We start from the raw sequence: 57,270 nt of genomic DNA, 5'->3' as shown, positions 1-57,270 counted from the left end.
GTCTTAGCAAACCGCCTGCGCACGCTTTACGCCCAGTAATTCCGATTAACGCTTGCACCCTACGTATTACCGCGGCTGCTGGCACGTAGTTAGCCGGTGCTTATTCTTCCGGTACCGTCATCCCCCGACCATATTAGGGTCAAGGATTTCTTTCCGGACAAAAGTGCTTTACAACCCGAAGGCCTTCTTCACACACGCGGCATTGCTGGATCAGGCTTTCGCCCATTGTCCAAAATTCCCCACTGCTGCCTCCCGTAGGAGTCTGGGCCGTGTCTCAGTCCCAGTGTGGCTGGTCGTCCTCTCAGACCAGCTACTGATCGTCGCCTTGGTAGGCCTTTACCCCACCAACTAGCTAATCAGCCATCGGCCAACCCTATAGCGCGAGGCCCGAAGGTCCCCCGCTTTCATCCGTAGATCGTATGCGGTATTAATCCGGCTTTCGCCGGGCTATCCCCCACTACAGGACATGTTCCGATGTATTACTCACCCGTTCGCCACTCGCCACCAGGTGCAAGCACCCGTGCTGCCGTTCGACTTGCATGTGTAAGGCATGCCGCCAGCGTTCAATCTGAGCCAGGATCAAACTCTTCAGTTCAAACCTGTTACTGTTTTCGGTTCTTTCGAACCGGTCGCTCACTCAAAGCTGACAGGTCATATGAATTGCTTCATAAACCTGACTTACTTTAGTGTGAGACTCTTGATACTTTTGCTATCCCGATCCGAGGACCGGGCTCGCTGTCATCAAGCGCCCACACTTATCGGCTGTTAATTTTTAAAGAGCGTTACTGCGAGAAGCTTGGCTTTCTCAGCAGCGCTGCGTTTTCAGCAGCAGAGAAATGAGATTATGAACACTGTTTCGCAGTTCGTCAACAACTTTTTACTACCTCGTTGCGACTGCGGGGTTCATCTTCCTTCCCCTTCTCCCGCGCCGCGTTGCCGTTAGCGCGAAAGAGGCGTGATTGTAGGCATCGGCCCCGGCATGCGCAAGGGGTTTGTGAAATAAATGTTAAAAGGCGTCGCACGCTACCGCGTGCGACGCCTTTTATATAAACCGACGAACCGTCAGTCCGCGTGAACCAGCCGCGCGACGATCTCCATATAGTGATCGAGGTCGGGCGTCGGCTTCCCCTCGACCTTTGCCGTATCGTCCCAGCGCCGCAGGCGCAGCGCATCCTCCGCGTACGGGCGCTGCAGGAACGCGTCGGCTTCCGCGTCGCTGAAGATCCCGCCCTGCAGCGCGAGACTGCGCACCGAGTCCGGCGACAGGCTGTCGTAGTAGCCGGCGTCGATCCGGCACAGGCAGCGCTTCGCGTCGACGTGCAGCCGGATCGGCTCCAGCACCGCATCGGGCAGGATCGGCCGCAGGAACGGCAGCACATAGTATTGATGCAGATCGTCGATGCCGCGCGCGCTCGGCGTCTCGCCCTGGCGATTCAGCAAATGGCCGAGATCGTGCAGGAACGCGGCCGCGACCAGCGCATCGTCCGCGCCTGCCTCTTCCGCGAGCAGCCCGCTTTGCAGCGCATGCTCGAGCTGCGTGACCGGCTCCCCGCTGTAGGCCGTGTGACCAAGCTCCTGATACAGACCGCGAATCTCTTCAAGCGTCAAAGCCATCCCATCATCCCCATGGCAGCGAGAAGGTCTTGAGGTTCGTGAAGCTCTTCATCGCTTCCTGAACGCCTTCCTTGTAGCCCAAACCCGAATCCTTGATCCCGCCGAACGGCGTCAGCTCGATCCGGTAGCCCGGCACTTCCCATACGTTCACGGTGCCGACGCTCAATTCGTTGACGAAACGCACGATCGCTTCCGCGCTGTCGGTGCAAACGCCCGACGACAGCCCGAATGCGGTGCCGTTGCTGATCCGGATCGCGTCGTCGATGGTATCGAACGCGATCACGGGCGACACGGGGCCGAAGGTCTCCTCGCGCACCAGTGTCATCGCAGGATCGACGCAGTCGAGCACGGTCGGTGAATACAGCGCGCCGCGCCGCACGTTGCCCGTCAGCAGGCGGGCGCCCTGCGCAACCGCCTCGTCGACGCGCGCCTCGAACAGTCGCGCGGCGGCCTCGTCGATCACCGTGCCCATCTCGTTTGCCGGGTCGAACGGATCGCCGTACGTCCATGCGCGCGTCTTGTCGACCAGCAGATCGGTGAACGCCGGCGCGATCGAGCGCTGCACGAGAATCCGCTTGACGGCCGTACAGCGCTGGCCTGAGTTGCGGTATGAACCCTGCGCCGCGAGTGTTGCCGCACGGTCGAGATCGGCGTCCGCGAGGACGATCAGCGGATCGTTGCCGCCCAGTTCCAGCACGACGCGCCGGTAGCCCGCCTTCGCGGCAATGTATTTGCCGATCGCAACACCGCCGGTGAACGTGATCAGCGACGCGTGCGGATGCGTCAGCAATTCGTCGCAGATTTCGCGCGGGTCGCCGGTCAGCACCTGCAGCATCGGCTCGGGCAGGCCGGCTTCATAAAGCAGGTCGGCCAGATAGAACGCCGACAGCGGCACCTTCTCCGACGGCTTCACGATCACCCGGTTGTTCGTCGCGATCGCCGGCGCGACCTTGTGCGCGACCTGGTTCATCGGATGATTGAACGGCGTGATCGCGACGATCACCCCGTCGAGCGGCTGGCGCTGCGAGAACACGCGCCGCGCCTTGCCATGCGGAGTCAGGTCGCACGAGAAGCTCTGCGCATCGTCACGCAGCGCCTCGACCGACGCGAATTTCAGCACGTCCGCGACGCGGCCGATCTCGTAGCGCGAATCCTGCTTCGACAGCCCGGATTCCAGCGTGATCAGGTCCGACGCCTGCTCGACGCGCTCGCGCAGCAGCGCCGCCGCGCGCTCGAGTATCTGCGAACGCTCGTAGCGCGTGAGGCTCGGCCGATACCCGACCGCGTAATCGAACGCCGCGCGGACATCATCGACGCTCGCGAGCGGTGCCGTGCCGACGCGCTGCGCCGAATACGGATCGACGACGTCGAAGCTCCGCTCGCGCATCGCGCGTTCGCCGCACCAACGCAGCGCCTCGGCGCGAAACGCCGGGTGGTCTTGCCGGTTGCGCGACGTCATGATGCGATCCGGTTCAGCGCGAAATCGAAGACGTCGAAATTGCGCGGACGTCGCTCGGGATCGTCCCGCTCGACACGACGGTTGAACAACAGCGGCACCTCCTGCTCCGACACGCCGCCGTGCGAACGCAGCGGCACGGTCAGGCCCGACAGGTCGTGCTCGCGCTCGCGCGTGCCGAGTGTCGTGTCGCGGCGGGCGATCACGACCAGATCGCCGATCCGGTCGGTCGGCAGCTCGAAGCGCGCCGCGCTTTCCGCGTTGTCGAGCACGAGTTCGACGCCGTCGAGTCCGCCGATCCGCCACATCGCGTCCGCCCGGTCGACACCCGCCGCCAGGTAGACGGTCGCGAACGAGCCGAGCGCGCCGTGATGCACGACGTACGGATCGGTGATCGGCAGGATCACGCGCGCGGCCTGGGCACCGAACCAGCCGTCGAACGCATCCTGCAGATAAATGACGTTCGGCCGCCCCGTCACCGGGTCGTGCTTCGCGTTCATCCCGTGATCGGCGGTCAGGCCGATCACCCAGCCGAGCGCATCGAGCTGCGCGAGATAGCGGTCCATCATCGCGTAGAACGCATTCGCGCCATCGCTGCCGGGCGCACACTTGTGCTGCACGTAGTCGGTCGTCGACAGGTACATCAGGTCGACCTGCCGGGTCTGCGCGAGCCGCACGCCCGCGGCGAACACGAATTCGGACAGCGCCGCGCTATAGACATCCGGCGACGGCAGGCCGACCCAGTCGAGCACGTCGTCGATGCCGTTCTCCGCGAGATTCGCCTGCGCGGCCTTCTCCGCGGAAAAGCAGATGCCGCGCATCTGCCAGCCGAGCAGCCGGCGCAGCTTGTCCTTCGCGGTCACGACCGCCACGCGCGCGCCGGCGTCGGACGCCGCCGCGAGCAGCGTGCCGGCCCGCAGGTACGCGGGATCGTTCATCATCACCTCGGCGCCGCGTCCGCCGTCGGCGTCCGGGTCCCAGAAGTAGTTGCCGCAGATCCCGTGCACCGATGGCGGCACGCCGCAGACGATCGACAGGTTGTTCGGGTTGGTGAACGTCGGCACGACACAATCCGCGCGCCATGCGGTGCCTTCCGCGATCATCCGGCCGATGAACGGCGCGACGCCCGCCGCCACCGCCTGCTCCAGATAGTCGTACTCGCAGCCGTCGACGCACACGACGACGGTCGGCTCCGACGGCAGCCGGTAGCGCCGGCCGTTGACGTCGACATGCGCGGGCTGCGTGCCCGACGCCGCACCGGCTGCCTCAGGCGTGCCGGGTACCCGCAACGAAAACGCCGCGTTCATGATGCAGCCCTCCGGCCGCGCGGCACACGCGCAGCGATCAGCAACAGCGCCGCGAGCGACGCGCCGAGCATCAGCAGCGACAGCGCCGACGCAGGCAGGTAATAGCCACGCTCCACCTGGCCGATCACGACGATCGGCACGGTCGCGAAGCCGGGCGGGTAGACGGTCAGCGTCGCCCCGAGCTCGCCGAGCGACAGCGCGAAGCCGAGCGCGAGGCTCGCGCGCAGCGCCGGCACGATCTGCGGCACCAGCACGCGCCGCAGCACCATCGCGGGCGGCGCACCAAGGCTGGCCGCCGCTTCGCGCAACACCGTCAGTTCCGGGCGCAGTGCGGCCGCCGCGCAGCGATAGCAGAACGGCAGAATCAGCGCGAGCTGCACGAGCACGACGATCGCGGCCGAACTCGACAGGTCGACGGGCTTCTGGTGATACGCGATCAGCACCGCGAGCCCGAGCACGACGCTCGGCACGCCGTTGGGCACCATCACCAGCGCGTCGACGACCGCGCCGATGCCGCGCCGGTCGCGCCCTTCGAGCGCCAGTGCGAGCCACAGGCCGAGGATCGTGCCGATCACGGCGACGCCGAAGCCGATCTCGAGGCTCGTCGCGAGCGCGCCGTATTCCTGCGAACCGAGCTGCGCGAACCAGCGCAGGCTGTAGCCGGCCGGCAGGATGGTGCCGGACCAGCGGGTCGACACGCTCGACAGCGCGACGACGACCACCGGCAGCACAAACAGCCAGAAGCACGCGAACGCGGCGAGCGCGAGCGCAATGCGCGACGCATGCTTGAGCAGCGTGTCGGTCCAGCCGATCTGGTGGCGGGGCACGCGGTGCCCGATCCGGTATTCAGCGGACATCGTTCGTCCCTCCCGTCGCACGCCGGTTCACCCGGCGATAGACCGCATACAGCGCCAGCGACAGCGCGAGCATCATGACCGCGCCAGCCGACGCGGTCGGCAGGTCGAGATCGACGGTCGCGCTGCTGTAGATCGCGACCGGCAGCGTGACGAGCTTCGCACTGCCCAGCACGAGCAGGATCCCGAATTCGTTCAGCGTCAGCAGGAAGCACAGCACCGTACCGGCGGCGATCCCGGGCCACGCGATCGGCAGCACGACGCGCCGCGCGAGCATCCAGCCCGACGCCCCGAGGCTGCGCGCCGCTTCGATCAGCCGCAGGTCGAGCGTCGCGAACGACGCGAGCGTCGGCCGCACGACGAACGGCGTATAGAACATGGTCTGCGCGAGAATCACGCCGCCGAAGCCGAACAGGAAGTCGAGCGGCGGCTGGTCGAGATGGAACACCTGCTGCAGCGCGATGCTGACCGAGCCTTGCGAGCCGTACAGGAAGATCAGCGTGAACGCGACCAGGAACGACGGGAACGCGACGTACAGCTCCAGGAAGCGCGTGACGAGCGACGCGCCCGGGAACGGCCTGAAGAACAGCAGCGCCGCGAGCAGCACGCCGAGCAGCGACGCGGTGCCGGCGCTCGCGAACAGCACGCCGAGCGTCGTCAGCAGCACGTTGCGCGTGTCGGGATTGCCGAAGAAGCTTCGGTACGCGGCGAAGCTCAGGCCGTGATCGCCGCTCAGGCTCAGCAGCACGAGCTGCACGAGCGGATAGACGACGAGCGGGCCGAGCACGGCAACCGCCAGCAGGATCAGGTGCAAGTCGCCGGCGCGCTTGCGGCGACGCGCGGCCGCGGCATGCGCGGCGGCCGACGCGAGCGCCTGCGGCGACAGCGGGGCATCAGGGCTCGCATCAGGGCTCGATAAGGACGACATCGTCTGCCTCGCAATGCAGGGAAACTCGCGCGCCGCGCTCGGGCGCCGCACCGCGGCCGCGTTGCATCGTCACGCGCACCGGCTCGTCCGGCGCCGCGTCGATCACGACCGCGATCGACAGCTCCGCGCCTTGCCATTCGACCGACGCAACCGTGCCGTGCAGCCCGCCCGCCGCGAGCGGCCTGACGGTCAACTGCTCCGGCCGCACGCATGCGACCTTGTCGCGCACTTCGTAACGCGGATCGCCGAGCGGGAAGATCACGCGCGGCGGCAGCAGGTTCGCCGGGCCGAGATAGCGCGCGACATAGCCGTTCTGCGGCGTGTCGTAAAGCTGCTGCGGCGTGCCGAGCTGGGCGACGTGGCCGTCGCGCAACAACAGCGCGCGATCGGACAGCACCAGCGCATCGTCGCGGTCGTGCGTCACGCACACGACCGTCAGGTTCGGCAGGCGCTCGTGCAGCGCCTTCAGTTCGCTGCGCACCGACGCGCGCAGGTTGGCGTCGAGCGCCGACAGCGGCTCGTCGAGCAGCAGCACGTCGGGCTCGATCACGAGCGCGCGGGCGAGCGCGACGCGCTGCTGCATCCCGCCCGACAGCTGCGCCGGCATGTGATGGCCGGCGTCGCCGAGCTGGACGAGCTTCAGCGCGTCGGCGACGCGACGCGTCACTTCGGCGGACGCCATCCGCCGCGCGCGCAGCCCGAATGCGACGTTCTCGAACACCGACAGGTGCGGGAACAGCGCGTAGTTCTGGAACAGCAGACCAAGATTGCGCTTGTGCGGCGGCGCATAGGTCAGGTCACGCCCGGCAACGGTCAGCGTGCCGGTCAGGCCGTCGGCCTTCACGAACCCGGCGATGAAGCGCAGCAGCGTGGTCTTGCCGCAGCCGCTCTTGCCGAGCACGGTCAAAAATTCGCCGGCGCCAATCGACAGCGTCAGATCGTCCAGCACCGTACGTGCGCCGTAGCGCACGCTCAGGTGCTCGATCTGCACGCCGCCCGGCGCGCCGGACCGCTGCGTGGCATGCGGTCCGGCGGCGCCGAATGCGCCGGGATGGGTCATGGCGGTTTCCACCGTTTTCATCCTTTCAATTGCAGGCGGCGTGCGCCGATCACTTCGGCTTGACGACGTCGAGCTGCTTGCCCGAGCTGCCGATCACGTCCTTCTTCCAGCGCTCCAGCCACACCGGCTTCTTCGCCATCACCTGGGTCCAGTCGACCGGAATCAGCTTCACGCCCGCGATCGCGCGCTTCACCGCCTCGCCGTTCTTGCCTGCGAGCGGCACGTCGGTGCGGCCCGGGATGCCGTACATGTCCGGCACCTTCGACTGCACGTCCGTCGACATCAGGTAGTCGATCAGCTTCTTGCCGACGTCCTGGTTCGGGCCGCCCTTGATCAGGCCGATGCCGTACGGGAGCTGGAACGTCGTCGGCTGGTCGCCGTCCTTCGCCGCGAGGAAGATCGGCTTGACCGACAGGCCGCCGTGCTCGGCGTCGTCGAGATCCATCTGCAGGTCGCCGTTCGCAACGCTGATCTCGTTACGCGACAGCAGCACGTTCAGGTAGCCCGTGCCCTTCGTGTGGAACTTCACGCTCTGCGACAGCTTCGCGAGGTAGTCGAACGCCTTGTCCTCGCCCATCAGCGTGGTCGTCAGGATCAGTACGGCCATCCCGTCGCCGGCCGTTGCCGGGTTCGAGTACGCAACCTTGCCCGCGTAGTTCGGCGACAGCAGGTCGGCGAACGTCTTCGGCTGCTGCTTCACGATTTCCGGGTTGATCGCGAACGAGAAATAGTTGTTCACGAACGTCGCCCAGGTGCCGTCTTCCGCCTTCGCGATCGCCGGCACGTTCTTGTAGTTGACGCTCTGGTACGGCTGCAGCAGGCCCATCTGGCCGGCTTGCTGGATGAACGGCGGCAGCGTGACGATCACGTCGGCCTTCGGCGAATTCTTCTCGACGTTCGCGCGGTTCACGACTTCGCCACTACCCGCCGTGACGATGTTGACCTTGACGCCTTCCTTCTTCTCGAACGCCGGCAGCACGTCGCGGTAGAGGTTCTCGAGGCCGTCCGCCGTATACAGCACGACAGCGTTCGCCGCGTGCGCCGGCAGTGCGGCGCCTTGCAGCAGACCGGCGGCACAGGCGGCCAGCGCAAGCTTGCGGAACGCGCCGGCAGCGGCGCGCGAGGAATTCTGCAGTGTCATCTGACTTCTCCGTAGACGGAACAGCAAACGGCCGGCACAACCGGCTCCTGTTATCCGGGCGAACCGCCAGCCGGCCCGCCTCGTCGCCGCCCCGACCGATGCGGTCTCGTGCGGCAACCGAAGGATCACAGCGTTCGATGACAAACCCGTGACGACCACTCAAATTTCCAAAAAATGACACAATTTGCCAATATCATACACATCATCCGGAGCCGAAAACCGGCGCTCCGTCCGACTCTTTGCTGGAGAAAACCCGATGTCCACCCCCGATCCGATCCTGCTTACCCCCGGCCCGCTGACCACCTCCGCGGCAACGCGCGACGCGATGCAACACGACTGGGGATCGTGGGATGCCGCGTTCAATCGTCTGACCGAAAGCGTCTGCACCGACCTTGTCGGCATCGCGCACGGCGCCAATGAATATGTCTGCGTGCCGATGCAGGGCAGCGGCACGTTCTCGGTCGAAGCCGCGCTCGGCACGCTGGTGCCGCACGACGGCGTCGTGCTCGTGCCGGACAATGGCGCGTACTGCGCGCGCGTGCTGAAGATTCTCGACCGGCTCGGCATCGACGCGGTCGCGTTGCCGTTCGGCGAGGATGCGGCCGTCGATCCGGCCGCGATCGAAGCGGCCTTCGCGCGCGAACCGCGGATCACGCACGTCGCGCTCGTGCATCTCGAGACGAGCGCCGGGATCCTGAACCCGCTCGACGAGATCGCCGCCCTGTGCCGCCGGCACGGCAAGCGGCTGATCGTCGACGCGATGAGCTCGTTCGGCGCGTTGCCGATCACGCTCGACGGCAGCGGCATCGACGCGCTGATCTCCGCGAGCGGCAAGTGTCTCGAAGGCGTGCCGGGCATGGGCTTCGTGATCGCGCGGCGCGACGCGCTGGAGGCGAGCGAAGGCAACTCGCGGTCGCTCGCGCTCGATCTGTACGATCAATACGCGTACCTGCGCAAGACCGGCCAGTGGCGCTTCACGCCGCCGACGCACGTGGTCGCCGCGCTGCGCGCCGCGCTCGACCAGTTCCTCGCCGAAGGCGGTCAGCCTGCGCGCGGCGCGCGCTACACGGCGAATTGCCGGACGCTGATCGAATCGATGCGCGCGCTCGGCTTCGCGCCGTTCCTCGACGCAAGCGTGCAGGCGCCCGTGATCGTGACCTTCCACGCGCCGGCCGATCCGGCCTACGACTTCCGGCGCTTCTACGACGCGGTGCGCGATGCGGGCTTCATCCTGTACCCCGGCAAGCTCACGCAGCTCGAGACGTTCCGGGTCGGCTGCATCGGCGCGATCGATGCCGACGACGTGCGCCGTGCGGTCGCCGCGATCGCGCAAGCGGTCGAATCGCTCGGGATCTCGCAGCACCGCGCTTAAGCGAAAAGGGCCCGGCGGTTCGCACCGCCGGGCCCGACTCACTTCGACTTGAAACGCGTTACAGCTCGATCCGCTTGATGTCGCCGACGACGAAGATGTACGACGCGGCGCCGATCAGCGCGATCACGCCGATGAACACCAGCGCGCCGACGAACGAGCCGGTCGACGCGACGATGAAGCCGACGACGAGCGGCGTGATGATGCCGGCGAGGTTCGCCGCGAAGTTGAAGATGCCGCCCGTCACGCCGAGCAGGCCGTCCGGCGCGATGTCGGACACGAGCGTCCAGCCGAGCGCGGCCATCCCCTGCGCGAAGAACGCAACCGACATGATCGCGATCACCGCTTCGTTGCTCTGCACGTAGTTCGCGAGAATAATCGTCGATGCGAGCAGCAGGCCCGCGATGATCGGCAGCTTGCGCGCGAGGTTCGCGGACTTGCCGCGGCGCAGCAGCCAGTCGGAGAAGATCCCGCCGAACATCACGCCGACCGACGCGGCGATGAACGGCATCACCGCGAAGAAGCCGATCTTCAGCCAGCCCATGTGGCGCTCGGTCGCGAGATAGGTCGGGAACCAGGTCAGGAAAAACACGAGCGTCGAGTTGCCGGCGAACTGGCCGAGGCAGATGCCCGCGAGCTGGCGCTTCTTCAGCAGCTGGCCGGCCATGCGCCAGCTGAATTTCGCCTGCTCGGGCCGGTCGTCCTTCTTCGCGCCGTGCGCGAGGCCGCCGCCCGCTTCGATGTACTCGAGTTCCGCGCTGTTCGCGCCCGGATGGTTGCGCGGCTCGTGGTAGAGCTTCCACCAGACGAGACCGAACGCGATGCCGATCGCGCCGACGATCCAGAACAGCGAACGCCAGCCGAACGCGCCCATCACCGCGAACAGCACGGGGCTGAAGAACGCGAGGCCGATGTACTCGCCGACCGTGTAGGTGCCGGTCGCCATCGCGCGCTCGTTCTGCGGGAACCACGTCGCGACCACGCGGCTGTTGGTCGGGAAGCACGGCGCTTCCGCGATGCCGAGGCCGAGGCGGCACGCGAGCAGCGTCGCGACGCCGGGCACGAAGCCTTGCAGCAGCGTGCACAGCGACCACAGCGTCATCGACCAGTAATAGGTGATCTTGCTGCCGAAGCGGTCGAGGAAGAGGCCGCCCGGCACCTGCATCGCGACGTACGTCCATGAGAACGCGGAGAACATGATGCCCATCACCGCTGCGTTGATGCCGAGCTCCTTGGTGAGCTGCGGCGCAGCCACCCCCAGCACCGTGCGGTCGAGATAGTTGATCATCGTGCCGATCGCGAGCAGCGCGAGAATCCTGTAGCGCGCCGACGTGCGCCGGACCGTGCCGGCCGCCTGCGCCGGCTGGACCGGCGCGGTGTTCGTGTGGGTGGTGTGCTGCATGGTCGTCTCCTGGTCTCGTCTTTCTCTGAATCTAAAAAGGATCAGCGCGCAACGAGCGATTGAAAGTGATCGAACATCCGTTCGGCGTCGGGCGTGCGTCCGGTGAAGATCTCGAACGCGTCGACGGCCTGGTAGACCGCCATTCCGCCGCCCGGCAGCGTCGCGCAACCTGCTGCGCGCGCCGTCCGGATCAGCTCCGTTTCGAGCGGGAAGTACACGATGTCGGCTACCCACATCCCCGCATGCAGCAGCTCGGCCGGCAGCGGCAGGCCCGGGTGCTTCGTCATGCCGGTCGGGGTCGCGTGGATCAGGCCCGTGGCCGCCCGCGCGGTCGTCGCGAGGTCGTTCCCCTGCGTGACCCTGGCGGCCGGGAAACGCTGCTGCAGTTCTTCGGCGAGCGCGCGGGCGCGCGTCGCGTCGACATCGAAGATCGCCAGTTCGGCCGCACCCATCTGCAACGCTGCGTGCGCGACCGCCGCCCCCGCGCCGCCCGCGCCGAGCTGCACGACGCGTTCGAGCGACACGCCCGGCAGCCCGCGCCGGAACGACTTCGCGAAGCCCGACCAGTCGGTGTTGTGGCCGATCCGCTTGCCGTCCTTGAACAGCACGGTGTTGACCGCACCGAGCGCGCGCGCGTCGTCGGACAGCGCGTCGAGGTGCTCGATCACGCGCTGCTTGCACGGGTGCGTGATGTTCAGGCCCGTGTAGCCCATCTGTTCGGCCGCCGCGAGCAATTGCGGCAGCGCGTCGACGGTCAGGCCGAGCGCATCGAGGTCGATGCGCCGGTAGACATAGCCGAATCCCTGGCGGAATCCTTCTTCTTCGTGCATCGCGGGCGACAGCGACCCGCCGATACCCTGGCCGATCAGGCCGATCAGAAACGACGGGCGGCTCATTGCCTGGCTCCTTGCGAAAGAATGGTCGACATGCGCTGCAGCGCGAATACGTAGCCTTCGGTGCCGCATCCGCAGATCACGGCCTCGGCGACCGCCGACACGTATGAGTGGTGGCGAAACGGCTCGCGGCGGTGCACGTTCGAGATGTGGACCTCGATCACCGGCTTCGCGATCGCCGACAGCGCATCGGCCAGCGCGACCGACGTGTGCGTGTACGCGGCCGGGTTGATCACGACGCCGTCCGTGTCGTGGCGCGCCGCGTGCAGCCAGTCGATCAGTTCGTGCTCGGCGTTCGACTGGCGGAAGTCGACCTCGAGCCCGAGCCCGTCTGCCGCGTCGCGGCAACGCTGCGCGACGTCGGCGAGCGTTTCCGCTCCATAGATGTGGGGTTCGCGCGTCCCCAGCAGATTCAGGTTCGGGCCGTTCAGCACCAGTACCTTGCGCTTGCTCATGTCAGTTGCTCCGAAAACGGGGGCGAATCACTAGCGACTTCGCCCCTACACGTCAAGATTCGGCGCCAGTGTGCGCTTGCGCAAGCGCAATGTCTTTTCGGGTTTTCGCTAATTTGTACCACCTAGTTAGTTTGTATAATTCGTCCAATCACCCTAGTAAATTCGGGATATGGCGCGCTCCATGGACTCCATGACTGGTTCATTCAGGGTCGAGTCCAGCCGGTGCCGTCCCGCCTCTTAGCAGGATTTGCCCATGCAGCGCTCGATCGCCACCGTGTCCCTGTCCGGCACGCTCGCCGAAAAGCTCGCCGCCATCCAGGCCGCGGGTTTCGACGGCGTCGAAATCTTCGAGAACGACCTCGTCTATTTCGACGGGTCGCCCGCCGACGTGCGGAACATGGCCGCCGATCTCGGTCTCGACATCGTGCTGTTCCAGCCATTTCGCGACTTCGAGGGCGTGAGCCCCGCACAGCTCGCGCGCAATCTCGACCGCATCCGGCGCAAGTTCGACGTGATGCATGCGCTCGGCACCGACCGCATCCTCGTCTGCAGCAACGTGTCGCCGGACACGATCGCGGACGACACGCTGCTCGTCGACCAGCTCGGCGCGCTCGCCGAGGCCGCGCAGCAGGCGGGCGTCGTCGCCGCGTATGAAGCGCTCGCGTGGGGGCGGGTCGTGAAGACGTATGGCCATGCGTGGCGGCTCGTGAATGCGGTGAACAACCGGCACCTCGGCCTCGCGCTCGACAGCTTCCACACGCTGTCGCTCGACGACTCGCCGGACGCAATCGCCGACATCCCCGGCGACCGGATCGCGTTCGTGCAGATCGCCGACGCGCCGAAGCTCGCGATGGACGTCCTCGAATGGAGCCGCCATTACCGTTCGTTCCCCGGCCAGGGCGACTTCGACCTCGCGCGCTTCACCGCGCGCGTGATCGAGGCCGGCTATACGGGGCCGCTGTCGCTCGAGATCTTCAACGACGGCTTCCGCGCGGCGCCGACTGCCATCACCGCGGCCGACGGGCACCGCTCGCTGCTCTATCTGGAGGAGCAGACGCGCGCGCAGCTCGCGCGGGACCAGCGCACGCCCGGCGCCGGCCAGCCGCTGTTCGCACCGCCCGCGCCGCCCGCGCACGTCGGCTTCCAGTTCATCGAATTCGCGGTCGACGCGCAGGCAGCGGCCAATGTCGGCGAGTGGCTCGGCAAGATGCGCTTCCGCCTCGCGGGCCGCCATCGCTCGAAGGACGTGACGCTGTTCCAGCACGGCGCGGCGTCGATCGTGCTGAACGCGGAGCGCGACTCGTTCGCGGACGCGTTCTTCCAGCAGCACGGGCTGTCGCTGTGCGCGTCGGCGTTTCGCGTCGACGACGCGAACGTCGCGTTCGAACGCGCGGCAGGCTTCGACTATGCGCCGTTTTCCGGGCGCGTCGGCCCGAACGAACGCGTGCTGCCGAGCGTGAAGGCACCGGACGGCAGCCTCGAGTACTTCGTCGACGAGACGCCGAACGCGCCGACGCTGTACGAATCCGACTTCGTGCTGACCGATATCGACGGCCCGAGCGAAGTGGGTCCGCTGACCGGCATCGACCACGTGTGCCTCGCGCTGCCGGCCGACGCGCTCGACACGTGGATCCTGTTCTTCAAGACGGCATTCGGCTTCGAGGCCGAGCGCAGCTGGCTCGTGCCGGACCCGTACGGGCTGATGCGCAGCCGCGCGGTGCGCAGCGCGGACGGCTCGGTGCGGATCGCGCTGAACGCGTCGGTCGACCGCCACACCGCAGTCGCCGAATCGCTGGACCGGTATCACGGCACCGGCCTGAACCATGTCGCGTTCCGCACCGACGACATCGTGAAGACGGTCGCCGAATTCGCGGCCGACGGCGTGCCGTTCCTGCGCATCCCGCGCAACTATTACGACGATCTCGCCGCACGCTATGCGCTGCCCGACGACCTGATCGACACGCTGAGCACCCATCACCTGCTGTACGACCGCGACGAGCACGGCGGCGAGTTCCTGCATGCGTATACGGAACTGGTCGACAACCGTTTCTCGCTGGAGATCGTCGAGCGGCGCGGCGGCTACGACGGTTACGGCGCCACGAACGCGGCCGTTCGCCTCGCGGCGCAGGCACAGCGGAGGAAATAAGGGACGGGGAAAAACCGGGTGCGACGAAAGGTCATCGTTTATTTGTCTGGCGAATCGTCAACGCATGCACTACGCTGGCGTTTGTGCTGTCGGACGCCCGCCTGAAGCGGCTTCCGGCGATCCGGTTCGCAAAGCCGCCGCCGCGCCGTTACATGCTGTAACCACCAGCCCGTCGCGGCCGGTCAACGATCGGGGCGTTTTAAGAATCGTTTAAGTCTTCGACGGCACCATCCGCACTCGAATCCGAAGAATCCGTCGAATAGGAGGAAAGCAATGAGCGCCGTAGAAGCACCGGCCGGCTGCCCGGCTACCCCCCCTGCCAAACCGAAAACCATGCTGCGCCGCCTGCTCAGCCATCACGAGATCGCAACGCTGCTCGTGCTGCTGCACGCGCCGATCGGCGCGAACGCGAAACCCGAATTGCCCGGACTGCAGGAAGCAGGCCTGGTCGAAATGGTGCGCGCGGACGCGGACACCCCGCCGAGCTTCCGCCTGACGGAAAACGGCACGGCCGTCCTGAAGGGACTCGGCTACCGCTGATCCGCCGCGGCAACCGTCGTTCGCTGCGGTTCCCTGCAGTTCGCTGTCGTTCGCCGTAGTTCGCCGCCTCTCATTCAATCCGCCGCGCCGGCCACCGCCGGCGCGCGTCGTCTCATCCCGCCCTTTCCTGCAGCGTCAGCCGGTATTCCGTCGGCGTCACGCCGACCGTCGCCTTGAACTGGCGTGTAAACGCGCTGTGATCGGTGTACCCGCATAGCGCCGCGACGTCGGTCACCTTGTCGTGCGTGACGAGCAGCGCGGTCGCCGCGTCGAGCCGCGTCTTCAGCAGCACCTGGCGCGGCGTCAGGTGGAACACCTTGTGGAAATAGCGCTCGAGCTGCGCGACCGACATTCCCGCCATCTGCGCGAGCTGTTTCAGGTTCAGCGGCTGCACATAATGATCCTGGATGTACTGGACCACGTCCGCGAGCTTGCTGTAGGCCGGATGCGAACCCTCATGCGCCTTCAGGTCGCGCGAAATGCCCGCGAGACCGACCACCTTGCCCGCCGCATCGCGCAGCGGCTCCTTGCAGGTCAGGCACCATCCCGGCTGGCGTCCCGGGTACAGGTGCAGTTCGAGCTGGTCCATCAGCTGGTGGCCCGCGTTGATGGTCGCCATGTCCTGCTCGAAGTAGCCGCGGCCGAACCGGCGCGGGAACACCTCGTCGGTCGTCTTGCCGAGCAGGTCGCGCTTGTCCTTGTAGCCGCAGCGCATCGCCAGCGTGCGGTTGACGAGTGCGTAGCGGCCGTCCGCGTCCTTCACGAAGAACGCGACGTCCGGCAGCGCGTCGAGCACGGGTTCGAGCAGGCGGAAATGCGCGAGCATCGCGCCGAAGTCGGCGTTGTCAGGCTGGTAGCACAACGTATCGGACAGGCTCATCGGCGGTACGGCTGGAAATGTCGTCATCCCGGCATCCGCGTGGCGAGTGGCTGATGGCGTCGATTATAGGAGCGCACCCCGGCGCATGTCGCGCAGGTACGGGCGCTGGTGCTGGCGCAGGAACGCGCGGCAACCGTGCCGCGGAAGCCCACCATCGTAAAAACACCGCTGCGCCGCGTCTTGGCGCGCGTGCGCACGCGGAATGACGATTTCGGCATATATCAGGGTTATCGACGATATGCCGAAATCGTCGCCGCCCGCGCTCGGAACGCGCAAGACGCTCGCATTTTCGCTACCTAGACTTGCTTCACGGTCACGAGACGACCGACGGCCATCCCGACATGCGACCCGCATCGGATGCCGAATTCGCCACCCGGCACGCCGATTTCGGCATAACCGGCCGATCAGGGACTGGCGAACCGGGGCGCGACGCGCGGCACGACCGTTGCGTGCGCCGCGCAGCCGACGCGTCTCGCCCGGTTCACCGCCGCCGGCCCCGTTCCGGCGCGGGCCCAACCACGCCATCAAGGGGAAGTGAAAGTGAAGCTGAAGGTATCGCACGTCGCGCTGGCCGTCGCCTGCGCACTGTCGGGCGCCCACGCCAGCGCCGCCGACGTCGTCAGGATCGGTTTCGCCGCGCCGCTCACCGGCCCGCAATCGAACTACGGCACGGACATGCAGAAAGGCGTGCAACTGGCGATCGCGGATTTCAACGCGACGCATCCGACGATCGGCGGCAAGCCGGTCACGTTCCAGCTCGATTCGCAGGACGACCAGGCCGACCCGCGCACCGGCACGACCGTCGCGCAGCGGCTGATCGACGACAACGTCAGCGGCGTCATCGGCCACTTCAACTCGGGCACCAGCATCCCGGCGTCCGACCTGTACGATCGCGCCGGGCTGCCGCAGATCTCGATGGCCACGTCGCCGCAATACACCGCGCGCGGCTACAAGACAACCTACCGGCTGCTGACGAGCGACGCGCAGGCGGGCCGCATCGTCGGCACGTACGCGGTGAAGAGCCTGCACTTCAAGCGCATCGCGATCATCGACGACCGCACCGCGTACGGCCAGGGCATCGCCGACGAATTCGCGAAGGCCGTGCAGGCAGCCGGCGGCACGATCATCAAGCGCGACTTCACGAACGACAAGGCTCTCGATTTCTCCGCGATCCTGACCAACCTGAAGGGGATGAATCCCGACGCGATCTTCTACGGCGGCGGCGATGCGCAATCGTCGCCGATGATCCGCAAGATGCGCCAGCTCGGGATCAAGGCCGCGTTCGTGACCGGCGAGATGTCGCGCTCGCCGACGTTCCTGAAGGTCGGCGGCGATGCGGCCGAAGGCGCGATCGTCTACATGGGCGGGCTGCCGAAGGAGAAGATGCCGGGCTTCGCCGGCTTCGCGGCGCGCTACAAGGCGCGCTTCAACGAAGACGTGATCACTTACTCGCCGTACTCGTATGACGGCACGATCGCGCTGCTCAGCGCGATGAAGGACGCGAACTCGACCGACCCGAAGGTCTATACGCCGTATCTAGGCAAGGTGTCGATCAAGGGCGTGTCGGCCCCCAGCGTCGCGTACGACGCGAAGGGCGACCTGAAGGATGCGCCGGTGACGATCTACAAGGTCGAGCACGGCGCGTTCAAGCCGGTCGACACGATCGCCGGCAACTGACGCCACACCTGCCGCTGCATCTGCCGCCGCATCTGCCGCTGCACCTGCCGCTGCACCTGCCGCCGCATCTGCCGCCGCATCTGCCGCCGCATCTGCCGCCGCATCTGCCGCCGCATCTGCCGCAATACGCGCACGGGTTCGCCCGTGCGCGCGCATCGCCCCGGCCGGACTCGAAGGCCCCCTCGAGCCGCGCCCGTCCTCGCGCATTTCGCGCTCCTGTAGAATCTTCCCACCCGCTTTGACGCATCGTCCCCGCCGCACCCCATCCCGGTGCGACGGCGCGTGCCCGGTGCGCCTACCCGACGCCCGACACACCTTCCGACGACGCAGGTCGCGCCTTAGCCAGTGCATGCCGATAGCGGGCCCTGGAGACGCAGTACCGACAACAACATTCAAATACCGATCGTCCTGACCATGCAAGCTTCCGAATTGAGCGGCGTCCCGCGCGCCGCCGAGCGCGCGCTGACGCGCAGCGATTACAAGACCCTCGGCCTCGCCGCACTCGGCGGCGCACTCGAGTTCTACGACTTCATCATCTTCGTGTTCTTCGCGCCCGCGATCGGGCAGCTGTTCTTCCCGCACGACATTCCCGACTGGTTGCGCCAGTTGCAGACCTTCGGCATCTTCGCGGCCGGCTACCTTGCCCGTCCGCTCGGCGGCGTGATCATGGCGCACTTCGGCGACCTCGTCGGCCGCAAGCGGATGTTCACGCTGAGCGTGCTGATGATGTCGGTCCCGACGCTGCTGATGGGCCTGCTGCCGACCTATGACACGGTCGGCATCCTCGCGCCCGTGTTGCTGCTGCTGTTCCGCATCCTGCAGGGCGCGGCGGTCGGCGGCGAGGTGCCCGGCGCGTGGGTGTTCGTGTCGGAGCACGTGCCGTCGCGCCACATCGGCTACGCGTGCGGCACGCTGACGGCGGGCCTCACGGCCGGCATCCTGCTCGGCTCGCTCGTCGCGGCAGGCATCAACAGCCGCTACTCGGCAGCCGAAGTCGCCGCGTTCGGCTGGCGCATTCCGTTCCTGCTCGGCGGCGTGTTCGGCCTGTTCTCCGTCTACCTGCGCCGCTGGCTGCACGAGACGCCGGTGTTCGCCGAGATGAAGGCGAAGAAGGCGCTGGCGGCCGAGATTCCGCTGAAGGCCGTGCTGCGCGACCACGGCCGCGCGGTGATCGTGTCGATGCTGCTGACGTGGATGCTGTCCGCGGCGATCGTCGTCGTGATCCTGATGACGCCCGCGCTGCTGCAGAAGCAGTTCCACCTGACGCCCGCGACGACGCTGTTCGCGAACAGCGTCGCGACGCTGTGCCTGACGGCCGGCTGCATCACCGCGGGCTCGCTCGCCGGCGCGATCGGCGCGAAGCGCGTACTCGGCATCGGCGGCCTCGTGCTGGCCGCGTGCTACTACCTGCTGTTCGTGCAGGTCGCGGCCGACGCGTCGACGCTGCCGCTCTTCTACGGGATCGCCGGCTTCGCGGTCGGCACGATCGGCGCGGTGCCTTATGTGATGGTGAAGAGCTTCCCGGCCGTCGTGCGGTTCTCGGGAATCTCGTTCTCGTACAACGTCGCGTATGCCATCTTCGGCGGGCTTACGCCGGTGGTCGTGTCGCTGATGATGAAGTCGAACCCGCTCGCGCCGGTCGTCTACGTGACGGCGATCTGCTTGCTCGGCGCGATCGCGGTGCAGTTCGCGAAGGATGCGAAGGAGGACAGGCCGCACTGAGCGGCGTCGTTCGTGCGGCGTCGAACCGCCGCCGCGCACGACCGCACGCATGCGCCATGCGCCATGCGCCATGCGCCATGCGCGTGCGATCATGAACAAAGGGCCGAATCCCGCAAGTCGCGGGATTCGGCCCTTTGTTTTGCTTCAGCGGCGGTTCAGCGGACGACGCGCGCTCAGCGCAGCCCCCCGTACGACGAGCTCGGCCGGCGCAGCGCGTCGATGCTCGCGCCGCCGGCGCCCGTCACGAACAGCAGCAGGAAGCCGCCCGCGATCGCGATGTTCTTCCAGAAGTGGATCACCATGTCGTGCTGGACCGCGGCGTCCGTCGCGTCCCAGAAATTGTGCCCGACCATCGCGGTCGCGACCGTGTAGAGCGCCATCAGCAGCGCCAGCGGTTTCACCTTGTAGCCGACGATCAGCAGCAGGCCGCCGAGCGCCTCGATCGCGACCACGACCGGCGCCATGTACTGCGGAAACGGCACGTTCAGGCCGCGCAGATAGCCGACGAAATCGCCGTAGCCGAGCAGCTTCATCACGCCGCCCCACAGAAACAGCGCCGCCAGCGCGAGGCGCGCAAAAAAAATGACGCCGGAATCGACGGAACGCGTCATGCCTTTCTCCTCGTTGCAGTTCGGCCGGCCGCGCGGATCGTGCCCGTGCGGCTTTCCGGGCCTGCCCGGCCCGGCAAATGCGCCAGCATAGAGGCACTTTCCGGCGCATCCAAGGGATGTAGCAAATCTTTACACAGCCCAGCCGCGGGCGGCACGATTCCGGAGAACGAAATGAATGGAATGCGGAATGTCGCGCCGGCACGCTCAGCGCGCGTGTTTAGCGCGCATCGCTCAACAGCACGCCTTTCTTGAACAGGAAGCAGCCGTAGCCGCGCAGCTCGCCGGTGACGATCACCGCGTACGCCTGCTGCGCGCGCGCATAGAACGCGAAGCGGTCGATGCCCGCGAGCGGCACTGCGCGCGCCTCGGCGAGATCGATCTCACGCTGCACTTCGCGCTGCACGGGCGGCAGCGCGGCCGGATCGCCGACGACTTCCATCCGCCACGCGGGTGTGTCAACGAACGTGTCGAGCGGCAGCACGGACAGCACCGCACGCACGACCCGCGCCGAATCGGCGCCGTCGATCCGCAGCGCGCGGCCAACTGCCGTGTGCCGCGCAACGGATTCCGCCGGGAAATTCGCATCGCAGATCGCCACTTCGTCGCCGTGGCCCATCGCGCGCAGCGCATGCAGGATGTCGGCGTTGAGCAGCGGGTCGAGGTTCTTCAGCATGTGGACAGGTCTCCGGGATCGTGAACGAACGGCATAACGTTACAGGATCCCGGCGGCCCCGGCAGCACGGGGCCCGGCCCGCGTGTCAGGTCACCGGCGCCGGATTGAACAGCGCCAGCGCGTTCGCGAGCTTCCATTGCTCGGCCCACGTGCGGCGCTTGCCGCTCGCGACGTCGAGCATCAGCCGGAACAGCTCCCAACCCACGTCCTCGATCGTCGCCGCGCCGGTCGCGATCTGTCCGGCATCGAGATCCATCAGGTCGTGCCAGCGGCGCGCGAGGTCGCTGCGCGTTGCGACCTTGATCACCGGCACCTGCGCGAGGCCGTACGGGGTGCCACGCCCGGTCGTGAACACGTGCAGGTTCATCCCCGCGGCGAGCTGCAGCGTGCCGCAGATGAAGTCGCTCGCGGGCGTTGCCGCGTACAGCAGCCCCTTCTGCCGCGCGCGCTCGCCCGGCGGCACGACGCCGGCAATCGGCGCGCTGCCCGACTTCACGATCGAGCCCATCGCCTTCTCGACGATGTTCGACAGACCACCTTTCTTGTTGCCGGGCGTCGTGTTCGCGCTGCGGTCGACGCGGCCGCGCTGCAGGTAGCGGTCGTACCAGTCCATCTCGCGGATGATCGCGCGCGCGACGTCCTCGTTCGCCGCGCGCGACGTGAGTTGCGCGACGCCGTCGCGCACTTCGGTCACCTCCGAGAACATGATCGTCGCGCCGGCGCGCACGAGCAGGTCCGCGGCAAAGCCGACCGCCGGGTTCGCGGTCAGCCCCGAGAACGCGTCGCTGCCACCGCACTGCACGCCGACCACGAGGTCCGACGCCGGACAGGTCTCGCGGCAGCGGCGGTTCAGCCGCTCGAGGTGCGCTTCGGCCATCCGCATGATCGAGTCGATCATCGAGTTGAAACCGACGTGCGCGGCGTCCTGCAGGCACACGACGCCGCCATTGTCACCGTTACCACCATTGCCGCCCGGCTCGCTGCCGGCCGCAACCGGAATCGTGCCCGGCGGCAGCAGGCGGTCCGGCTGCAGCTTCTCGCAGCCGAGGCTCACCGTCATCACCTCGCCGCCGAAGTTCGGGTTCAGGCTGATGTTGCGCAGCGTGCGGATCGGGATCTCGGCGTCCGGCGCGTCGATCGCGACGCCGCAGCCGTACGTGTGCTCGAGCCCGACCACATCGTCGACGTTCGGATAGCGCGGCAGCAGCTCGGCCTTGATCCGCTTCACCGCATGCTCGACGACGCCCTGCACGCACTGCACGGTCGTCGTGATCGCGAGGATGTTGCGCGTGCCGACCGAGCCGTCGGGATTGCGAAAACCCTCGAACGTGTAGCCTTCGAGCGGCGGCAGCGGCGGCGCGCGACGCGTCGCGAGCGGCAGGTCGTCGAGCCCCGGCGGCTCCGGCATGCGCATCGTGCGCTCGTTGACCCAGCTGCCGCGCCGCAGGTCGGTCAGCGCGTAGCCGATCACGACGTTGTAGCGGATCACCGGATCGCCGGCCGCAAGATCGGTCAGCGCGACCTTGTGACCCTGCGGCACGCGTTCGCGCAGCGTCAGCCCGTCGGCGAACGTCGCGCCTTCGGGCAAGCCGCCGTCGTTGACGACGATCGCGACGTTGTCGTCCGGATGCACGCGGATGTAAAGAGGGGAAGCAGTCATCGCAATTCCTGGGGCTACCGTCCTAATCGTTAGTCATCATACAACATTAAGCTCGACCGGTGTATTGTGCGTAAACCCCCATCGGTAAAGACCCTACTTCGACGGTGCCAGCAAACCGCTTGCCTCACTCAACCTTACGTTGTACGATGACATACAACGACATCGCCACTCATGGCTCGCATGCCGTTCCCTACGAACCAGCACTCGCGCTAGACGGACGACCCAACCATGACTTCTCCGCAAGAACTCAAACAGATCATTTCCCACGGCCTGCTGTCGTTTCCACTGACGGACTTCGACGCCGCAGGCGACTTTCGCCCGTCCACTTACGCCGAGCGCCTCGAATGGCTCGCGCCGTACGGCGCGACCGCGCTGTTCGCCGCCGGCGGCACGGGCGAATTCTTCTCGCTCACGCAGCGCGAATATTCAGACGTGATCCGGGTCGCGACCGAGACCTGCAAGGGCAAGGTGCCGATCCTGGCCGGCGCGGGCGGCGCGACGCGCGTCGCGATCGAATACGCTCAGGAAGCCGAGCGCCTCGGCGCGAGCGGCATCCTGCTGATGCCGCACTATCTGACCGAAGCGAGCCAGGAAGGGATTGCCGAGCACGTCGAGCAGGTGTGCCGCGCGCTGAAGATCGGCGTCGTCGTGTACAACCGCGCGAATTCGAAGCTGAACGCGGACATGCTCGAGCGTCTTGCCGACCGCTGCCCGAACCTGATCGGCTTCAAGGATGGCGTCGGCGACATCGAAAGCATGGTCACGATCCGCCGCCGCCTCGGCGACCGTTTCTCGTACCTCGGCGGCCTGCCGACCGCCGAAGTCTACGCGGCGGCCTATAAGGCGCTCGGCGTGCCCGTGTATTCGTCGGCCGTGTTCAACTTCATTCCGAAGACGGCGATGGCGTTCTACGAAGCGATCGCGAAGGACGATCACGCGACGGTCGGCCGGCTGATCGACGAGTTTTTCCTGCCATATCTGCAGATCCGCAACCGCCGCGCGGGCTACGCGGTCAGCATCGTCAAGGCGGGTGCGAAGCTCGTCGGCCGCGACGCGGGCCCGGTGCGTGCGCCGCTTGTCGACCTGAACGACGAGGAAGTGGCGCAACTCGATGCGCTGATCAGGAAGATGGGGCCGCAGTAAGCGGCGGTGTCAGGCGGCCGGGCTAGCGGTCGCCTGATGGAGAGTGCTCAATGGCGCAAGCAGTCTGTTCGATCGGGCTGCTTGCGTTTCTGTACGTGGAAACGTTCCGAAAGATCAGAGTGGCGATCATTACGAACGCCTCGCGAAACGCCCGGGACTTCGTACAACACCCGCGACGCTATCAGGGCGCAGGGTGCGGACGAGAGCGAATTGCACGCAGAGGAGCAGCGTAATCGCGACGTACACGATACTGAGGCTGCCAAATTGCGATTTGACCCATCCGCCGACAAAATTACCAACCATGCCGCCGACGCCGACCATGACGTTCGCCATTCCGAATGCCTTGGTGAGCGCATCGGGCGGCAGCGTCTTGCTCAAATACGCCGGAACCAGTCCGAAGATCGGATAAAACGACAGGCCGAAAAGAAGCGCTGAAACATAGAGGCCCGGCGCCCCCACGTTGAACCACACGAATGCCGCAGCAAAGGTCGCAAAGGCGAACGTCATGAGCATCGCGCGCCGAATGCCGATCCTGTCCGCGAGCGCCCCCAACGCGAAGCCCGCGATCATCCCGACCGCGCCGATCATGGACCAGACATGCCCTGCGGTGCTGATCGGGTAGTGAAGCTCCTCCCGAACAATGGGGACGAGATAGGTCTGGTACGGAAGAAGCGTCAACCCATTGAGAAACGTGATAGCCCAGATGATCGGCAACTGGCCCGCTCGGCCAGCGGTGGTTCGAACCTGCGGCGGCGGATCGGCTCGTTCGGGCTGCCGCCTTTGATCCCGAAACAGTCGGTAGCGACTGAACACCAGCACGGCAAGCGCGGCAAGGATGCCCGTCGCGACCCCGGTAACGATCCATACTGCCCGCCATCCCCAGTGCGGCACCGCGTACGGGACAATGAGGCCGTTTGCGAACACACCATAGCTGGTGCCGCTCGAGATCAGACCAAGAAGCCGCGCCCGATAAACTTCCGGCACCTGCCTCGTGACGATCTCCGCAAGCGGCACGTACACCGAAGCCGAGCAGCCACCGAGGACCGTCAGCAAAATCCCGGCCTGAAGGGCATTCGTGCAATACGCGAGGCCCACCAGGCAAGCGCTGCAGAGTCCGACAGAAAGCAAGGCCAATGTGCCGCCGCCAATGATCGGGCTGACCATACTTCCTGCGAACGCGAACGCGAGAAAGCCGATCTGCGCGGCCCCGGTAATTAACCCGACGGTCGAATAACCGAATCCAAGCGCGCTCTTCATCTCGACCACGACGGTCGCGAAGAGATAGACGCCGAATCCGTAGGTCACGGCAACGAACGCGGTCAACGTCAGGGCCAACACCAGGGTCTTGGCGAGCGTGCTGGTACCCATCGAGGTTGCGTCCATTCCATCCCCCTCTCAAAATCGAAACTGCGGCGTTAGCGTTCCGGTTTGCGACTGACGTGCAGGACGAAACCACATGCCTGAGGTCGTGCCGCTCGTCGAAGTCTCCATAGGACTGCAGATGATCAAGGTGAGGCCTTTGAATCGAACGGCGCAGTACCTCGTACCGAGCAGGATGAACGGCAAGTCGATACTAGTGAAGCTCTCTCACGTGAGACGGATTCTGGGCCGCCCAAACTAACCTGTCAATCGATAAATAACGGTTACTTCTAACCGACATTCACCCCTTATGCGGTTGAACCGCGAAACTATGTGACATAATTTCCCGACTCAAGAGGGGAAGCGTCATGCCGGAGCATCGCGGAAAGATCGACACCATTCGCCTGGTTGGGGGAAGCGTGTGCCTGGACTTCGTCAATACGGCAAACGGCCGGCGTACGAACGGTTCTCTCGGGTCGATTGAGGAAAATCTTTGCTCGCCGCTCGACGTGGCCACGTGGGCACAGCGCGCAGACTTGATTGGCCCGGAGGAACATCGGAGCCTTCTGCAGGCGATTGCGTCGGACGCGGCGAACGCCGATGCACAGCTGGCCGCATTGATCGCTTTTCGCGACCGACTTTACCGGCTACTCGAGGCGACCGTCGACGGGCAGGCGGACCTGGACGGAACTCGCGAACTGAACCGAATTCTCGCTCGCACGCTGCCATATCGCGGCCTGGAGCAGGAGGGCGTCCGTTTTCAGTGGGTGTGGATGCGCGAGAGAACTGCGGAAAACCTCTTTGATCGCATCCTTGGTCCCGTGGCGCTTGCCGCCGCGGATCTCCTGACGAGCGGTAATCTGGCACGGATGCGAATCTGCTCGTCGCACGACTGTGACTGGCTGTTTCTCGACACAAGCAAATCCGGTCGCAGACGATGGTGCCAAATGGACGTATGCGGCAACCGCGCGAAGGCACGACGCCATGCGGAGTTGACGAACGCTTGACGGGTGGGCTTCGATTCAGGCCGCGCCCGGCGCGCGCCGCCGCGCCGCCGGGCCACCGCGCTCACTCCGCGCTGCCGTCACGCAGACGCGGAATCCCCAACGGATTCCCTTCCTGCAGCCCTTCCGGCAGCAGGTCGTCCGGGAAGTCCTGGTAGCACACCGGCCGCAGGAAGCGGTCGATCGCGGTCGCGCCGACCGACGTCACCGCCGGATTCGACGTCGCCGGGAACGGCCCGCCGTGCACCATTGCGTCGCAAACCTCGACACCGGTCGGAAAACCGTTGACCAGCAGACGCCCGGCCTTGCGCTCCAGGATCGGCAGCAACCGGCGCGCGAGCGGCTTGTCGGCCGCGTCCATCTGCAACGTCGCCGTCAGTTGGCCCTCGAGCGCGTCGAGCACGCGCGCCACCTCGTCGACATCGCGGCAGCGCACGATCAGCGACGACGGCCCGAACACTTCATGACCGAACGCCGGCTCGGCCAGGAACGCCTGCGCGCCGACCTCGAACAACACACCGCTCACGTCGCACGCACCCTGCGCCGCGCCACCCGCGCCGAGCTGGCGCACGCCCGGCAGCTCGGCGAGCCGGCCGCGGCCGTTGCGGTACGCATCAGCGATCCCGCGTGTCAGCATCACGCCCGCCGGCTTCGCCGCGAGCGCCTGCGCGGCGGCCGCTTCGAAACGGTCGAGATCCGGACTGTCGATCGCAAGCACGAGCCCCGGGTTCGTGCAGAACTGGCCAACGCCCAGCGTCAGCGAATCGACGAAGCCCGTCGCGAGCGACTCGGCGCGCGCGGCGAGCGCGGCCGGGAACAGCAGCACCGGGTTGATACTGTTCATCTCCGCATAGACCGGAATCGGCTGCGGGCGCGCGTTCGCAAGCTGCGTCAGCGCGACGCCGCCCTGCCGCGAACCTGTGAAGCCGACCGCCTGGATCGCCGGATGGCTGACAAGCGCCGCGCCGACCACGCGGCCCGGCCCGATCAGCAGCGAGAACACGCCGGCCGGCATCCCGCATGTCGCGACAGCGGCACGGATCGCGCGGCCGACCAGTTCGGATGTGCCGAGGTGCGCCTCGTGCGCCTTCACGATCACCGGACAGCCGGCCGCGAGCGCGGACGCGGTGTCGCCGCCGGCGACCGAGAACGCGAGCGGAAAGTTGCTCGCGCCGAACACGGCGACCGGCCCGAGCGCGATCTTCTGCAGCCGCAGGTCAGCACGCGGCAGCGGCGTGCGCGCCGGCTGCGCGGGGTCGATCGACGCGGCCAGGAAACGGCCGTCGCGCACGACCCGCGCGAACAGGCGCAACTGACCGACCGTGCGGCCGCGCTCGCCTTGCAGGCGCGCGACGGGCAGCCCCGTCTCGGCGTGCGCGCGCTCGATCAGCGCGTCGCCGAGCGCGACGATCTCGTCGGCAATCGCTTCGAGGAACGCGGCACGCGCGGCCAGCGGCTGCGCACGGTACGCGTCGAACGCGTCGCGCGCGAGCTCGCACGCGCGCTCGACGTCGTCCAGCGCGCCGACGCCGAACGCGGGCGCATCGATCGGTGCGCCCTGCGTCGGGTCGAATGCGCGCAATGTACCGGCCGAGCCGTAGACCGCGTCGGCGCCGATCAGCATCTCACCTGTCAGTTGCATGGGGTTTGCTCCGTGGTTCGGGAATAGGTCGCTCATTGTAGATCAACAGATACGATGTCTGCTGAGTTGGCTTTGATTTGCGAATAACGCTCGTCGAATCCTGCGATCCGTGCAAACCCAATCCAGTATTGAGATTCTCGCAACTTTCGACGCAACTCGACGCCGATGAGAGGGAAAACCCGAGTTACGCCGCCGCGCTTGTCGTCACTAAACTCCACGCCATGTCATATGACGACGTACATTAAAGTGCCTAATCAGACCTCCCCTCGCGATCTCCCGATCGACCTGGCCCGGGCCGCGCGCCGCAGCGCCGTGCGCTACTGGATCCTCGCGATGCTGTTCGTCGTTACGACGCTCAACTATGCGGACCGCGCGACGCTGTCGATCACCGGCACGCCGATCCGCAACGCGTTCGGCATCGACCCGGTGACGATGGGCTACATCTTCTCGGCGTTCAGCTGGGCGTACGTGCTCGCGCAGCTGCCGAGCGGCTGGCTGCTCGACCGCTTCGGCGCACGGCGCGTCTATGCGGGCAGCATCTTCCTGTGGTCGGCGTTCACGCTGCTGCAAAGCACGATCGGACTCAGCGGCAGCACCGCGATCGCGGTCGTCGCGCTGTTCGCGATGCGCTTCGCGGTCGGCATCGCGGAAGCGCCCGCGTTCCCCGCGAACGCGAAGGTCGTCGCAAGCTGGTTCCCGACCGCCGAGCGCGGCACCGCGTCGGCGATCTTCAACGCCGCGCAGTATTTCGCGGCGGTCGTGTTCTCGCCGTTGATGGCGTGGCTCACGCACGCATACGGCTGGCATCACGTGTACCTGTTGCTAGGCATCGCCGGCATTGCGCTCGCGCTGCTGTGGCTGCGCGTCGTGAAGGATCCGGCCGACCATCCGGCGGTCAACCGCGCAGAACTCGAACACATCGAGCAGGGCGGCGGCCTCGTGCGTACAAGCACGAGCACGCGCGGCAAGAACGCGCCGTCCGAGGGCAACCGGGTCGCGGGCTGGCATTACGTGCGGCAACTGCTGACGAACCGGATGCTGATCGGCATCTATCTCGGCCAGTACTGCGTGAACGTGCTCACGTATTTCTTCCTCACGTGGTTCCCGATCTACCTCGTGCAGGCGCGCGGGATGTCGCTGCTGAAGGCCGGCTTCATGACGTCGCTGCCCGCGATCTGCGGGTTCCTCGGCGGCGTGCTGGGCGGCATGCTGTCGGACGGGCTGATCCGCCGCGGCGTGTCGCTGACGCTCGCGCGCAAGATCCCGATCGTCGGCGGGATGCTGCTGTCGATGGCCATCATCGGCTGCAACTACGTCGACAGCGAAGCGCTCGTGATCGCGCTGATGGCGCTGTCGTTCTTCGGCAAGGGCATCGGCTCGCTCGGCTGGGCGGTCGTCGCGGATACCGCGCCAAAGGAAGCGATCGGCCTGTCGGGCAGCCTGTTCAACATGTTCGGCAACACGGCGGGGATCGTCGCGCCGATCACGATCGGCTACCTCGTCAGCGCGAGCGGCTCGTTCAACGGCGCGCTCGTGTTCGTCGGGCTCAATGCACTCGTCACGGTGCTGAGCTATCTCGTGATCGTGAAGGACATCAAACGGGTCGAATTGCGGCATCGCGACGCGTGAAGGATCGGCGGGGCCGGAAAGATCAGCAGATCGACGCCCCGCGTCCCCGAACGGGCTGCGCCCGTCCACCACCTCGTCACGTATACAAGGACGCCGGCGGCAACTCCCCCGTCAGCGCGAACCGGCCGACGTCCCTCAACCGATAGTCGAGCGGATCGTGCAGCGTATGCGTGCGCGCATTCCGCCAGAACCGGTCGAGCCCGAGCGACCCGGCCGTCGCGCGCGCGCCGCAAGCATCGAACAGCGCTTCGCCGTTCGCGAGCGCCGCGCGCTGCGCGACGATCTTCGCTTCCGACACGGCCAGCGCGACTTCGGCACGCCCGTCCGCCGTCAGCGCATCGTGCAGCGTCCATGCGTGCTGCAGCGCGTCGGCCGCACGATCGGCAAGCGCCGCAGCGGCCACCGCCTGCACGCGCATGTCGCCGAAGCGCTGCAGCGTATAGGGATCGTCGCTCGCACGCTCGACGCCCGCATGGATCCACGGACGCCCGTGCTTCAACACATACACGCGCGCTTCGGCCAGCGCGCCTTCCGCGAGCCCGACGAACAGGTTCGTCAGCACGAGCTGCGACACCAGCGTGCGCAGCGTTGCGCGCGGCGTCGGCGGCGTTTCCGAGCGATGCAGTATCTCGTCGGGCGCGAGCGTCACGCCGTCAAATGTCACGCTGCCACTGTCGGTCTGGCGCTGGCCGATCGGGTCCCAGTCTTCGTTCACGGTAATGCCCGCGCGATCGGTCGGCACGACACCGAACACCGTACGGCCGATCGCCGGATCATGCGCGGAGACCGTCATCCGCTGCGAGCCGCGCGTGCCCGAGCAGAAACCTTTCACGCCGTCGAGCCGGTAACCGCCGTCGGGCGTCGCGGTCGCGACGAGCCGCGTATCGAGCGGATTGACCGCATTGCCCCACCACCAGCGCTGCTCGACGGTGCCGCGCAGATAGCGCTCGCGCTGCGCGGGGCTGCCCCACACGTCGATGCTCACGACCTGCAGGCACTGGAAGCCAACCAGATGCGCGAGCGCGCTGTCGACGCGCGCGATCTGCCGGATCGCATCGTAGATCGCGGGCCATGCGGCCTGCTGCCCGCCGAACGCGCGCGGCACCGCGAGCGTCAGCAGGCCCGCATCGGCGAGCCATTGCTTCTCCTGTGCGGCGTGACCGCCCGCGCGATCGCGCGCGGCGGCGGTTTCGCGCAGCGCGTCGATCACGCGGGCGAGCGCCGCCGGATCGAAGGTGGACGTGCCCGCGTTTGGAACAAGCGGGGCAAGCATCGCCGAGCCGAAGGCGGACGCGTCCGCGTCCGGAACAAGCGGAGCAAGCGTCGCCGGGCCGCGCGGATCGTTCATGCGAGCGCTTCCTGCGCGACCTGCGCGCCCGACAACGGCACCAGCGGCACCAGCGAACCAAGCGCCGGCCGCCCGGTCAGCCGCGTGAGGATCTCGCGGCGCCAGTCGTCGTAGATTGCCCGATAGTCGGCGATATCCGCGCCGAACACGTCGGCGGTGTGCGCGTATTCGTCATGCAGATAGCCGTCGAGAAGTCGCTGCGTTTCCTCGTCGGCCGCGATCACGCGATCGATCAGCGCGTCGCGCTCGGCCGCCGGCAACGCGGCCAGCTTCTCGAACCACCATTGCACGATCTGCACGCGATGCCATTCCTCGTCGGGACGGATGCGGTTCTCGCCGTGCTCGCGCATCGCGCCGTCGGCGATCCGGCCGGTCTTGCGCTGGATCCACAGCTTCGCGAGGATATGCAGCTCGTAATGCCATTCGAACGCAAGAAAGCCCGCGACGTCGCGCACCGGCAAGTCGCCGACGCGCGTCCAGTGCGCGGCCACAAGCGCGTCGATCTCCGGCAGCGGATCGCGCCCGGTCAGCTCCAGCACGCGCTCGCGGCCGATCACCGCGTGCGCGCCGTCGTCACCGAGCTGGCGCGACAGGATCAGCTGGAAATGCGGATCGTCGCGGAACAGCGTGTCGATCGCCTTCGCGACGACCTGCACGATGAACAGATCGTGCGACGCCATCTTCGTGTAGTAGTCCGCAACGGCGGCCAGCTCGTCCGCGTTGCGTGGTTCGCGCGGCGGCACGGCGAGCTTTTCCGGAAAATCGGGACGATGGCGGCGCGCGACGTCCAGAAACAGCGCTTCCTCGAACTGGGCGTTCCACTCGCGCGGCGCGCCGATGGGCAAAGTCATGATTGATCGGTCTCTCAGGATCGTTGGTTGGAGAAGCAGGCGCTCGTGGCGCCCGCTCAGGTGCGCCTGGCCAGTCGTCGGGCCAGGCGATCGCCCGTGACTTGCACGGCCGAGACGAGCGCGATCAGGATCACGATCACGGTCGCCATGACGGTGGTGTCGAAACGCTGGTAGCCGTAGCGGATCGCGAGATCGCCGAGCCCGCCCGCGCCGACCGCGCCCGCCATCGCGGTCGAGCCGATCAGCGCGACCACGGTAATCGTGAAGCCGCCGAGCATGCCGGGCAGCGCCTCCGGCAGCAGCACGTGCCACACGATGTGGCGGCGCTTCGCACCCATCGCGAGCGCGGCCTCGATCAGCCCGCGATCCACTTCGCGCAGGCTCACCTCGGCGACGCGCGCGAAGAACGGAATCGCCGCGATCGACAGTGGCACGACGGCCGCCCATACGCCGATCGTCGTGCCGATCAGCACGCGCGTGAACGGCAGCAACGCGACGAGCAGGATGATGAAAGGCGTCGAGCGGAACACGTTGACGAGCGCGCCGAGCGCCGCGTTCAGGCCGCGCCGCTCGTAGATGCCGCCCGGCGCGGTCGTCACGAGGATCACCGCGAGCGGGATGCCGAACAGCGCGGCAAACGCCGCCGACGCCGCGACCATCGACAGCGTGTCGCGCATCGCGTCGAGCAGTTCGGGCCACCAGAGCTCAAACATAGCCGAGCACCTCCGCGTGGTTCGCATGGCTGCGCACGCGTTCGAGCAGCGTGGCAATCGCGCCGGGTGCGCGCGCGTCGGCCACGTCGGGTACGGCCGCAATCACGAGGCGGCCTTGCGCACGCCCCTGGATACGCTCGATGCCGCCGTGCAGGAACCGCACCGAGCCGCCGAGCGTCGCCGCGAGCGCGCCGACGTCCGGCTCGCCGCCGCTCTCGCCCGTATAGCGGAGGTCGAACACGACCTGCGCGCCGTCGGGCAACGCCGCATGCGCGGGCAGCGGCTGCACGCGCGCGGCGAGCTCGGCCGGCAGGTCGTGCACCAGCGTGCTGAGCAGCGCACGCGTGGCGCCGTGCTGTGGATCACCGAACACGCGCCACACCGCGCCCGTCTCGACGACCTCGCCCTGCTCGATCACCGCGACGGTGTCGCACACCGCGCGGATCACTTCCATTTCGTGTGTGATCAGCACGATCGTCAGGCCGAGGCGGCGATTGATGTCGGCGAGCAGCGCGAGGATCGACTGTGTGGTTTCGGGATCGAGCGCCGACGTCGCCTCGTCGCACAGCAGCACCTCGGGGTCGTGCACGAGCGCGCGCGCAATGCCGACGCGCTGCTTCTGGCCGCCGGACAGGCTCGCCGGATACGCGTCGCGCTTTGCCGTGAGGCCGACCAGGTCGAGCAGCGCCGCGACCTTGCGCGCACGCTCGGCCTTCGGCACGCCGGCGATCTTCAACGGCAGCGCGACGTTCTCGGCGACCGTCTTCGCGGACAGCAGGTTGAAATGCTGGAACACCATCCCGGTGCGGCGGCGCAGCGCGACAAGGCCGTCCTCGTCGAGTGCGCCGACATCGATGCCAAGCACGCGCACACGGCCGGACGTCGGCTTCTCCAGCCCGTTGACGAGCCGCAGCAGCGTCGACTTGCCCGCGCCGCTGCGGCCGATGATGCCGAACACCTCGCCGCGCCTCACGTTCAGCATCACGTCGCGCAACGCGGCGGCCTGCCCGCGCGCCGATACGAACACCTTGCCGACCTGTTCCAGCGCGACGGCAATGCCGTCCGCGGCCGGCGCCCCGGCCGCGTGCACTTTCGCGTGACGGCCTGCCTGCGCGGCAGACGGTTTTGCCGACGTATCGACCGATGTATCGGCGAAACCCAGCGTATCGAAAAATTGCGTCATTGCATTGCTCCGTCGCGCTCACGCATGCGCTGCCTCGTGCGCAACCGCCGGCCGGTGCCGCGCGCCCGCATGCCACGCGGGCAGGCGCGCGCCGGCACCGAACAGCTTCTCGCGCAGCGTCGGCGCGGGATCGTAGTCTTCCTTGTACACGCCGCGGTTCTGCAGCTCCGGCACGACCCAGTCGACGAAATCCTCGAACGACTCGGGCATCACCGTGCGCGTCAGGTTGAAGCCGTCGATGCCCGTCTCGTCGATCCACGCCTGCAGTTCGTCCGCGACCTGCGACGGCGAGCCGACGATCGGGTGATAGCGGCCGCCGAGCGACATCTGGTCGAGCATCCGCCGCACGGTCCACGTGCCGCTCGTGCTCTTCTTCGAGATCGCGTCGACCGCGGACTGGATCGAATCGGTCTTCACATACGAGATCGGCTCGTCGAGCCCGTACTTCGCGAAATCGATGCCGGTCGAGCTCGCGAAATGCGCGAGGCCGGCCTCGGGGCTCGCGTAGCGCCGGTATTCGTCGAACTTCTCGCGCGCGAGCAGTTCGGTCTCGGCGGTAACGACGGTCACGCCGGCGAAGATCTTGATCGATGCCGGATCGCGCCCCTGCCGCGCCGCCGCCGCGCGGATGTCGAGCACCGCCGCGCGTGCGGCCGCCTTGCTCTGGCCGTTCACGAACACGCACTCCGCATGCCGGCCCGCGAATTCGACGCCGCGCGCCGACGACCCGGCCTGGTACAGCACCGGCGTGCGCTGCGGCGACGGCTCGCACAGATGGATCGCGTCGAGCGAATAGAACGGCCCGTCGTGCGTCACACGCCGCACCTTGCCCGGCTGCGCGAACACGCGCGCCTGTGCGTCGCGGATCACCGCGTCGTCGCCCCAGCTCTGCTCCCACAGCTTGTAGACGACTTCCAGGTAGTCGTCCGCGCGGTCGTAGCGGTCGTCGTGGCCGATCTGCTGCGCGAGGCCCATCCCGCGCGCGGCGCTGTCGAGATAGCCGGTGACGATGTTCCAGCCGACGCGGCCCTTCGTCAGGTGATCGAGCGTCGACATGCGCCGCGCAAACAGGTACGGCGGCTCGTAGGTCAGGTTCGCGGTCACGCCGAAGCCGAGATGCCGCGTGACCTGCGCCATCGCAGGCACGATCAGCAGCGGATCGTTGACGGGCACCTGCACCGATTCGCGCAGCGCGGCGTCCGGGCCGCCGCCGAACACGTCGTACACGCCGACGATGTCCGCGAGAAAGATGCCGTCGAACTTGCCGCGCTCGAGCGTCTTCGCGAGATCCGCCCAGTAGTCGAGATCGGTGTAGTGCGCGGAGCGGTCGCGCGGATGCGTCCACAGGCCATGATTGATGTGCCCGACGCAGTTCATGTTGAACGCGTTGAGCAGGATCTTCTTGTTGTTCGCCATGCGCGCCTCCGTCACCACGCGATCGCGTACAGCGAGCCGAACGCGTTGTCGAGCGCCTTGCGCACCGCCGGCGATTGCTGGTAGATCGCGATGAACTTGCGGATGCGCGGATCGTTCGCGCTCTCCGGCCGCACGACCCACTGCAGCGCGTAGCTCTTGTTCTCGGTGCCGTCGAACAGCAGCGCGCTGTTCGGGTCGGTCGTGCCCGCGAGCTTGATGAAGCTCGGGTAGCCCTGCGCGAGATCGACGTCGTCGAGCGAACGCGCGAGCTGCGACGCCTCGAGCGCAATGATCTTCAGGTGCTTCGGATTCGACACGATGTCGTGCGTCGTCGCGCGGTAGTCGATGCCGGGCGTCAGCGTGATGAGCCCCGCGCGCTGCAGCAGCAACAAGCCGCGCCCGCCGTTGACGGGATCGTTCGCGATCGCGACCTTCGCACCGTCCTTCAGCTCGCCGAAGCTTTTCACCTTCTTCGAATAGAGGCCGATCTTCATGATCGTGCCCGGCGCGATCGACACGAAGTTGTAGCCGCCCTGCTTCTTCGCGTTCTCGAGGAACGGGATGTGCTGGAAGTAGTTGACGTCGATGTCCTTGTTCGCGAGCGCCGCGTTCGGCGTGTTCCAGTCGGTGAACTCGATGATCTTCACGTCGAGCCCCTGCGCCTTCGCTTCCTTCGCGGCGATCTTCAGCGCGTCGATCTGCGGGGTGGTCGACACGCCGACCTTCAGCGGCGCGGGTTCGGCTCGCGCGCCGGCGAGCAGGGTCGCACCGAGAAGGGCTGCCGCCAGCAGCCGGACGAAGCGCGCGGCGGCGCGGGAAGAAAAAACGGAATGCTGCATGGGAGCCATTCTCCAGTCTAAAGACGGTAGCGACGCATGAGCGATGTCGCGGCGAGCGCGCGAGCGATCTCCGGACAGTTTGTTCATGCGAAAGGAAATGTTCAGCCGATGATAGAGAGCGGCGGGGTGGCGGTCTACGAAGCGATTGTGGGAAGAAAATCGCCGCCAGCGATATGGCGCCGACAGCCCCGCGCATGGCTGAAATCTCGGCCCGCGTGCGCGACGAATTCCGAAGTTTCAGAACACCGTTGCCGAAGCGCTTTCGTCGGACCACGAAAATCACATAAAAATCAACACCTTGCAAGACATCCGCCGATGCCGCCGCTGGCACGGACGTTGCGTATTACCCGGCATGTGATGCCGCGACGCGGCGTCGGCATTCCAAATCCAAGGAGACACGTCTTGCAGACCTCGACCCCCACCCCGATCCACGCGGAGCCGATCGCCGAGCCCCGCCCCGCCACCCGCACCCGCTTCTGGCCCGAAGGCTGGTGGAAGCTGATGGAGATCCGCATCGGCATCATTCCGCTGCCGGTCTACTTCATCCTGCTCGCGCTGATCGTCGGCTTCTCGGTCACCGGCAAGGTGCCCGGCGAGATCTCGATGGCGATCGCCGTGCTCGCGTTCTTCGGCTTCACCTGCGCGGAACTCGGCAAGCGCCTGCCGCTGCTGCGCAACATCGGCGCCGCGGCGATCTTCGCGACCTTCGTGCCGTCCGCGCTGACCTACTATCACGTGCTGCCGAAGCCCGTGCTGAACCTGACGACCGAGTTCACGAAGTCGACCAACTTCCTGTACCTGTTCATCGCGTCGATCATCGTCGGCAGCATCCTGAGCATGGATCGGCGCGTGCTGATCCAGGGCTTCCTGAAGATCTTCATCCCGCTCGCGGCCGGCTCCGTCGCCGCGGCGATCGTCGGCACCGCCGTCGGCACCGCGCTCGGCCTGGGCGCGCGCCACACGCTGCTGTACATCGTCGTGCCGATCATGGCAGGCGGCGTTGGCGAAGGCGCGATTCCGCTGTCGATCGGCTATTCGGAAATCCTGCACCTGCCGCAAGGCGAGATGTTCGCGATGGTGCTGCCGTCGGTGATGCTCGGCAGCCTGACCGCGATCATCCTGTCGGGTGCGCTCGACATGCTCGGCAAGCGCCTGCCGCACCTGACCGGCAACGGCCGCCTGCAGGTCGGCGAAAGCGGCGACATGACGCCGGAAAACGAGGAGATCCGCGGCCACGTCGACGTCACGCACATCGCGGGCGCCGGCATCACCGCGATTACGCTGTACCTCGTCGGCCTGATGGCGTTCAAGCTGTTCGGCCTGCCCGCACCGGTCGCGATGCTGTTCCTCGCGGTGCTCGTGAAGCTCGCGCGCGCGGTGTCGCCGCCGCTGCAGGAAGGCGCGTTCGTCGTCTACAAGTTCTTCTCGACCGCCGTCACCTATCCGCTGCTGTTCGCGATCGGCGTCGCGATGACGCCGTGGGACAAGCTGACCTCCGCGTTCACGCTCGTCAACGTGATCACGATCGTCGCGACGGTAGCGACGCTGATGGGCACGGGCTTCGTGGTCGGCCGCCTGCTGAAGATGTACCCTATCGACACGGCCATCGTGAACGCGTGCCACAGCGGGCAAGGCGGCACCGGCGACGTTGCGATCCTGACCGCCGCGAACCGGATGCAGCTGATGCCGTTCGCGCAGATCGCGACGCGCATCGGCGGCGCGATCGTCGTCACGGTCACGCTGATCCTGCTCGCGCATCTCGGATGACGCGTCGCCGCGCGTATGATCGCGACGGCCGCGTGCTGCACCGCGCCGCCGCCGGCTCGTCCGGCGCGCGGCGCGCGCATTCGGCGGGCTGGTGGCAGGCCGGCGACGGGCATCGATGAGGGCAAACGTGCGGAAGCGTTTCAAAGGAATGACGTGGTGGGCGTGGGCAGCGGCGGCGGCGCTTTATGTCGGCGTGACGGCCGCCGCGGTCGAGTTCGCGTGGGACCGCGCGATCGACGGGCTCGAGGAAGTCGGCGCGCACCGGCTCGATCTGTATGCGGCCAGCCTGAAGAGCGAGCTCGGGCGCTATGAGACGATGCCCGCGCTGATCGCCCGCCAGGACAGCGTGCGCACGCTGCTGAAAGCCAAGAGTGACGCGACGCCCGACCTGCTGCACACGGTCAACACCTACCTCGAGGCCGTCAACCGCGACGCCGGCAGCGGCGCCGCCGACGTGATCGACCTGCAGGGTTCGGTGATCGCCGCGAGCAACTGGAACCAGCCGGTCAGCTTCGTCGGCACCAACGTGTCGTACCGCCCTTACTTCCAGGACGCACTCGCGCACGGTACCGGCCGCTTCTTCGGCATCGGCACCAACACTGGCATTCCCGGGCTCTACTTCGCGAGCGCGGTCCGCGACGGCGGCGTGACGCTGGGAGCCGCGGCCGTCAAGGTCAGCGTCGACGCGCTCGAATCGGCATGGCGTGCACCCGGCGTCGCGGCGATGGTCGTCGACGGCAACGGCGTGATCGTCATCTCGACCGAGCCCGAATGGAAGTTCACCGCGCTGCGGCCGATCACCGTGCAGCAGCAGCGCGAGATCCAGGCATCGCGGCAATACGCGGGCCGCACGGTCGAAGTGCTGCCGTATCGGCGCGTCGACGACTGGAACGCGCACGCGTGGCTCGGCACCTTTCCCGACCTGCGTCACGCAGGACGCACCGCGCGCTACCTCGTGATGTCGCGGCCCGCGCCGCAGGCCGGCGATTCGCTGCTGGTGCTGCTCGACGTCGCCGGCGCGCGGCGCCAGCAGCAGATGGCGTTCGCGTTCGTGACGGGCGCGTTCCTGATCGCCGCGCTCTATGCCGCTTACGCGATCCAGCGCCGCCGCACGATCGCCGCGCGGCTCAACGCACAGGATGCGCTGCGGCGCGCGAACGACAAACTCGAGCTGACCGTCGCGCAGCGCACGGCCGCGCTGACGGCCGCGAACGAACGCATGCAGCAGGAGATCGTCGAGCGCGAGCGCACCGAGCAGCGCCTGCGCGATTCGCAGCAGGAGGTCGTGCACGCGGGCAAGCTCGCGGTGCTCGGGCAGATGGCCGCGGGCCTCACGCACGAGCTGAACCAGCCGCTCGTCGCGATCCGCACGCTGTGCGACAACGCGCGCACGTTCTTCGAGCGCAACCAGCCCGCGCAGGCGATCGCCAACCTCGAACGCATCGGCCGGCTCGTCGACAGCATGGCCGTGCTGACCGGCGAGCTGAAAACGTTCGCGCGCAAGCCGGACGTCGAGCGCGTCGCGGTATCGCTCGCCGAAGCGGTCGCGCACGCGCGGCTCATCTACGAGGCGCGAATCCGCGACGAAGGCGTGCGGCTCGACGTGCGGATTCCGCCCGGCGCGGCCGTGTACGCGGAGTCGAGCCAGTTGCAGCAGGTGATCGTGAACCTGCTCGGCAATGCGCTCGACGCGGTGCGCGATGCCGCGACGCACGTGATCGTCATCGAGGCGGGCGAACCCGATCCGCACGGCCGCGTGTGCTTCACGATCGCCGACAGTGGCACCGGCATCGCGCCGGACGTGCTCGCGCACCTGTTCGAGCCATTCGTGACGACCAAGCCGCGCGGGCAAGGCCTCGGGCTCGGGCTCGCGATCACGTCGCGGATCGTCGAGGGGTTCGGCGCGAAGATCGCCGCCGCCAACCGCGACGACGGCGGCGCGCAGTTCAGTATCGATTTCGCAGCGGCCACGCTGCAAAGGACAGAGCATGGAAGATGAGATTCGGGTGCTGGTCGTCGAGGACGATGAAAATGTCCGGATCGGCGTCGAGCAGGCCGTCGCGCTCGCCGGGTTTCCGGTGAGCGCGTTCGCGTCGGCGGCCGACGCGCTCGCGCACGTCGCGCCCGGCGCACCGATCGTGATCGTGTCGGATGTGCGGATGCCGGGCATCGACGGGCTGCAGCTGCTCGACCGCGTGATGGTCGTCGATGCGCAGATCCCTGTCGTGCTGATCAGCGGCCACGCCGACATCTCGACGGCCGTCGGCGCGATGCAGGTCGGCGCGTACGACTTCATCGAGAAGCCGTTCTCGTCGGACGTGATCGCCGGGCGCGTCGCGCGCGCGGTCGAGAAGCGCCGGCTGACGCTCGAGGTGCAGGGCTTGCGCGCGGCGCTCCACAACTGGCAAGGCATCGAGGCGCTGGTGCTCGGCAAGTCGCCCGCGATGGCCGACGTCCGCAAGAAGATCCTGCGGCTCGCCGATACGTCGGTGTCGGTGCTGATCAGCGGCGAGACGGGCACCGGCAAGGAGCTGATCGCACGCAGCCTGCACGATTTCGGCGGACGGCGCGATGCCCATTTCGTCGCGCTGAACTGCGGCGGGCTGCCGGAACAGGTGTTCGAAAGCGAGCTGTTCGGCCATGAGGCCGGCGCGTTCACGGGCGCGATCAAGAAGCGCATCGGCAAGATCGAGTGGGCGCACGGCGGCACGCTGTTCCTCGACGAGATCGAGACGATGCCGATCCCGCTGCAGATCAAGATGCTGCGCGTGCTGCAGGAGCGCATGATCGAACGGCTCGGTGCGAACGAACTGATTCCGGTCGATTGCCGCGTGGTCGCCGCGACGAAGGCCGACCTCGCCGAACTCGCGTCCGACGGAAGTTTTCGCGCGGACCTGCTGTACCGGCTGAACGTCGCGCAAATCGAGCTGCCGCCGCTGCGCGAACGGCGCGAGGATGTACCGCTGCTATTCGAGCACTTCGTGCTCGCGGCCGCACGCCGCTTCGGACAGCCGGCGCCCGTCGTGTCCGCTGCGCAGGTGTCCGAACTGATGACGCACCAATGGCCCGGCAACGTGCGCGAGCTGCAGAACGTCGCCGACCGCTTCGTGCTCGGGCTGACCGGCGACAGCCTGCTGTCGGCCGGCGGCGCGGCCGCGAGCGGCGGCACGCTCGCGGAACAGCTCGCGTACTTCGAACGCATGCTGATCGAGGACATGCTGCGCCGGCACAACGGCAACGTTGCGGACGCAAGCGTCGAACTCGGGATGCCGAAGAAAACGCTCTATCACAAGCTGCGCCACCTGCGGATTCCCGCTCGCGGCGATGGCACCGCCGACGGGGCCGAGTCGTAACCCGCACGGCCGGCCGCTGCGCGCGTTTCGGCGACGCCGTGCGCGCGCCGACGCACGGCCGAACCGCCAAACCGCCAAACCGCATTGGCCGCCGCGTGCGCCCGCATGTCGAACAACCCACGCCGCCGCCACGCGCGGCCACCAACCGAACGCGAACGAGGATCGTACAGGGATGGACCGCATCGACGTAACCGAGAAAGGCCGGACCGACGGCTACCTGATCATCGGCATCACGCATGCACGCAAGACGTTTCGGCCGAGCGACTGGCCCGAACGGCTCGCGGGCGTGATCACGCTCTTTGTCGGCGAGAAACGGCCGGGCTTTCCGAGCGCACTCACGCGGCTCGCGACGCCGGTCGTCGATAGCGGCGCGAAGTGCCTGTTCGTCTCGCACGAATTGCGGACCGTGTGCCCCGATGCATTCGAATTCGCGATGCAGTTCGCGGCTGATAACGACCTGCCGGTTGATGTGCGCTGCGCGCCCGCGGTCGCGGTCCGCTGAACGCCGGCCGGCGGCGCACCGTCGTTCATGCTGCCTACAATCATCAGACGAATTTGAAGCCGAACTGATGGCCCTTTCAACGACAGGGCTTTGCGGCATCAGTATCAATAAAATTGATCGATACGATGAAAATTATGCGTTTTCCTTACGCCGCGCCGTCGGGCATAGTTGCGACGTGATGACGCACCTGTGAGTTTTTTCAGTCATGAACATGCGAATCGAGCCTTCGGTGCTCGCGAACCCCGACCTGCAATTTGCGACGCTGTCGTCAGGCATCAGCCTGCCGTATGTCGAGAAGGGCACGGGCGCACCGATGGTGTTCGTTCACGGATCGCTCTGCGACTACCGCTACTGGGATGCCCAGCTTGAGTCGCTGTCCGCGCACTACCGCTGCATTGCGCCGAGCCTCAGCCATTACTGGCCGGCCGTCGAAGCCGGCATCCAGAACGAGTTCGGCTGGCAGAACCACGTCGACGAGCTCGCCGAATTCATCGACGCGCTCGACCTGGGCCCCGTGCACCTCGTCGGCCATTCGCGTGGCGGCAGCGTCGCATTCAACGTCGCGCGCCATCATCCCGAGCTCGTCGCCACGCTGACGCTTGCCGATCCGGGCGGCCCGCTGCAGCGGGAAAGCGTGCGTGAAGAAGCGAAGCTGCCGCCGGCCGCGCTCGCGCTGCGCACGAAGGCCGTGAGCCTCGTCGAGAACGGCGACGTCGATGCGGGGCTCGAGATGTTCGTCGATTCCGTCAGCATCCCCGGCGCGTGGAAGAAGAGCACGACGCGCTTCCGCACGATGGCGATCGACAACGCGAGCACGCTGCCGAAGCAGCTGCGCGATCCGCTGCCCGCGTATTCGCTCGACACGGCGGCGGCGATCCGCTGCCGCACGCTGCTGATCGATGGGCAACGCAGCCCGAAGATGTTCCGCAACAACGTCGAGACGCTCGCGCAGTGGATCGGCAACGCGCAGCGGCAGACCGTCGCCGGTGCGTCGCACGGGATGAATGCGGCGAGCCCGGGCGTGTTCAATCGGTACGTGCACGAGTTCGTCGCCGGGTAATCGCGCGGGCGGATCATCTGCCCCGCGTGCTCGCCTCCCCCCACATTCGCCGGCGAGCGCCTCGAGCGCGCGCCGAGCGTTGCTGGCGCCAATCGCGTTCTACGCGAGCGATTCGGCCTTCCGCGTCACGGCATCCGGCAACCCGAACACGCAATCGAACGTCCAGTTGTAGACGAACGTGAAGATCGGGAAGAACACGATCAGCACCGCGTCGAACAGGAACGCCTGCAGCAGCGACACATCGAGCCACCACGCGATCAGCGGGATCAGGAACGTCACGAGTGCGACCTGAAACCCGACCGCGTGCAGCACGCGGCGCCCCACCGATCGCGTCGTCGCCGCGCGCCGCCGTTCCCACGCCTCGAACGCGAGGTTGTACAGGAAATTGACGGTCACCCCGGTCGTCGAGATCATCACGCCCAGGAGGCCGCTCTTTTCCGCGCTTGCGCCGCTCAGCATGCCGAGCGTCACCGACGCGATCAGGATGCCCAGCGCCTCGAACAGCACGACGTAGACGATGCGTCTCTTCCAGCCTTGCATCAATATTCCCCTTCGAATCGAACAAGGCGTCGAGACTAGCAGCGGGTACCCTGTCCTCAAAAGTCAGGTTCTTTCAATTTTCCTTACAGGAGACCGCTCGTGCTCACCAGCGATCACATCGACATGCTCCTGACCGTCATCGACAAAGGGTCGTTCTCAGCGGCGGCGCGCGCGCTCGGCCGCACGCCGTCGGCCGTCAGCATGGCGATCTCGAATCTCGAGGCGGAACTCGGCCTCGTGCTGTTCGACCGCGGCACGCGGGAGCCCACGCCGACCGCCGCAATGACGGCGCTGCTGCCCGACGCACGCTCGATCGCCGAACGGCTGCAGGCGCTGCGTGCGCATGCGCGGCACCTGTCGGACGGCGTCGAAGACACACTGCGGATCGGCATCGCGGCCGAGATCGACGGCACCCCGGTCGCACAAGCGCTGATCGCCGTCGCGACGAAGTATCCCGCGCTCGCGATCACCGTCGCGACCGCACCGCAGGACGTGATCGTCGACGCGCTGCATCGTTCCGCCGTGGATCTCTGCGTCGCCTACGGCGGGCTCGACCTTCATCCGCAGGAGCAGATTCACGCGCTTTGGACCGAAACACTCGTCGCGGTTGCCGCGCCGAGCCATCCACTGATCGCCGAATCTGCGCACCCCGAAGCAATCGAACGTCTGTCGGGCTTTCGGCAGATCGTGATCGCCGACGCGGACCGGCCGTTGACCGATGTGCGGCCCGTGATCGGCAGCCGCACGTGGAAGGTGAACGACATGGCCACCGCGATCGCACTCGTAAAGGCCGGCCACGGCTGGGCGAACTTGCCGGCGTCCGTGATTGTGCGTCACGTGGACAACGGCGATCTCGCGCCGCTCGTGTTCGCCAACATTCGCAACGGCTTGCCGTTGCCCGTGTATCTGCGTTTGCCGAAGCACACGGGGCTCGGCAAGGCGGCCAACGAACTGGTGCGCGCGTTGCGGGCTGCGGGTGAAGAGGTCTGACGGGGACGGAAGCACGGCGTGTGACCGCTGGCCGGTGCATGGCGGACTTGACCGTTAGTTGCAATTGAAAGTCGCGCTGCGAAAAACAATGGCGCTTCGTGGACGCGCGATGATGGATCGCGGTTGCCAGCCCTTAGCGGCCGTCGGGTAGCGTCGACAATGTGTCCAGAATCTCCTTCGGGATTCGACGTCGCACTTCTCTCAAGGCTTCTCGAAACAGGACATGGCACGGGTCGGGAAGACTCGAATGCATTGGATGCCAGAACAATCTGAAGACGTGCCCGCCATCGTCAGTCGTCTCGAATGTCCATTCATCAGGGAGCGTCGTTCGTGTTGCACATAGTTGGAAGGACCAGATTTGCCCCTGGTATGGAGCGTTCCAGCTACCGAGATCCGATATGACCTCTGCGTCCCGAATCCCCGACTCCTCTCGGAGTTCACGAACGGCAGCATCCTTTGCGGACTCCCCTCGCTCGATTGAGCCCTTCACCAATTGGTAACCCGCGGAGGGATGCTCGAATGCGAGGATCTCGGTCGTGCCCTGATGGTTGCGCAGCAGGATCGGGCATGCCTTTGTTGCATCGGTGAGATCGTGTTCCGGTTTCACGTCCATTCGTCTATCCGAAAGCGGTGGATTGCCGGAGATTCCGGGAACATCCCTCAATTGAATCCACGATCCAAAACGGTCAACGCCCTTGTGTTGAGATGCAAAACGCTCGTCATGATTGATCGATTCACACTGAGTCAGTTCCGCTCTCATCATTACAGTGCTGAACCCGTGCCGGCAAAATCCACTCCGCCGCTCTCAGGACAACCCGATTCCTCAAACTCTGTCCATGCAGGACCGCGCGCAACCACGCAAGCATTCCGGGGACCACACGGATCGACGCTTCCGCCGCGCAATGCCCCAAGCCCCGCAGCAGCCACACCCGGGCGGACGGATACGCGCCGAACACCTGAACGTCGTCACGCGGGATGTACGGATCGCAGTCACCATTCACGGCCAACAGCGGTGCGCAATCGGGGCGGTCGAGCAAACCCTGCTCCTTGAGCGAGAAAGTCTGCAACAGCCGCTTCGTGCTGTCGATATCGGGGAGCCCAGGCAAGCGCGCCGCATTCGCGATGATGCCGGTCATGCCATTCGGCAAGCGCGACACCAGGCCCGCATCTCTTTCGGCGGCACCGATGGGCCCGCCCCAATCGATCGCGGCATCGACTTCGCCAAGGAGTGCCAACTTGGCGGCCCAATGACCGCCAAAGCTCACGCCGACGATCGCCTTTTTGCGTCGCCCGGCGAACCCGGAAAGTACGGTGCGGTACACGTGGTGACTGTCCGATCGCAGTGCCGTATTCGTTTCGCCGGTACCCGGCATGTCCATCACAACGACCGTGAAGCGCCCATAAATCGCCAGTGCGAGCGCAAGGCGGTGCAACTCCATTTTTCCCGTATCGACCCCGCCCGTCAGACACACGACAGGATAATCGCCGCGTGGCTTTGGAGCATAGACATGCACGGGGAAGCGAACGCTGCCACGATCATGATCGATTTCGACGCGTTCAAAGCGAACCGGAAAATCACCCGATGCGCGCACGAAACATTCGGTCTGATTGTGCAATGCCGCTTGCCGAAGCGGCGTGCAAGCGACAGGGAATCGCGCTGCCCCGTACAGCATCGACGCCAATAGCCAGCGCATTCCGTCACGCGCCACAGCGGCCTCGCGCGACCATTCATACGCCCAACCGCCCGGACCGTCGTGCCAATTGTCCGTGACGCGTTGCTCGACGCGCTCGATCATCACGCGCGGAATGCCCCAACCGACGAACTGCTGCTTCCGTTCGCTGAACAATTCACGGGGGCTGACAGGAAAGACGAACATGATCGCGCTCGCAAGTCTGGGCCATCGATTGTCGACGAAACGGGTGACCGTGTCGAACGGCTGCTTGCAGTTGCGGATACAACCGGTCGATGCAATTAAAAAACCCCGGCCACGCAGGCTTACGCCGCGTGCCGGGGTTCGCTGCACATCCGGGCGATGCATTCCGCCGCATCACCGCGCACTACGCTGCGTTTCACTCAACGCGCAGCCACATTCTCCTTGCCGTGCGCCGCATCGCCGACCGCCGCCGGCGCGTCAGCCCACCCGCCACCAAGCGCGCGGATCAGGTTGACGGTCGAGACGGCCTGCGCGCCGGTCAACTGGTTCGCCTGCAACTGCGACTGCAGCACCGAGCGCTCGCTGTCGATCACGTCGAGATACGCGACCTCGCCTTCCTGGTACTGCGTGCGCGACAGCGTCGCCGCGCGGCGTGACGCATTGACGGCCGAGTCCTGCGCGCGGATCTGCTCGTCGAGCAATCGCAGGTCCGACAGATTGTCCTCGACCTCGCGGAACGCGACGAGCACCTGCTGCCGGTAGTTCGCAACCTGCTCGTCGTACTGCGCGCGCGCCTGCTGCACGCCCGCCGCGCGCCGCCCGCCGTCGAAGAGCGGCAGCGTCAGCGCGGTACCGGCGAACGGCCCGAGCAGGAACGTACGGCTCGACCACATGAACAGGCTGCCGAGCGTCGATGCCTCATAGCCGAACGCACCGGTGATGTCGAGCTTCGGGAAGTACGCGGACTTCGCGAGGCCGACGCGCGCGTTCGCGGCAGCCATTGCGCGCTCGGCGGCCGCCACATCCGGCCGCCGTTCGAGCAGCGTGGACGGCAGGCCCGGCGGCACCTTCACGCCGACCGGCACGATCGGCGTCTGCTTGAATGCAAAATCCGCGGGCGCCTTGCCGAGCAGGATCGCGAGCGCATGCTCGGACGCCGCGCGCCGGCGCGCGACGCCGACCGCATCGGCCTGCGCAGTCGCCAGCTCGTTCTTCGCACGCGACACGTCGAGCTCGCTGATGTCGCCCTCGTTGAAGCGGCGCTGCACGAGGTTCAGCGCTTCCTGGCGCAGGTCGACCGTGCGGCGGTACAGGTCCTGATCGGAGTCGAGCTGGCGCAGTTCGAAGTAGTTCTGCGCAACGTCGGCCTGCAGCGCGAGCTGCACCGACCGGAACAACGCCTCGCTCTGCGCCTGGTCCGCACGCGACGCTTCGACGTTGCGGCCCACGCGGCCGAACAGGTCGGCTTCATACGACACCGTGCTCTGCGCGCGCCACAGCGTCGCGTTCGTCGGGCCGCTGCCCTGCGGCAGGGACTGCGACGCCGACGACAGCCCCTCGCGGGTCGGCCCGAAGCCGACGCCGACCTGCGGGAACCACTGCGAGCGCGCCGAGCGGGTCGCCGCGCGCGCTTCCTCGACGCGCGCCGCCGCGGCCTTCAGGTTCTGGTTCGCGGCGAGCGCCTGCTGCTCGAGCGAATCGAGCACCGGATCGCCGAACACCGTCCACCATTCGCCGCGATGCGCGGCGTCCGACGGCTCCGCCGTCTTCCACGTGCCGGCCTGCTCGCCCGGCGCGAGCACGGGCGCTTCCTTGAACGCAGCGGGCGTCGCGACGTCCGGCCGCTTGTAGTCGGGGCCGACCGCGCACGCGGCGAGCAACGACACGAGCAGGCCGCTCGCCGCCGCGAGCTTCGCGATGCGCAGCAGGCCGTTTTCGATACGAATGTTTTTCATTGTGTTGTCCTCAAGCATCCGGAGCCGGTACGCCATAGCCGGCCGAATCCTTGCCGGCGACGTGGATCTTGCCGCCCGCGAGCGTGCGCAGCACGACGTAGAACACCGGCGTCAGCATCAGCCCGAACAGCGTCACGCCGAGCATCCCGAAGAACACCGCAATCCCCATCGCATGCCGCATCTCGGCACCCGCGCCGGTCGACGTGACGAGCGGCACGACACCCATGATGAACGCGATCGACGTCATCAGGATCGGCCGCAGACGCAGCCGGCTCGCCTCGATCGCGGCCTCGAGCGGCGTCTTGCCGTCATGCTCGAGTTCGCGTGCGAATTCGACGATCAGGATCGCGTTCTTCGCCGACAGCCCGACCAACACCATCAGGCCGATCTGCGTGAAGATGTTGTTGTCGCCCTGCGTCAACCACACGCCCGTCAGCGCCGACAGAATGCTCATCGGCACGATCAGGATCACCGCGAGCGGCAGCGTCAGGCTCTCATACAGCGCAGCGAGCACGAGGAACACGAGCAGCACGCTGATCGGGAACACCCAGAACGCCGCGTTGCCCGCGATGATCTGCTGGTACGTGAGGTCGGTCCATTCGAACCGCACGCCACGCGGCAGCGTCTCGTGCGCGATCCGCTCGACTGCCGCCTGCGCCTGCCCCGACGAGAAGCCGGGCGCCGGGCCGCCGTTGATGTCGCCCGCCGTGTAGCCGTTGTAGCGCACCACCATCTCGGGGCCGAACGTCGGCGTCACGGTGACGAGCGACGACAGCGGCACCATCTCGCCCTTGTCGTTGCGCGTCTTCAGCTGCAGGATGTCGTCCGCGCGCTGGCGGAACGGCGCATCCGCCTGCACGCGCACCTGGTACACGCGGCCGAAGCGGTTGAAGTCGTTCACATACAGCGAGCCGAGGTACACCTGCATCGTGTTGAACACGTCGGTGACGGGCACGCCGAGCTGCTTCGCCTTCACACGGTCCAGATCGACGTTGAGCTGCGGCACGTTGATCTGGTAGCTCGTGAACAGCGGGCCGAGTTCCGGCGCCTGCTGCGCGCGCTTGATGAAGTCGTTGGTCGCATCCGCGAGCCGCGCATAGCCGACCGCGCCGCGATCCTCGATCTGCATCTTGAAGCCGCCGAGCGTGCCGAGGCCGAGCACCGGCGGCGGCGGGAACACCGCAACGAACGAGTCCTTGATCGCGCCGTACTGCTGGTTCAGCGCACCGGCGATCGCGCCGGCCGACAGCGCCTTGCCGTGCCGCTCCGAGAACGGCTTCAGCGTGACGAACACGATGCCCGCGCTCGAGCTGTTCGTGAAGCCGTTCACCGACAGGCCCGGGAACGCGACCGCGCTCTCGACGCCCGGCTGCTTCAGCGCGATCGAGCCCATGTCGCGGATCACCTTCTCGGTGCGGTCGAGCGACGCGCCGTTCGGCAGTTGCGCAAACGCGATCAGGTATTCCTTGTCCTGCGCGGGCACGAAGCCGCCTGGCACGACCTTCGACACGAGCACCGTCGCGCAGACGAGCACGACGTACACGCCGAGCATCACCGCCTTGCGCGACAGCACGCCGCGCACGCCGCGGCCGTAGTTCTCAGCGCCGAGATGGAACACCTTGTTGAAGCGCTTGAAGAAGCCGCCGAGCACGCGGTTCATCACGCGCGTCAGCCAGTCTTCCTTGTCGCCGTGGCCCTTCAGCAGGATCGCGGACAGCGCCGGCGAAAGCGTCAGCGAGTTGAACGCGGAGATCACCGTCGAGATCGCGATCGTCATCGCGAACTGCTTGTAGAACTGGCCGGTGAGGCCCGACATGAATGCGAGCGGCACGAACACGGCGACGAGCGTGAGCGCGATCGCGATGATCGGCCCGCTCACTTCCTGCATCGCCTTGTAGGTCGCCTGCCGTGCGGTCATCCCGCTCTCGATGTTGCGCTCGACGTTCTCGACCACGACGATCGCATCGTCGACCACGATACCGATCGCGAGCACCATCCCGAACAGCGACAGCGCATTGATCGAATACCCGAACCCGAGCAGCAGCGAGAACGTGCCGACGATCGACACCGGCACCGCGATCAGCGGAATGATCGACGCGCGCCACGTCTGCAGGAACACGATCACGACGATCACGACGAGCGCGATCGCTTCGAGCAGCGTATGGATCACCGCCTTGATCGACGAACGCACGAACTGCGTCGGGTCGTAGACGATCTTGTAGTCGACGCCCGCCGGGAAGTCCTGCTTCAGCTCGGCCATCGTCTTGCGCACTTCATCCGAGATCGCGAGCGAGTTCGCGCCCGGCGACTGGTTGATCGCCATCGCGACCGCCGGCTTGTTGTCGAGCAGCGAGCGCAGGCCATACTCGGACGCGTCGAGCTCGACGCGCGCGATGTCGCGCACACGCGTAACGGCGCCGTCCGGCGCGGTCTTCACGACGATGTCGCCGAATTCGTCCTCGTTCTGCAGACGGCCGCGCGCGTTCACCGACAACTGCAGCGGCGTGCCCGGCAGCGACGGCGACGCGCCGATCACGCCGGCCGCAACCTGCACGTTCTGCTCGCGAATCGCCTGCACGACGTCGTTCGCGGTCAGGCCGCGCTGCGCGACCTTCTGCGGATCGAGCCACACGCGCATCGCGTAGTCGCCCGAACCCCACAGCTGCACCTGGCCGACACCCTGGATGCGCGACAGCCGGTCCTTCACGTTGATCAGCGCGTAGTTGCGCAGATACGTCATGTCGTAACGGTTATCCGGCGAGATCAGGTGCACGACCATCGTCAGCGTCGGCGAGCTCTTCACCGTCGTGATGCCGAGCCGCTGCACGTCTTCCGGCAGGCGCGGCAGCGCCTGGTTCACGCGGTTCTGCACGAGCTGCGTGGCCTTGTCCGGATCGGTGCCGAGCTTGAACGTGACGGTGATCGTCATGTTGCCGTCGCTGTTCGCCTGCGACTGCATGTACAGCATGTCCTCGACGCCGTTGATCTGTTCCTCGAGCGGCGACGCGACCGCTTCGGCGATCACCTTCGGGTTCGCACCCGGATATTGCGCCTTGACGATCACCGACGGCGGCACGACTTCCGGATATTCCGAAATCGGCAGCAGGAACATCGCGATCACCCCGCCCAGCAGGATGATCACCGATAGGACTCCTGCGAAGATCGGCCGGTCGATAAAGAATTTGGATATGTTCATGGGTGGCTCTGTCTGGTTGAACGCGAATTCGCAGCGGTTGCGCCGCTTACGAATCCGCCTTCGCCGGTGCAGCGGGCTTCGCGTTGTCCGCAAGCGGCGCCGACGGGGCATCTCCGCCCGTCATCGGCACCATGTGCGGCTTCACCTGCTCGCCCGGCCGCACACGCTGCGTGCCGTTCACGATCACGCGGTCGCCGGCGGCGAGGCCGTTGACGATCACGCGCTGGTTGCCATGCTGCAACCCCTGCTGCACTTCGCGGTAGGACACGCGGCCCTGCTGGTCGACGACGAACACGAACTTCTTGTCCTGGTCGGTGTTGATCGCCGCGTCGTCGACGAGCAGCGCCGGGTGCGGCGCACTGCCGCCGACCTTCACGCGCGCGTAGAGGCCCGGGACGAGCGCACCGTCCGCGTTGTCGAAGCGCGCGCGCACGCGGATCGTGCCGGACGACGTGTCGAGCCGGTTGTCGACCGAGTCGATCGTGCCGCTGCGCGAATAGCCCGATTCGTTCGCGAGACCGAGCTCGACCGGCACCTTGCGGCCGTCGCGCGCGCCGCTGATGTATTGCAGGTAGGTCTGCTCGTCCGCATCGAACGACGCATAGATCGGCGACACCGACACGAGCGTCGTCAGCGGCGCGGCCGACGCGCCCGCGGACACGACGTTGCCGACCGTGATCTCCGCGCGCGACACGCGGCCCGACACGGGCGCGACGATCCGCGTATAGCCGAGGTTGATGCGCGCGGTCTCGAGCGCGGCCTCGGCAGCCTTTAGGTTCGCGGTCGCCTCGCGCGCCGAGTTCTGCTTCTCGTCGTAGTCGCGTTTCGCGATCGCGTTGTCGCCGATCAGCCGCTGCGCGCGCTGCCAGTCGCTCTGCGCGTAGCCGTTGCGTGCCTGCGCGGCCGCGAGCTGCGCGGCCGCGCGGTCGGTTTCCGCCTGGTACGGGCGCGGATCGATCACGAACAGCACGTCGCCTTTCTTCACGAGCGCGCCGTCCTTGAAGTTCACCGACACGATCGTGCCGGACACCTGCGGGCGCACGTCGACCTTCTCGACGGCTTCGAGGCGACCCGAATAGGCCTGCCAGTCGGTCACGGTCTGCGGCACGACGGTCGCGACGTCGACTTCAGGCAGCGGCGCCGCCTGCTTCTCCGGTGCGCTCGCGCTGACGCGCATCGCGCCGAACGTGCCCAGCCCGACGACGGCGAGTGTCGCAATCGCGGCAACCGCGATCCGGGAACGTGAGGTGCGTAGGATGGTCATGTAGATCTCCAGTGAGCGTGGATTGGATTGGTTATTCGATTCGGTTCGGCTGGCGCGCCTGTAAACGGCACTGGAAGAAGCGCACGGCTTCTTCGAAGGCCGCCTCGTGCGTCGCGAGCGCCGCATGCGTGATGTGCGGATAGCGGATCACCTGCGTGAGCACGCCGGACGAGATCAGGCAGCCCGCGTACTTCTCCGCCTCGACGTGCAGCACGTCGTTCTGCGCGGTAACGACCAGCGTCGGCGGCAGGCCCGCAAGGCGCATCGACTCGAGCGGCGCCGCATACGGGTGCATGCGCTGCGATGCCTGCGGCAGGTACGCGCGGTAGCACGCCGCGCATTCCTTTGCGGTGATGTCGGACGCAAGGCGCTCCGCGTCGCCGATGCGCGTCATGCTCGGGTCGAGCATCGGGCCGAACAAGGCCTGCGCGGCGATCGGCACCTCGCCGCGGTCGCGTGCGATGAACGCGAGGCAGTTCGCGAGTTGGCCACCCGCATCGTGGCCCGCGACGCCGATCTTCTTCGGATTGCCGCCGAACGCGCGCGCCCGCGTCGCCGCCCACACGGCTGCGCGATACGCGTCCTCCGGCGCAGCCGGAAACGGATAGGCCGGCGCGAGCGAATAATCGACCGACACTACGAGAGCCGGTAAGCGTTCTGCTAAAAAACGCGCGGCGAAATCGGCATCGTCGAGCGTGCCGCGCACGAAGCCGCCGCCGTGGAAATAAAGCACTACCGGCAATCCGGTCTTGTCCGGGCGGCGATAGAGCCGCAGCACGATGTCCTGCGCGTAGCCGGGAATTTCCACCTCGGTGACCGTCAGAGCCGCGCCGGCACTGGCTTCGACCGGCAGCGCGGCTTTCAGGAATTTGCTGAATTCAGAAGCGTCCATGACGAACCGTCATCCATTTCGAGATGGAACGAATTCTGGGTCCGGCAGACATCGGGATAAATGCCTATAATCCGGCAACACAATTCAACGACCCCGAACAATCAGAGGCTGCGGCGCTTACAAGGCGACGCGGCCTCTTTGTTCCGTCTGTCCAGATAAGTACGGAGGTTGTGATGGACCGGCTTCAGGCCATGCAGGTGTTTACTCGCGTCGTCGACACGAACAGCTTCACCAAGGCAGCGGAAACGCTCAGCCTGCCGCGCGCATCCGTCACGACGATCATCCAGAATCTCGAGGCATTCCTCGGCGTGCGGCTGATGCATCGGACCACGCGCCGGCTGTCGCTGACGCCCGACGGCGCCGCGTACTACGAACGTTGCGTGCGGATCCTCGCGGACGTCGAGGAAACCGAGGCGAGCTTCCAGAACAACAATCGCAAGCCGCACGGAAAGTTGCGTATCGACATGCCGGGCTCGATCGGACGGTTGCTCGTGATCCCTTCGCTGTGCGAATTCCATTCGCGCTATCCGGACATCGACCTGCAGCTCGGGCTGTCGGATCGTCCGGTCGACCTGCTGCAGGAAGGCGTCGACTGCGTGATCCGGGTCGGTGCGCTGCAGGACTCGTCGCTCGTCGCGCGCCGCATCGGCTTGTTCGAATGCGTGACGGTCGCATCGCCCGCGTATCTCGAGACGCACGGCGAGCCGCAGTCGATCGACGACCTGAGCCAGCACAAGGCCGTCAACTACTTCTCGAGCCGCACGGGGCGCACGCTCGACTGGACGTTCCTGATCGACGGCAAGGAAATCGAGATCAAGATGGACGCGGTCGTGTCGGTGAACGATGCGGATGCGTACGTGACGTGCGGGCTCGAAGGCTTCGGGCTGGTCCAGCCGCCGCTGTTCATGGTGCTGCCGTATCTGCGCGACGGCCGGCTGAAGGAAGTGCTGCCCGGCATCAAGCCGCTGCCGATGCCGATCTCGGTCGTCTATCCGCACAGCCGCCATCTGTCGCCGAAGGTGCGCGTGTTCGTCGACTGGATCGCCGAAGTGTTCGACCGCTGCCCGCTGCTGAGCGGCAAGGGCAGCCTCGACGCGACCTGCAGCAAGCGCACGTTCGAGGAAGCGGAGCGCGCACCGGTGCTCGATACGCCGGTGGTCAACGAGTGGGTCGCCTGAGCTTCTGAACAAACATGCGCCGGCCGCACGGCCGGCGCATCGACATCCCGCCGCGCATTCTTCGCGCATGCTTCACGCGCTCGGCCTCCCGCTCACCGGCCTTCCGGATTTCGCAGTACACCTTTCCGCGCATCGACATAATCGCGCACGCACGCATGCGATGCGTGACGATGCACGGTCGCCACACGCGCAAACCCGCGCCACATAAGGGCCGCCGCGTGCACGAACGACGACCCTGCCGGCATTGCGGATTGCGATTGTTCCTGCATCGCGACAATTCAATTCACCAGCGGCGCATTTATCGCCGGGACCTCCGCTCATACAGTTGATCCTGTCGCGCAACACATCGCGCACCGAATCGATAACTTTGCATGAGACCAACGCGCGCAACGCGGTACCGCTGAAGCGCCAACGCTGGTCGACAGGAGTTCCATCATGAAACGCCGCAGTCTGCTCTCCGCTCTCGCCCTCGCCCTCGCCGTGTCCGCGCCGGCCTTCGCCGACACCGACACGGGCCACGCGGGCGATTACGGCAATACGTCGTGGTACACGCAAAGCAACGCGCCCCGCTCCCGCGCCGAAGTGCGCGCGGAACTGGAACAGGCGCAACACGACGGCACCGTCGCGTATCTGCGCAAGGCCACGTCGTACGCGCAAGGGCTCGACCTCGTGCCGCGCCCGTATCGCCCGACGCCGGAAGGCAACCAGCTCGCGGGCGCGGGCCGGTAAGCCGACATCAGCGCACACAAGCACACACGTAAACGGACAACGCCGCGCGTCAGGTCGCCCCGCGCGCGGCGTCGTGAATCCCGTCAGTCAGTCAGCTAGTTGCAGGAGTCTCGAATCATGAACGATCAACTGCCCTCCCCGCTCGATCACTGGGACAGCGATACGCCGGTCTGGACGCCGTTCCGCTCGGCCCCGCAGTCGCGCTGACGATCCCGTTGACGGCCCGTCAGCGGCGCGGCACGCCGCCGCGCCATTCGCCCCAGTGCGTGACGATGTCCTGCACGAGCGGATTGCCCGCGCGGTACAGGTTCTCGGTCGCCGGGGCGAAGCCGCCCTGGTCCGCGTAGTTCAGCAGGTTGTCGGCGCTCGTCTGGCCTTGATACGGCCGGTCGAAGTCGGAGCCCGTGCGCAGCACCGCGACGCGCGACAGGTCGACCCGCTTCACGCTCGCCGCGCGCTTCAGCGCCTCGAACGTCGCGTTGTCTTCCTGCGCGGTCATGCAATAGGTGCCCTCGCCGTCCGTCAGGATCTTCGTCCACTGCCGCGCGCGCTCGCCGAGCAGCGTGCCGGAGAACCACGTGTTGCCCGATGACGTGTCGCAGCGAATCACCGACGGCGGCTGGTTCGCGGGTGCGTAGTTGAATTTCGCGCGCGCGGCCTGCGCCTGCGTGCTGTCGGCAAGCTCGACGTTGCGCGACAGCGCGTACGCGGCGTCGGCCAGCTGCGGATTCAGCTGGAACACTTCGCTCCGGTAGTCGAGCGGCGGCTTGTCGTTGGGGCTCTTCGTGTTGATACCGAGGTAGCCGGTGTTCCAGCCGGCGGGAATCTCGCGCGCATCGAGCTCCCATTGCAGGCCGAAATCGACGAGATAGTTCGACCACGCGGCGGAGCCCACCGTCCCTTGCGCGGGGTCGACGCCCGCGATGCCGGAGATCAGGAAATACGTGTGGTGCAGATCGAAGCGCTGCGAGAACGTCAGCGCCATGATCGACGCCGCGGCATTCGCATAGCCCATGCCGGTCGTGATCACGCACACGTCCTGCTTGTTGCAGTGGACCGCCGGGTAATCGGGCGACAGGCCCGGCACCGTCACGTCGCGCCACGGGCCGAGACGGTCGAGCCAGGCCTGGCCTTCCGGTCCGAACATCGTGACGATCATGACCTTGACCGGGCGGCCCTGTGCACCGGTGTCGGCGGACGCATCGCCTGCATTGTCCTGCGCGATCGACGGTGCGGTCGCACAGGCCGCAAGCGAGAATGCGGCGGCGGAAAGAATGGAGCGAGTCAGCATCGGCGTTCCTTGTTTAAGTGATGTTGGGTGAGAACGACTCTCGGAGACTGCGCGTCGGAGTATAAAACGGCCTGCGTCCGATGCGGAACTCAATTCAAATGCAATGCGGAATATCGATTCGACACCGGCGGCCAACCGCGCGATCGATTCCGCGAGAACGTGAGGAATGCTATCGGATCGAGCGCGGCTACAACCGCGCGAGCCCCGCCACCCCATACCCCAGCACGACAAGCGCCGCGACGACGTGGCTCGCGGCGAGCAACCCCGGCGACTTGACGAGTCGGCCGATCGCGCTGCCGCCGAACGCGAACACGAGCTGGCCCGTGAGGCTGCCCGCGAACACGCTCGCGGCGCCGAGCAGCCAGTGGCGATGCCCGGCGGCGGCAGCCGTCGCGTAGCCGTAGAACAGCAGGATCGTGAGCGGATTCGCGAGCGTGACGAAGAACATCGACGTGAACGGGCGGCTGCCGGGCGGCGGCGTGTCGCCGTCGAGCGTGCGGCGCCGGTCCCGCAGCGCCTGCCACATCATCCGCGCGCCCATTGCGAGCAGCACGAGCGCGCCGACGACGCGAAACAGCGACAGGTGCGACGCGAGCGTGCTCGCGAGCATCGCGCCGATCGTGAACGCGACGACCGCATAGCAGCCGTCGGCCGTTGCGACGCCGACCGCCGCGCGCACGCCGCTCGCGGTGCCCGCACGCATGCCGTAGTTCGCGATCATCAACGCGACGGGCCCGACCGACAGCGCGATCATCAGCCCGAACAGGAAATCGTTCATCGGGAATCGACGTCTTCGATGGAAAACGCCGATTCTAGGGTCTGTTTGCATATGGAACGCACATGCGAATGCCCGAAATCGCTCGTAGGGCAAGAAGTGAGGAGCGCCGTTTGGCCGAGCCAAACAAGCGACGAGCGACGCCGCCATACGGGCGATTTCGGGCATTCCCCTGGAATGAATTTTTTTAATTTGGGGTTGCCACGAGAACGGCCGCTCGCCGCGTTGCGCTCCTTGCGAATACGTCCAGTATTCGCCGCGTCGCGCGCCTCGCGAGCGGCCGTTCTCGTGGCAACGCATGCGCGTTCCATATGCAAACAGACCCTAGAGCGCAAAAATGCGTGTCAGACGACATCGACGCGAGCCGGCCCGTCCGTCATCTCGCCGATCACCGCCGCACGATCGAAGCCATCCGCGCGGAAGCACGCGAGCACGTCGTCGACCGTATCGGGCGAGCACGCGACGAGCAGGCCGCCGGACGTCTGCGGATCGGTCAGCAGCGCCTGCGCGACCGGCGGCAGCGCGTCGCCGAGCCGCACGTCCGTGCCGTACGCCGCCCAGTTGCGCCCCGACGCGCCCGTGAACACGCCGGCCTCCGCGAACGCCTC

At 66.7% G+C, this 57,270-nt stretch carries 48 protein-coding genes and 1 rRNA gene; 16 read left to right on the top strand and 33 right to left on the bottom strand.

Annotation, left to right across the window (positions count from 1 at the left end):
* From G3N94_RS14660 to phnS, 8 genes are all read right to left on the bottom strand, one after another.
* Positions 1–595, bottom strand: a 16S ribosomal RNA gene (locus G3N94_RS14660); the annotation flags it as partial.
* Positions 596–1,062: 467 nt separating this feature from the next.
* Positions 1,063–1,614 carry a phosphonate degradation HD-domain oxygenase gene (locus G3N94_RS14655; protein ID WP_205793165.1) on the bottom strand — a complete coding sequence of 184 codons (552 nt, stop codon included), beginning with the start codon at positions 1,612–1,614 and terminating at the stop codon, positions 1,063–1,065.
* A gap of 4 nt (positions 1,615–1,618) precedes the next feature.
* On the bottom strand, positions 1,619–3,073 hold the full coding sequence (gene phnY / locus G3N94_RS14650; protein WP_205793164.1) for a phosphonoacetaldehyde dehydrogenase: 1,455 nt from the start codon (positions 3,071–3,073) through the stop codon (positions 1,619–1,621).
* Complete coding sequence (phnA, locus tag G3N94_RS14645; protein WP_205793163.1) at positions 3,070–4,377, bottom strand: phosphonoacetate hydrolase; 1,308 nt, start codon at positions 4,375–4,377, stop codon at positions 3,070–3,072. The genes phnY and phnA overlap by 4 nt, the downstream gene beginning before the upstream one ends.
* Complete coding sequence (phnV, locus tag G3N94_RS14640) at positions 4,374–5,234, bottom strand: 2-aminoethylphosphonate ABC transport system, membrane component PhnV (protein ID WP_205793162.1); 861 nt, start codon at positions 5,232–5,234, stop codon at positions 4,374–4,376. Before phnV ends, phnA begins: the two co-directional genes overlap by 4 nt.
* Complete coding sequence (phnU, locus tag G3N94_RS14635) at positions 5,224–6,159, bottom strand: 2-aminoethylphosphonate ABC transporter permease subunit (protein WP_205793161.1); 936 nt, start codon at positions 6,157–6,159, stop codon at positions 5,224–5,226. The genes phnV and phnU overlap by 11 nt, the downstream gene beginning before the upstream one ends.
* Positions 6,137–7,240: a 2-aminoethylphosphonate ABC transport system ATP-binding subunit PhnT gene (phnT, locus tag G3N94_RS14630; protein WP_205793159.1), complete on the bottom strand. Its 1,104-nt coding sequence runs from the start codon at positions 7,238–7,240 to the stop codon at positions 6,137–6,139. The genes phnU and phnT overlap by 23 nt, the downstream gene beginning before the upstream one ends.
* Before the next feature lie 28 nt (positions 7,241–7,268).
* On the bottom strand, positions 7,269–8,360 hold the full coding sequence (gene phnS, locus G3N94_RS14625; protein WP_205793157.1) for a 2-aminoethylphosphonate ABC transporter substrate-binding protein: 1,092 nt from the start codon (positions 8,358–8,360) through the stop codon (positions 7,269–7,271).
* A 256-nt stretch (positions 8,361–8,616) separates the two neighbouring features.
* Between phnS and G3N94_RS14620 the strand changes: the two genes are divergently transcribed.
* On the top strand, positions 8,617–9,732 hold the full coding sequence (locus G3N94_RS14620) for a 2-aminoethylphosphonate--pyruvate transaminase (RefSeq protein WP_205793155.1): 1,116 nt from the start codon (positions 8,617–8,619) through the stop codon (positions 9,730–9,732).
* A gap of 58 nt (positions 9,733–9,790) precedes the next feature.
* Here G3N94_RS14620 and G3N94_RS14615 read toward each other — a convergent pair whose 3' ends face one another.
* The 3 genes from G3N94_RS14615 to aroQ are packed head-to-tail and all read right to left on the bottom strand — an operon-like array spanning position 9,791 to position 12,479.
* Positions 9,791–11,131, bottom strand: coding sequence for an MFS transporter (locus G3N94_RS14615; RefSeq protein WP_205793153.1), 1,341 nt, complete (start codon positions 11,129–11,131; stop codon positions 9,791–9,793).
* A gap of 41 nt (positions 11,132–11,172) precedes the next feature.
* Positions 11,173–12,027, bottom strand: coding sequence for a shikimate dehydrogenase (locus G3N94_RS14610; RefSeq protein WP_205793151.1), 855 nt, complete (start codon positions 12,025–12,027; stop codon positions 11,173–11,175).
* Positions 12,024–12,479 carry a type II 3-dehydroquinate dehydratase gene (gene aroQ, locus G3N94_RS14605; protein WP_205793149.1) on the bottom strand — a complete coding sequence of 152 codons (456 nt, stop codon included), beginning with the start codon at positions 12,477–12,479 and terminating at the stop codon, positions 12,024–12,026. The genes G3N94_RS14610 and aroQ overlap by 4 nt, the downstream gene beginning before the upstream one ends.
* A gap of 253 nt (positions 12,480–12,732) precedes the next feature.
* Between aroQ and G3N94_RS14600 the strand changes: the two genes are divergently transcribed.
* A complete protein-coding gene (locus G3N94_RS14600) occupies positions 12,733–14,625 on the top strand; it encodes a sugar phosphate isomerase/epimerase and 4-hydroxyphenylpyruvate domain-containing protein (protein ID WP_205793147.1) in 1,893 nt (630 codons plus the stop codon).
* 273 nt (positions 14,626–14,898) lie between these two features.
* Positions 14,899–15,165, top strand: a complete 267-nt coding sequence (locus G3N94_RS14595; RefSeq protein WP_205793145.1) for a hypothetical protein — start codon at positions 14,899–14,901, stop codon at positions 15,163–15,165.
* Between the two features lie 112 nt (positions 15,166–15,277).
* Here the strand turns inward: G3N94_RS14595 and G3N94_RS14590 are convergent, their stop codons facing one another.
* The gene (locus G3N94_RS14590) at positions 15,278–16,072 is read right to left on the bottom strand and encodes an AraC family transcriptional regulator (protein WP_205793143.1); all 795 of its coding nucleotides are present in this window, start codon (positions 16,070–16,072) and stop codon (positions 15,278–15,280) included.
* 513 nt (positions 16,073–16,585) lie between these two features.
* Between G3N94_RS14590 and G3N94_RS14585 the strand changes: the two genes are divergently transcribed.
* Both G3N94_RS14585 and G3N94_RS14580 read left to right on the top strand, forming a co-directional pair.
* Positions 16,586–17,722, top strand: coding sequence for a branched-chain amino acid ABC transporter substrate-binding protein (locus tag G3N94_RS14585; RefSeq protein ID WP_205793141.1), 1,137 nt, complete (start codon positions 16,586–16,588; stop codon positions 17,720–17,722).
* A 414-nt stretch (positions 17,723–18,136) separates the two neighbouring features.
* Positions 18,137–19,444: an MFS transporter gene (locus G3N94_RS14580; protein WP_205793139.1), complete on the top strand. Its 1,308-nt coding sequence runs from the start codon at positions 18,137–18,139 to the stop codon at positions 19,442–19,444.
* A gap of 173 nt (positions 19,445–19,617) precedes the next feature.
* Here G3N94_RS14580 and G3N94_RS14575 read toward each other — a convergent pair whose 3' ends face one another.
* The 3 genes from G3N94_RS14575 to garD all read right to left on the bottom strand — a co-directional run bounded on the left by G3N94_RS14575 (position 19,618) and on the right by garD (position 22,388).
* Entirely contained in the window at positions 19,618–20,055 is a 438-nt protein-coding gene (locus G3N94_RS14575) for a DoxX family protein (protein ID WP_205793136.1), read from the bottom strand.
* Between the two features lie 217 nt (positions 20,056–20,272).
* A complete protein-coding gene (locus tag G3N94_RS14570) occupies positions 20,273–20,728 on the bottom strand; it encodes an RbsD/FucU domain-containing protein (RefSeq protein WP_205793134.1) in 456 nt (151 codons plus the stop codon).
* Positions 20,729–20,813: 85 nt separating this feature from the next.
* Positions 20,814–22,388, bottom strand: a complete 1,575-nt coding sequence (gene garD, locus G3N94_RS14565) for a galactarate dehydratase (protein WP_205793133.1) — start codon at positions 22,386–22,388, stop codon at positions 20,814–20,816.
* Between the two features lie 228 nt (positions 22,389–22,616).
* On the opposite strand from garD, the gene kdgD reads away from it, so the two are divergent.
* Entirely contained in the window at positions 22,617–23,531 is a 915-nt protein-coding gene (gene kdgD / locus G3N94_RS14560; protein WP_205793131.1) for a 5-dehydro-4-deoxyglucarate dehydratase, read from the top strand.
* A gap of 129 nt (positions 23,532–23,660) precedes the next feature.
* Here the strand turns inward: kdgD and G3N94_RS14555 are convergent, their stop codons facing one another.
* A complete protein-coding gene (locus G3N94_RS14555; protein ID WP_205793129.1) occupies positions 23,661–24,914 on the bottom strand; it encodes an MFS transporter in 1,254 nt (417 codons plus the stop codon).
* A gap of 344 nt (positions 24,915–25,258) precedes the next feature.
* Here G3N94_RS14555 and G3N94_RS14550 point away from each other — a divergent pair, with 344 nt between their 5' ends.
* Complete coding sequence (locus tag G3N94_RS14550) at positions 25,259–25,897, top strand: ABATE domain-containing protein (RefSeq protein WP_205793127.1); 639 nt, start codon at positions 25,259–25,261, stop codon at positions 25,895–25,897.
* A gap of 61 nt (positions 25,898–25,958) precedes the next feature.
* Here the strand turns inward: G3N94_RS14550 and G3N94_RS14545 are convergent, their stop codons facing one another.
* Positions 25,959–27,536 (bottom strand): aldehyde dehydrogenase (NADP(+)), encoded by a 1,578-nt coding sequence (locus G3N94_RS14545; protein WP_205793125.1) that lies wholly within the window; start codon positions 27,534–27,536, stop codon positions 25,959–25,961.
* Positions 27,537–27,782: 246 nt separating this feature from the next.
* Between G3N94_RS14545 and G3N94_RS14540 the strand changes: the two genes are divergently transcribed.
* Entirely contained in the window at positions 27,783–29,165 is a 1,383-nt protein-coding gene (locus G3N94_RS14540; protein ID WP_205793166.1) for an MFS transporter, read from the top strand.
* A gap of 76 nt (positions 29,166–29,241) precedes the next feature.
* Here G3N94_RS14540 and G3N94_RS14535 read toward each other — a convergent pair whose 3' ends face one another.
* The 6 genes from G3N94_RS14535 to G3N94_RS14510 are packed head-to-tail and all read right to left on the bottom strand — an operon-like array spanning position 29,242 to position 35,515.
* Positions 29,242–30,513: an acyl-CoA dehydrogenase family protein gene (locus G3N94_RS14535; RefSeq protein ID WP_205793123.1), complete on the bottom strand. Its 1,272-nt coding sequence runs from the start codon at positions 30,511–30,513 to the stop codon at positions 29,242–29,244.
* Positions 30,510–31,364, bottom strand: a complete 855-nt coding sequence (locus tag G3N94_RS14530; RefSeq protein ID WP_205793122.1) for a hypothetical protein — start codon at positions 31,362–31,364, stop codon at positions 30,510–30,512. Before G3N94_RS14530 ends, G3N94_RS14535 begins: the two co-directional genes overlap by 4 nt.
* Before the next feature lie 56 nt (positions 31,365–31,420).
* A complete protein-coding gene (locus tag G3N94_RS14525; protein ID WP_124602982.1) occupies positions 31,421–32,077 on the bottom strand; it encodes a methionine ABC transporter permease in 657 nt (218 codons plus the stop codon).
* Positions 32,070–33,260, bottom strand: coding sequence for an ATP-binding cassette domain-containing protein (locus G3N94_RS14520; RefSeq protein ID WP_205793121.1), 1,191 nt, complete (start codon positions 33,258–33,260; stop codon positions 32,070–32,072). Before G3N94_RS14520 ends, G3N94_RS14525 begins: the two co-directional genes overlap by 8 nt.
* 18 nt (positions 33,261–33,278) lie before the next feature.
* A complete protein-coding gene (locus G3N94_RS14515; RefSeq protein ID WP_205793120.1) occupies positions 33,279–34,676 on the bottom strand; it encodes an LLM class flavin-dependent oxidoreductase in 1,398 nt (465 codons plus the stop codon).
* Between the two features lie 11 nt (positions 34,677–34,687).
* Positions 34,688–35,515 carry a MetQ/NlpA family ABC transporter substrate-binding protein gene (locus G3N94_RS14510; protein ID WP_205793119.1) on the bottom strand — a complete coding sequence of 276 codons (828 nt, stop codon included), beginning with the start codon at positions 35,513–35,515 and terminating at the stop codon, positions 34,688–34,690.
* Positions 35,516–35,917: 402 nt separating this feature from the next.
* Here G3N94_RS14510 and G3N94_RS14505 point away from each other — a divergent pair, with 402 nt between their 5' ends.
* The 5 genes from G3N94_RS14505 (at position 35,918) to G3N94_RS14485 (ending at position 42,197) form a co-directional block, all read left to right on the top strand.
* The gene (locus G3N94_RS14505; RefSeq protein WP_205793118.1) at positions 35,918–37,282 is read left to right on the top strand and encodes a 2-hydroxycarboxylate transporter family protein; all 1,365 of its coding nucleotides are present in this window, start codon (positions 35,918–35,920) and stop codon (positions 37,280–37,282) included.
* Positions 37,283–37,397: 115 nt separating this feature from the next.
* A complete protein-coding gene (locus G3N94_RS14500; RefSeq protein WP_205793117.1) occupies positions 37,398–39,281 on the top strand; it encodes an ATP-binding protein in 1,884 nt (627 codons plus the stop codon).
* Complete coding sequence (locus tag G3N94_RS14495; RefSeq protein ID WP_205793115.1) at positions 39,271–40,635, top strand: sigma-54 dependent transcriptional regulator; 1,365 nt, start codon at positions 39,271–39,273, stop codon at positions 40,633–40,635. The genes G3N94_RS14500 and G3N94_RS14495 overlap by 11 nt, the downstream gene beginning before the upstream one ends.
* Positions 40,636–40,807: 172 nt before the next feature.
* On the top strand, positions 40,808–41,137 hold the full coding sequence (locus G3N94_RS14490) for a DUF3579 domain-containing protein (RefSeq protein WP_205793113.1): 330 nt from the start codon (positions 40,808–40,810) through the stop codon (positions 41,135–41,137).
* A 205-nt stretch (positions 41,138–41,342) separates the two neighbouring features.
* The gene (locus tag G3N94_RS14485; RefSeq protein ID WP_205793112.1) at positions 41,343–42,197 is read left to right on the top strand and encodes an alpha/beta hydrolase; all 855 of its coding nucleotides are present in this window, start codon (positions 41,343–41,345) and stop codon (positions 42,195–42,197) included.
* A gap of 99 nt (positions 42,198–42,296) precedes the next feature.
* Here the strand turns inward: G3N94_RS14485 and G3N94_RS14480 are convergent, their stop codons facing one another.
* Positions 42,297–42,737 carry a PACE efflux transporter gene (locus tag G3N94_RS14480; RefSeq protein ID WP_205793111.1) on the bottom strand — a complete coding sequence of 147 codons (441 nt, stop codon included), beginning with the start codon at positions 42,735–42,737 and terminating at the stop codon, positions 42,297–42,299.
* A 99-nt stretch (positions 42,738–42,836) separates the two neighbouring features.
* On the opposite strand from G3N94_RS14480, the gene G3N94_RS14475 reads away from it, so the two are divergent.
* Positions 42,837–43,727: a LysR family transcriptional regulator gene (locus G3N94_RS14475; protein WP_205793110.1), complete on the top strand. Its 891-nt coding sequence runs from the start codon at positions 42,837–42,839 to the stop codon at positions 43,725–43,727.
* Positions 43,728–43,860: 133 nt separating this feature from the next.
* Here the strand turns inward: G3N94_RS14475 and G3N94_RS14470 are convergent, their stop codons facing one another.
* From G3N94_RS14470 to G3N94_RS14445, 6 genes are all read right to left on the bottom strand, one after another.
* Positions 43,861–44,340 (bottom strand): NUDIX domain-containing protein, encoded by a 480-nt coding sequence (locus G3N94_RS14470; protein ID WP_205793109.1) that lies wholly within the window; start codon positions 44,338–44,340, stop codon positions 43,861–43,863.
* A 121-nt stretch (positions 44,341–44,461) separates the two neighbouring features.
* Entirely contained in the window at positions 44,462–45,766 is a 1,305-nt protein-coding gene (locus G3N94_RS14465) for an alpha/beta fold hydrolase (protein WP_205793108.1), read from the bottom strand.
* 35 nt (positions 45,767–45,801) lie between these two features.
* The gene (opcM, locus tag G3N94_RS14460; RefSeq protein WP_205793107.1) at positions 45,802–47,337 is read right to left on the bottom strand and encodes a multidrug efflux transporter outer membrane subunit OpcM; all 1,536 of its coding nucleotides are present in this window, start codon (positions 47,335–47,337) and stop codon (positions 45,802–45,804) included.
* 10 nt (positions 47,338–47,347) lie between these two features.
* Positions 47,348–50,533, bottom strand: coding sequence for a multidrug efflux RND transporter permease subunit CeoB (ceoB, locus tag G3N94_RS14455; protein WP_205793104.1), 3,186 nt, complete (start codon positions 50,531–50,533; stop codon positions 47,348–47,350).
* A gap of 46 nt (positions 50,534–50,579) precedes the next feature.
* Positions 50,580–51,797 carry an efflux RND transporter periplasmic adaptor subunit gene (locus tag G3N94_RS14450; RefSeq protein WP_205793102.1) on the bottom strand — a complete coding sequence of 406 codons (1,218 nt, stop codon included), beginning with the start codon at positions 51,795–51,797 and terminating at the stop codon, positions 50,580–50,582.
* A gap of 31 nt (positions 51,798–51,828) precedes the next feature.
* Positions 51,829–52,689 (bottom strand): alpha/beta hydrolase, encoded by an 861-nt coding sequence (locus G3N94_RS14445; RefSeq protein ID WP_205793100.1) that lies wholly within the window; start codon positions 52,687–52,689, stop codon positions 51,829–51,831.
* Between the two features lie 173 nt (positions 52,690–52,862).
* Between G3N94_RS14445 and ceoR the strand changes: the two genes are divergently transcribed.
* Both ceoR and G3N94_RS14435 read left to right on the top strand, forming a co-directional pair.
* Positions 52,863–53,867: a putative multidrug efflux transcriptional regulator CeoR gene (gene ceoR / locus G3N94_RS14440; protein ID WP_205793098.1), complete on the top strand. Its 1,005-nt coding sequence runs from the start codon at positions 52,863–52,865 to the stop codon at positions 53,865–53,867.
* Between the two features lie 435 nt (positions 53,868–54,302).
* The gene (locus tag G3N94_RS14435) at positions 54,303–54,596 is read left to right on the top strand and encodes a DUF4148 domain-containing protein (RefSeq protein WP_205793096.1); all 294 of its coding nucleotides are present in this window, start codon (positions 54,303–54,305) and stop codon (positions 54,594–54,596) included.
* 226 nt (positions 54,597–54,822) lie between these two features.
* Here the strand turns inward: G3N94_RS14435 and G3N94_RS14430 are convergent, their stop codons facing one another.
* From G3N94_RS14430 to G3N94_RS14420, 3 genes are all read right to left on the bottom strand, one after another.
* Complete coding sequence (locus tag G3N94_RS14430; RefSeq protein ID WP_205793094.1) at positions 54,823–55,887, bottom strand: purine nucleoside permease; 1,065 nt, start codon at positions 55,885–55,887, stop codon at positions 54,823–54,825.
* A 187-nt stretch (positions 55,888–56,074) separates the two neighbouring features.
* Complete coding sequence (locus G3N94_RS14425; protein WP_205793092.1) at positions 56,075–56,665, bottom strand: LysE family transporter; 591 nt, start codon at positions 56,663–56,665, stop codon at positions 56,075–56,077.
* A gap of 341 nt (positions 56,666–57,006) precedes the next feature.
* Positions 57,007–57,270: AIR synthase-related protein (locus tag G3N94_RS14420; RefSeq protein ID WP_241021846.1), on the bottom strand; the 264-nt coding region annotated here is incomplete at its 5' end.

Origin of the sequence: Burkholderia sp. Ac-20353, from assembly GCF_017104785.1 — a bacterium.
Lineage (GTDB): Bacteria > Pseudomonadota > Gammaproteobacteria > Burkholderiales > Burkholderiaceae > Burkholderia.
This window is presented reverse-complemented; position numbering and strand designations above follow the sequence as displayed.

Bases quoted from the DNA above. Each gene is read 5' to 3' on its own strand.
- G3N94_RS14655 (WP_205793165.1), bottom strand. From the start codon at position 1,614: ATGGCTTTGACGCTTGAAGAGATTCGCGGTCTGTATCAGGAGCTTGGT.
- phnY (WP_205793164.1), bottom strand. From the start codon at position 3,073: ATGACGTCGCGCAACCGGCAAGACCACCCGGCGTTTCGCGCCGAGGCG.
- phnA (WP_205793163.1), bottom strand. From the start codon at position 4,377: ATGAACGCGGCGTTTTCGTTGCGGGTACCCGGCACGCCTGAGGCAGCC.
- phnV (WP_205793162.1), bottom strand. From the start codon at position 5,234: ATGTCCGCTGAATACCGGATCGGGCACCGCGTGCCCCGCCACCAGATC.
- phnU (WP_205793161.1), bottom strand. From the start codon at position 6,159: ATGTCGTCCTTATCGAGCCCTGATGCGAGCCCTGATGCCCCGCTGTCG.
- phnT (WP_205793159.1), bottom strand. From the start codon at position 7,240: ATGAAAACGGTGGAAACCGCCATGACCCATCCCGGCGCATTCGGCGCC.
- phnS (WP_205793157.1), bottom strand. From the start codon at position 8,360: ATGACACTGCAGAATTCCTCGCGCGCCGCTGCCGGCGCGTTCCGCAAG.
- G3N94_RS14620 (WP_205793155.1), top strand. From the start codon at position 8,617: ATGTCCACCCCCGATCCGATCCTGCTTACCCCCGGCCCGCTGACCACC.
- G3N94_RS14615 (WP_205793153.1), bottom strand. From the start codon at position 11,131: ATGCAGCACACCACCCACACGAACACCGCGCCGGTCCAGCCGGCGCAG.
- G3N94_RS14610 (WP_205793151.1), bottom strand. From the start codon at position 12,027: ATGAGCCGCCCGTCGTTTCTGATCGGCCTGATCGGCCAGGGTATCGGC.
- aroQ (WP_205793149.1), bottom strand. From the start codon at position 12,479: ATGAGCAAGCGCAAGGTACTGGTGCTGAACGGCCCGAACCTGAATCTG.
- G3N94_RS14600 (WP_205793147.1), top strand. From the start codon at position 12,733: ATGCAGCGCTCGATCGCCACCGTGTCCCTGTCCGGCACGCTCGCCGAA.
- G3N94_RS14595 (WP_205793145.1), top strand. From the start codon at position 14,899: ATGAGCGCCGTAGAAGCACCGGCCGGCTGCCCGGCTACCCCCCCTGCC.
- G3N94_RS14590 (WP_205793143.1), bottom strand. From the start codon at position 16,072: ATGACGACATTTCCAGCCGTACCGCCGATGAGCCTGTCCGATACGTTG.
- G3N94_RS14580 (WP_205793139.1), top strand. From the start codon at position 18,137: ATGCAAGCTTCCGAATTGAGCGGCGTCCCGCGCGCCGCCGAGCGCGCG.
- G3N94_RS14575 (WP_205793136.1), bottom strand. From the start codon at position 20,055: ATGACGCGTTCCGTCGATTCCGGCGTCATTTTTTTTGCGCGCCTCGCG.
- G3N94_RS14570 (WP_205793134.1), bottom strand. From the start codon at position 20,728: ATGCTGAAGAACCTCGACCCGCTGCTCAACGCCGACATCCTGCATGCG.
- garD (WP_205793133.1), bottom strand. From the start codon at position 22,388: ATGACTGCTTCCCCTCTTTACATCCGCGTGCATCCGGACGACAACGTC.
- kdgD (WP_205793131.1), top strand. From the start codon at position 22,617: ATGACTTCTCCGCAAGAACTCAAACAGATCATTTCCCACGGCCTGCTG.
- G3N94_RS14555 (WP_205793129.1), bottom strand. From the start codon at position 24,914: ATGGACGCAACCTCGATGGGTACCAGCACGCTCGCCAAGACCCTGGTG.
- G3N94_RS14550 (WP_205793127.1), top strand. From the start codon at position 25,259: ATGCCGGAGCATCGCGGAAAGATCGACACCATTCGCCTGGTTGGGGGA.
- G3N94_RS14545 (WP_205793125.1), bottom strand. From the start codon at position 27,536: ATGCAACTGACAGGTGAGATGCTGATCGGCGCCGACGCGGTCTACGGC.
- G3N94_RS14535 (WP_205793123.1), bottom strand. From the start codon at position 30,513: ATGAACGATCCGCGCGGCCCGGCGACGCTTGCTCCGCTTGTTCCGGAC.
- G3N94_RS14530 (WP_205793122.1), bottom strand. From the start codon at position 31,364: ATGACTTTGCCCATCGGCGCGCCGCGCGAGTGGAACGCCCAGTTCGAG.
- G3N94_RS14525 (WP_124602982.1), bottom strand. From the start codon at position 32,077: ATGTTTGAGCTCTGGTGGCCCGAACTGCTCGACGCGATGCGCGACACG.
- G3N94_RS14520 (WP_205793121.1), bottom strand. From the start codon at position 33,260: ATGACGCAATTTTTCGATACGCTGGGTTTCGCCGATACATCGGTCGAT.
- G3N94_RS14515 (WP_205793120.1), bottom strand. From the start codon at position 34,676: ATGGCGAACAACAAGAAGATCCTGCTCAACGCGTTCAACATGAACTGC.
- G3N94_RS14510 (WP_205793119.1), bottom strand. From the start codon at position 35,515: ATGCAGCATTCCGTTTTTTCTTCCCGCGCCGCCGCGCGCTTCGTCCGG.
- G3N94_RS14500 (WP_205793117.1), top strand. From the start codon at position 37,398: ATGAGGGCAAACGTGCGGAAGCGTTTCAAAGGAATGACGTGGTGGGCG.
- G3N94_RS14495 (WP_205793115.1), top strand. From the start codon at position 39,271: ATGGAAGATGAGATTCGGGTGCTGGTCGTCGAGGACGATGAAAATGTC.
- G3N94_RS14490 (WP_205793113.1), top strand. From the start codon at position 40,808: ATGGACCGCATCGACGTAACCGAGAAAGGCCGGACCGACGGCTACCTG.
- G3N94_RS14485 (WP_205793112.1), top strand. From the start codon at position 41,343: ATGAACATGCGAATCGAGCCTTCGGTGCTCGCGAACCCCGACCTGCAA.
- G3N94_RS14480 (WP_205793111.1), bottom strand. From the start codon at position 42,737: ATGCAAGGCTGGAAGAGACGCATCGTCTACGTCGTGCTGTTCGAGGCG.
- G3N94_RS14470 (WP_205793109.1), bottom strand. From the start codon at position 44,340: ATGGACGTGAAACCGGAACACGATCTCACCGATGCAACAAAGGCATGC.
- G3N94_RS14465 (WP_205793108.1), bottom strand. From the start codon at position 45,766: ATGCATCGCCCGGATGTGCAGCGAACCCCGGCACGCGGCGTAAGCCTG.
- opcM (WP_205793107.1), bottom strand. From the start codon at position 47,337: ATGAAAAACATTCGTATCGAAAACGGCCTGCTGCGCATCGCGAAGCTC.
- ceoB (WP_205793104.1), bottom strand. From the start codon at position 50,533: ATGAACATATCCAAATTCTTTATCGACCGGCCGATCTTCGCAGGAGTC.
- G3N94_RS14450 (WP_205793102.1), bottom strand. From the start codon at position 51,797: ATGACCATCCTACGCACCTCACGTTCCCGGATCGCGGTTGCCGCGATT.
- G3N94_RS14445 (WP_205793100.1), bottom strand. From the start codon at position 52,689: ATGGACGCTTCTGAATTCAGCAAATTCCTGAAAGCCGCGCTGCCGGTC.
- ceoR (WP_205793098.1), top strand. From the start codon at position 52,863: ATGGACCGGCTTCAGGCCATGCAGGTGTTTACTCGCGTCGTCGACACG.
- G3N94_RS14435 (WP_205793096.1), top strand. From the start codon at position 54,303: ATGAAACGCCGCAGTCTGCTCTCCGCTCTCGCCCTCGCCCTCGCCGTG.
- G3N94_RS14430 (WP_205793094.1), bottom strand. From the start codon at position 55,887: ATGCTGACTCGCTCCATTCTTTCCGCCGCCGCATTCTCGCTTGCGGCC.
- G3N94_RS14425 (WP_205793092.1), bottom strand. From the start codon at position 56,665: ATGAACGATTTCCTGTTCGGGCTGATGATCGCGCTGTCGGTCGGGCCC.